This window comes from Hominisplanchenecus sp. (genome assembly GCF_046967715.1).
In the GTDB taxonomy this organism is placed as follows: Bacteria; Bacillota; Clostridia; order Lachnospirales; family Lachnospiraceae; genus Hominisplanchenecus; species Hominisplanchenecus faecis.
Genome location: NZ_JBKVNQ010000016.1, coordinates 1 through 45985 on the forward strand (window position 1 = coordinate 1; position 45985 = coordinate 45985).

Below are 45985 nucleotides of genomic sequence, written 5' to 3' on the forward strand. Positions count from 1 at the left end.
CTTGCAAAGACCGAAGAATGCGAAGGCCCGGGAATACATCGATATCAAACGGCACTTCCGGCAGATAAATAAGATCCGGGCCTTCGCATTCTTCGGTCTTTGCAAGTGCCGTCGCCCCTGTCAGCCATCCGGCATTCCTTCCCATAACTTCTATGATCGTGATCATCTCTTTTTTGTATGTGAGTCCCAGTGCATCGCGGATCACTTCTTTTGTCGATGCTCCGATGTATTTGGCTGCACTTCCAAATCCCGGCGTGTGGTCAGTCAGTGCAAGATCGTTGTCGATTGTCTTTGGCACACCTAAAAATTTCTGTTTATGACCTTTGACAATCGCATAATCCGAAAGTTTTTTGATCGTATCCATGGAGTCATTGCCGCCGATGTAGATAAATGCCTCGATCTCCAGCTTGTCCAGGATACCGAAAATTTTCTCATAAATCTCCATGTCCTCATGGATCTCCGGAAGTTTGTAACGGCAGGAACCAAGAAATGCCGAAGGTGTCCTCTTCAGCAGCTCGATATCCATATCCGAATGAATCTGCGTGGAAAGATCCACGTACTGCTCATCCAGAAATCCCTGGATGCCGTGAAGCATACCGTATACTTTGTCAAAACCACGTTCAATCGCTGTCTTGTAAACCCCCGCAAGGCTGGAATTGATAACCGAAGTCGGCCCACCTGACTGTCCTACAATAATGTTTCGCATTCCCATAACACAAATCCTCCTTAATACTTTATTCCGGTGCAGGCATATCATATTTCCGTCTTCTGACCCCGGCCGATGCCTGCGGATTGCTCCGTTGCAAAAATATAACGATGCATAATGATGCCTTAGAATTGCTCCGTTACAAAGTAACTCCCGCAATTCTATAAACATTATAACATAAAAGCAGAAAGACTCACAAGGTTCTTTCTGCTTTTTGTATAGTTTATTCTATTTTACTTATGCATTTTTGTGTATTTCGTACAGTTTTCAGGCAATTCTTGTCAGAATTGCTGCTCGCTTCTTAGTATGCCAGCTTTTCTTCGAAATAGGCTGCCAGATCTTCGATCTTGATACGCTCCTGCTCCATGGTGTCACGGTCACGTACGGTAACTGCTCCGTCTTCTTCAGAATCAAAGTCGTAGGTTACACAGAACGGTGTACCGATCTCATCCTGTCTGCGGTAACGTTTTCCGATGTTTCCGCGGTCATCGTATTCACAGTTCCATTTCTTTGAGAGCTGTTCGAATACTTTTGTCGCACCTTCGTTCAGTTTCTTGGACAGCGGCAGAACTCCGATCTTAACCGGTGCCAGTGCCGGATGGAAATGCAGAACGGTACGCATATCGCCGCCTTCCAGCTCTTCTTCGTCATAAGCACTGCACAGAAATGCCAGAACCACACGGTCTGCACCAAGAGAAGGCTCGATAACATACGGAATGTATTTTTCTTTCTTCTCATCATCAAAATAGCTCATATCCTGGCCGGATACATTCTGATGCTGTGTCAGGTCATAGTCGGTACGGTCTGCGATACCCCACAGCTCGCCCCATCCAAACGGGAAGAGGAACTCGATGTCGGTTGTACCTTTGCTGTAGAAGCACAGTTCTTCCGGTGAATGGTCACGTGCTCTCATCTCGTCTTCTTTCATGCCCAGATTCTTCAGCCAGTCGATGCAGAATGCTCTCCAATACTGGAACCAGTCAAGGTCGGTACCCGGCTCACAGAAGAACTCCAGCTCCATCTGCTCAAACTCTCTGGTACGGAATGTGAAGTTACCCGGTGTGATCTCGTTACGGAATGATTTACCGATCTGTCCGATACCAAACGGGATTTTCTTTCTGGATGTTCTCTGTACGTTTTTAAAGTTTACAAAGATACCCTGTGCTGTTTCCGGTCTTAAGTATACCGTATTCTTTGCATCTTCTGTTACACCCTGGAATGTCTTGAACATCAGATTGAACTGGCGGATATCGGTAAAATTATGTTTTCCGCAGGTCGGACATGGAATCTGATGCTCTTCGATGAAATCACGCATCTGTTCCTGTGTCCATCCATCGACAGAGCCTTCCAGTGCAATGTCTTTCTCATCGCAGAAATCTTCGATCAGCTTATCTGCACGGAAACGCTCATGACATTCTTTACAGTCCATCAGCGGATCAGAAAAGCCTCCGAGATGTCCGGATGCTACCCAGGTCTGCGGATTCATCAGAATCGCACAGTCAACACCTACGTTGTATGGATTCTCTGTGATGAATTTCTTCCACCATGCCTGTTTTACATTGTTCTTCAGCTCTACACCAAGATTACCGTAATCCCAGGTATTTGCCAGACCTCCGTAAATCTCGGAACCCGGATATACAAAACCTCTGGATTTTGCCAGTGCCACGATCTTGTCCATTGTTTTTTCCATTTGTCTCCTCCTGTCGGCCGTCTCTGCGGCATATGCATATATTGAAAGAAGCCGTTTATGTTTACTTCTTTGCTCGCTGTTTATCGTGTTATATCAAAATGTGCTGCCCCGAAAATACTTCTGTGCAGACATATTGTGATCTCAGACTTTTCCCTGACATCATTCGTATATGACAAATGTCAGTGTATGTTTTACTTCTTCTGCGTCATCTGCGGTATCGGAAGCTTCGTTTCCTGCTGCGGACTTACTTTCGGATTCTACTTCAAACTGGCCTTTCTCCGCATTGCCATCGGATTTTGCTCCGCCGTCTGTGCTCTCACTTTCCGATGCTGTCTCCGTCTCGGATTCTGCTGCCTTTTCCCGCTCTTCTGAAATGCTGGTCGCCGTCTTTTTTCCGGTGACAACTGCATCCGTCGTAACGTAAAGGATCTTGCCCGGAACTTCGATATCCATCTCTTCCGAACAGATTACAACGTTGTAGTTCAGACCGCTCAAAATATCGGATCTTGTCACACTTCCTGTAACTTTTCCGTTTTCCACTTTCTGAAATTCATCCGGGAATTCGTACTTCTGATTGTATGCTCCCTGCAGGTCTCCCGCATAAAAGGTCACATTATTGAAATCCTGATAATCCCTGGAAGCCGCATAGTTCATATACAGCTCTGCTTTTCCGTCTGTGACGTTAAATTTTTTGACAACGATCGGATCACCTTCCTGTGACTGATTGTACGCACTCACAGAATCATCGATCGTCTGCTTCAGCTCATCCTCGCTGTAGTAGGATTTGTCCAGCGTGTCGATCACCGCCGCCTGTACACTGCCGTCCCGTTTCACTTTTACTGCATTGTGCTCTGCCTGAAACTGACTGCAGCCGCCAAGACATCCGGTTATCAGGATGACTGCCAGAATTCCCTTCCATTTCTTCATAATATTTCCCATCCAGACACAGCAAAATCTCCTTCGCTGCCCTGCCTTTCTTGAAACTTACCATATCCCCTTCTGTATATAAAATACAGAATACGCCACCTGTTCGCGTGGCATTTTTCATCATACCATTATTGACCGTCCTTGTAAAGAGCGTTTCTGGTATGCCGCATGATCTCCAGAATCTCCAGAGATTTGAAATCCCGGTCTATGTAACGCCTCCGGAATTTCTCAACCAGACGGATAAACTCTTTCTTTACCTGTGTTGATAGTGCAAAGGCAAAGAGGCGTTCGACCGGCGTACTGATCACATATTGCATCGTATAGATCGTTGATTCCAGAACCGGTGTGCTCCTTTGTACTTTTGAGACACAGCTGCGGCACAGTACGCTGTTCTTATCTGTAAGGAAGGCACAAAGATCATGCTTTGCTCCACATACTGCACACTCGAACACCTGCGGATATTCTCCGCCTGCCGCCATCATACGCAGTTCAAAGGCATAACGGATCAGTTCCCGGTCCAGTTTTTGATTGAGCACTGCACGCAGTGCCCCGTAGAGCAGCTGGATGATCTGTGTGCCGTCATCGTTCTCTCTGGCATAATAATCGGCAAACTCCAGAAAATAGCTTCCATAGCAGGCAGCCTCCACATCTTCTGTGATCTCCCGGAAATAATTTCGAATCTCTGTCTGCACAAGCTGATAGGCAGTCCTTGCTTCTTTTACATAAAAGGTTCCAAAAGCAAAGGTGTTTGCGGCAGCCAGAAAGGGATTGCCCGGTCTTCTGGCTCCTCTTGCAAATACAGTCACCTTTCCCCGCTCTCTTGTCAGCAGCACCAGCCGTTTATCTGATTCTCCGATCGGTGCCGCTATAAGCACAATCCCTGTCAGTGCAATTTTATCATCCATATATTCTCTCATATTCTTACAGTCCCGTCAGCAAATGCTGATGTCTGTACGGAATCGTCGTTTCTGATTTCAGATATCTTTTTTATCGTATCCGAAGTTTTTGATCATGAAGTCACTGTCTCTCCAGTCTTTCTTGACTTTGACCCAGAGCTGGAGATTGACTTTTTCTTCGAGCATATCCTCGATATCACGGCGTGCCTGTGAACCGATCCTGCGGAGCATCTGTCCGCCTTTTCCGATGATGATTCCTTTGTGAGAATCCCGCTCGCAGATGATCGTCGCCTCGATATCACAGATGCTGCCGCCTTTGCTTTTGCGTTCTGTCATTTTTTCAATAGAAACGGCAATACCGTGCGGGATCTCCTCTTCCAGAGAGCGAAGTGCCTTTTCGCGGATCATCTCTGCCACGATCTGTCTCTGCGGCTGGTCTGTCACCGTATCTTCATCATAAAACTGCGGTCCGTACGGCAGATATTTGAAAATACTCTCGATCACAGTATCCATATTGACACTGCGAAGTGCCGACACCGGGATGATCTCCGCAAAATCATAGACTTTGCGGTAAGCATCCATATATTTTATGATCTCTTTTTTATCTACTTTATCAATCTTGTTGATGATCAGGATGACCGGTGTCTTTGTTTTTTTGAGCTGATCCACAATGTGACGCTCGCCGGCTCCGATAAAGGTACTCGGCTCCACCAGCCAGAGGATCACATCGACCTCATTGAGGGTGCGTTCTGCCACATTGACCATGTATTCACCCAGTTTGTTTTTCGCCTTGTGGATACCCGGTGTGTCCAGAAATACAATCTGTCCTTTTTCGTCTGTATAGACGGTCTGGATCCGGTTTCTCGTTGTCTGCGGTTTGTTGGACGTGATCGCGATCTTCTGCCCGATGAGGTGGTTCATGAGTGTGGATTTTCCTACGTTTGGTCTGCCGATCAGGGTCGCAAAACCGGATTTGTAACTTTTCTCTGCCATCTGTATATAATTCCTCCTTAAAGTGGTCCGAGATTTCTAAACATCTCTTTCTCTTTTTCCAGTGCATCTTCGTTTCCGAGCACGCAGATGCAGTCTTCTTCCAGGATTGCACGCATCAGCGGTGCCAGGGCACGGATATCTTCCTGTGTCGCATAGAGTACCTGGTCACGCTCTTTCTGAAGGTCGCTTTCAGTCACATGTCCGAAATAAGCAGCATCAGAACGTGCTCCCTGTGCTCTTGCTGTGAGTGGCGTATCCATCTCACTGATCGTTCCGATCACGTATTTTGTCATATCACGCTCTTCGACGTTGAAATGTTCCACGTATTCCGGCACGCCTTCGTAGATCTCGTTGGTCTGACGCAGGTTCGGATCACGGTAAGAAGCAAAATAGGAATTGCCATTTCTGCCGAATCCACTCATACAGCCATACGCCCCGCCTTTGACACGCACATTCACCCAGAGATATTCATAGCTCATGATCACCTTCAGGATCCGCAGTGCCCCGGTATAATCATAGCCTGCCTCGCGGTAATTTCCGGCACGTGTCACATACTGGATCTTGGCGGAGGTCTGGAAGCCTTCGTTCAGCTTTCCGTATGCAAGGGTTTCTTCTGAAGGTGTTCTCTTATCCAACGAAAGTTTTTCGCATAATCCTGTCACTTTCTCTTCCAGTCCGGCAAGCCCCTTCTCTTCCGCTGTTACGGAAAATACCATGGCATCCTGTCGGAAAATCACGTTCATCAGCTCTTTCAATTTACTCTTCAGATTCTCTTTTTTCGTTTCAAAATTTGCATCGAGGTCATCGAGCATGCGATAGTAGTCAATCCCGCTGCTGCGATCACTGAACGCAGCTGTCTCGGAGAAATAAGCCATGGCACGGGTTGCCGCTGCCGAATGTCCCGCCGTTGTCAGCCGCATCTGTGTCCTTGATTTCTGCTCGGAAATGATCTCTTTTAAGCGTTTCTCATCGTCCAGTTTGGATGTGAATAAAATCTCCTCGATCACATCAAACACAAAGTCGATTTTATCATAAAGTGTGCGGGCTGATACGGTAAACATCGGATACATCTTCTGTGTGTCCTTTTCTGGAAATATGACCATCCCGGTACCGATACCTCCGGTCTGCATATTGATCTCATTGAACAGATCTCCGTAAGCATAATGCTCGGTGTCGATCATGCCCAGCACATTTTTCAGAAGGCCGACATAAGGCAGATCCTCTTTTCTGACAACGGACAGATCAAAATAAAGGGTCAGATAAGCGATGCCGTTCGTGTTCACATCATGCCACAGAACTTTGGTGTTGCCAAAAGAAAGCTCTCTGTTGCAGATCGGTCTGCATTTCTTTGTGATATCCTCCCTGGTAAGCATCGGGATTTTCTCCAGCTCTTCCTGTGTGGACGGTGTCTCCTGGAATTCCTGCAATTTTGCTGTTTTTTCTACCAGCTCCTTTACCTGTTCTTCACTGAGACCTGCCTTAAAATCTGCCAGTTTCTTTGCCGTCTCTGCCTCCAGTTTTGCAGTCAGTCCCTTTTCCGGTGCAACGACAACAACCGCCACATGTGTGTTGTCTAGCAGATATTTCTGCACCAGTTTCTCGTAATAATCACTCTCTACTGCATCACGGAGTTCCTTATAAATATCCAGCTGTTTGACATAGGCAAACGGATCACCCTCGCCGTACAGCCAGCTGTCCATAATGTCGATTCCGTACATCAGGCCCTTCGGATAAGAGCCGTAATCTGCCTCACGAAAACGGAACTCGGAAGAATTGATACCTGCCAGCAGTGCTTTTTTATCGATGCCGTTTTTCACCTGCTCTTCCAGTACCTTGCGGATCACTGCCAGGAACTTTTCTTTGTCACCGACATTTGCATTTTTAGCGACTACCGAAAGGGATGGCTGCTGAATGCCGCTCTCAAAAGAGCCTAGGATATCTTTTCCAATCCCGGCATCCAAAAGAGCCTGTTTAAGCGGTGCCCCAGGTGCTGACAAAAGTGCATATTCCAGGATTGCCATGGCAGTCACAAGACGTACATCGCTGCTTGTTCCAACGGACACATTCCAGGAAAGATAGGTGTTGTCTTCTTCCGATTCGGATGTGGAAATAGAATATTTTTTATAGATCTCATGCGGAGCATCGAACGCTTTCTGCATACTGATCTTTGAATCTACCTCTTTTTTTCCGTATTTAGAGAGATATTCCTGATCCAGCCAGGTAAGGCGTTCCTCAACATCCATATTTCCATAGAGATAGATGTAGGCATTGGACGGATGATAATATTTTCCATGGAAAGCCAGAAAATCTTCGTATTTCAGATCCGGGATACACTGCGGATCTCCTCCGGACTCAAATCCATACGGTGTATCCGGATAAAGTGCATTTAAAATTTCGCGATCGAGCACATCTTCCGGTGAAGAATAAGCTCCTTTCATCTCGTTGTATACCACACCATTGTAGGTGATCTCATCCTCCGGATTTTCCAGATGATAATTCCAGCCTTCCTGACGGAAAATCTCTTCTTTTTTATAAATATTGGTATGAAAAACGGCATCCATATAGACATCCATCAGGTTTGCAAAATCTTTGTCATTGCAGCTTGCAATCGGATACATGGTCTTATCCGGATAGGTCATCGCATTCAGAAAGGTATTGAGCGAACCTTTTACCAGCTCCACAAACGGATCTTTGGACGGAAACTTTTCGCTTCCACACAGCGAACAGTGTTCCAGAATATGTGCTACCCCGGTGCTGTCTACCGGAGGTGTACGAAATGTAATATGAAATACTTTATTATCGTCATCATTTGCAATGACCATGATGCGTGCACCGCTTTTTCTGTGACGCAGCAGATAGCCGACTGACTGAATATCGGAAAGCCCCTCTTCCCTTAAAAGTTCGTACGCCTGTAATTCTTTTATTGCCATGAAAAAACCTCTTTTCTTTTTATTTATTCATAAAAACTGCAGCCCTTTCTGCCATGTTCTTTTACATAATAGAGTGCCTGGTCTGCATCTTTAAAAATACTCTCTCCTTTATTCGGGCGGTCTGAGTTTCTGTCCCGTCAAAATATCTTTTCAAAATATCCAGAGCTTTCTCTCTGCTCTGTTTTGTTTCTGCTTCTCCAAAATAAGCATCCATATATTTACTTTGCCCGGTCATCGCATAAAGCCTGACCTGCTCCGTCAGATAATCGGATCGTTCTGCAGCTGCTTCGCTGCATTTCCACATGCACTATACTGGTTTGTCGTCGTCTGAAGTACATGAAACTCCTTTCGGCCAATAAAGGAAATTATCTTCTGAATTCTCTCATGTACAAACCCCTGTTATATCAACGGAAAAAGTGCGATCCCATACGTGACACCGCACTTTCCCTGTTGAATTACCTGTTATTTATTTACGCACAGTTTTCTGACCATATCTGCCGGGATCATTGTACATGCCAGCAGAACAACTGCAATCCAGCCTTTGATTCCAAACGGAACACAGCTGAACATTTCTCCAATCCACTGGAACGGGGCCAGCGGAACGATCGCCGCATTTACGAGCAATGCCTGCACGATTATAATAATCAGAAATACTTTAATAAAATCTTTATTCTCATTCAGACCGGCAAAAATTGCAAATCCATCGTCACGCACATTAAAGCCGTTGAACAAAGCTGCCACAATAAACAGTACAAAATAACCCGTCAGGTGCTGTTCCTCATTTGCAAACAGATTTACAAAGAACGGCACTTTCAGATAGATAAAGCTTACCACGGTAAGCCAGATTCCCATTGTGAGGATCTGTCCCATCATTTTTTTGCTTACAATACTTTCATCACGTTTTCGCGGTGCTTCTGCCATATATTCTTCTTTTGCCGGTTCATTGCCAAGCATCATCGCTCCCAGTCCGTCCATGACCAGATTTACAAAGAGAAGATGTGTTACTTTCAGTGGTTCATCCACACCGAAAAACGGTGCGATTGCACTGACCACAACGGCTGCCACGTTGATCACCAGCTGGAATTTACAGAATTTCAGGATGTTATGATAGATGGTTCTTCCATAGAGGATGGCATCTTTGATGGATTTAAAATTATCATCCAGAATAACGATCTTACCTGCTTCTTTTGCTGCTTCGGTTCCGCTTCCCATGGCAAAACCAACATCTGCACGTTTCAGTGCCGGTGAGTCGTTGACACCGTCACCTGTCATGCCGACTACCAGATTCATCTCCTGGCACAGGCGTACCATACGGGACTTGTCGGTCGGCAGTGCTCTTGCGATCACACGGATATTCGGTATGATCTTCTTCACTTCTTCATCACTCATCTCATTGAGCTGTGCGGAGGAAAGTGCACGGTCGCTGCCTCCTTTTAACAGTCCTGCATCTTTTGCGATCGCTACCGCTGTCTCAAGGCGGTCACCTGTGATCATAACGACCTGAATACCGGCTCCCTGTACTTCCCGGATCGCTTCTTTTGCTTCCGGACGTACATCGTCACGAATGCCCACCAGACCAATGATCACGATATCATCATTGATTGAATTTTCAACCATGTCTTTTTCTGAATAACCAAAGGCCAGCACACGCATTGCTTTTGCTGCCAGTTCATCGATCTTGCGGTTCAGGATGGCGTTGTCCATGGTACAGATATTGCCGTCTGCATCCAGATATTTCACTGCATTTGCCAGAAGTTTTTCCGGTGCCCCTTTATAGAAAGTTTTACCGGTGCTGTCGATGCGTGCCTGACTGAATTTATTTGCAGAGTTGAAAGACTGCTGTTTTGTTATTTTATATTCGCTGCTGTTCTCCAGCGTCTTGAATGTCTCCTCACCCAAAAACTTCATCAGTGCCTGATCGGTTGCATTTCCGCCGATGACTTTATGGGATGCGTCAAACATGGACTGTGTATTCTTACCGATGGCAAGATCCACAAGACCTTTCACCTTGCTGTGTTTACTCAGCTGTGCAATATCAATGGAATTGCCGTCGCCGGTAAAGAAATCGACCACTTCAAGCATACCTTTTGTGATCGTTCCTGTCTTATCACTGAAGAGAATGTTTAAAGAACCTGCTGTCTCGATACCTTCTGCTTTTCTTACCAGGACATTGTGGTCAAGCATTTTGCTTGTATTTTGCATCAGCACGAGGGAGATCATCAGCGGAAGTCCTTCCGGAACTGCACAGACGATGATGACAATTGCCAGAGAAAGAGCCCTTACAACATCTTTGACAACCGGTTCAATCCCCATTGCAAAGTACTGGGAAACTCCGCCCGCCTGCATAACAAAGTAGACCAGGTAAAGTACGGCGATCAATACCGCACCGATATAACCAAACGTGGAAATCTGTTTTGCAAGTTTGGCAAGTTTTACTTTCAAAGGAGAATCCGGCTCGTCTTCCTGCATCTCTTCTGCCATTTTTCCCATCATGGTCTTCAGTCCGACCTTGCGTACATCAAGAATACCTTCGCCGTCAAATATCACTGCTCCGCGGAACAGGGAGTGTGCATCGACAAAGGTATCGCCTGTGATGTCATCTTCCAGCTGAAAATCTTCTGATGCCGCTGTTTTTTTACATTCTTCTGCCTCGCCGTTCAGTGCGGAGTTGTCCACACGCAGTGCCCCGTCGATCAGTACACCGTCTGCCGGGATTTTATCACCGGACTGCAGCAGGACTTTGTCACCGACTACAACATCATCAACATCGATCACCGTGATCACGCCGTTCCTGTGAACTTTACACTTGTCTTTCTCTGTATTGTCTTTCAGTTCACGGTACTTGGTATCGCTTGCAACACCGGTCTTTGCAGATACGGTTGCCACGATCAGCACTGCAACGATCGTTCCGAGCGGCTCGTAAATCTCCGCATACCCAAAGAAGAACATCACGATCATCAGTGCTGCGATCGCCAGCAGGATCTTGATCATCGGATCACTGAACGTCTCTTTGAATTCTTCCCAGAACGTGGTCGGCTCGGAATCCGGGATCTCGTTGGAACCAAATTTACTTCTGGACTCTTCGACCTGTTTGTCTGTCAAACCATTATACTTCATCTTTTTGTCTCCTGTTTTTATTTTTCTGCTTATAAGCAGGGAGAAACTATATGAATCACTTCATCTCAGATATAGTCTCTCCCATATCGCACCATGTCATACCGGTACGCTCTTATTTTTGAAATCTTGCTGCCATCTCACCGATGCCGCCGTCCCTTGTTCCCTGTCCGATGGCACCGAATTTCCACTCACCGTTGTAGCGATAGATCTCACCAAAGATCATCGCCGTCATTCCGGAGTAGTCCTCTGTCAGGTTGTACTTTAAGATCTCCTGGTCATTTTTTCCGTCTACCAGGCGGATAAACGCATTCTCGATCAGTCCGAAATGCTGCTTTCTCTGCTGTGCCTGATAGATCGTTACAACGATCACGATCTTGTCATACTCAGACGGCACACGGTCCAGGTCGATCACGATCTGCTCGTCATCGCCTTCTCCTTCGCCGGTCAGGTTATCACCCATGTGACGGACGGTTCCGGATTTGTGTGTCAGATTGTTATAGTATACCAGATCATCTCTTCCTGTCATTCTGCCGTTCTGCAGTAAGATTGCAGAAGCATCGCAGTCGATCGGTGCCGGTTTCAGTGCAAAAAATCCTCTGGATCTTTTGACTTCATCCCATCCAAGTCCTACTACGACTCTGGATAACCCCTTTTTCTCTTTGGACAGATTCACTTTCTGTCCTTTCTGTAAACTGATAGACATAATCATGCCCCCTTTTCCAGGTTTTTAAGCATTGCTCAAATTCATTTTATCTGCCTGTGCTACTTATGCGACTTCGATTCCATAATGTCCGCACAGTGCTGCCAGACCGCCCTGGAATCCGCTGCCGATGGCGTTGAATTTCCATTCTCCGTTGTGCTTGTACAGCTCGCCTACCACAACGGCTGTCTCAATGGAGAAATCCTCTCCGAGGTCAAAATGGATCAGTTCTTTTCCGGTTGCATCATCCACGATACGGATAAATGCGTTGGATACCTGTCCGAAATTCTGTCTTCTGACATCTGCATCGTAGATCGTTACGGTAAATGCGATACGTTCGATGTCGGATGGAACCTGTGTCAGATCGACCATGATCTGTTCGTCATCGCCTTCTCCGGAACCGGTCAGATTGTCGCCCATATGTTTGACACATCCGGTCGGATGTTCCAGATTTCCGTAAAAGATAAATTCTTTTTCGGTCGGGCATTTGCCGTTTGAACCGCACATAAATGCTGCTGCATCCAGGTCAAAATCTGCTCCTGTATCAAATGCGTTCACATCCCATCCGAGTCCTACCATAATGCTTTTCAGTCCCGGATTTCCTTTTGTCAGATCTACTTTCTGTCCTTTTGATAAATTAATAGGCATAATGTTTCCTCCTTTATGGATTTATATTAAGGTGAAGATTCACCCTGTTTGCTCTCAGTATCTCTTTGTCGGCATGTGGTACATCTGGTTGAATTCCTGCTTGATGTTCTCAAGTCTTGCCTGATCTTCATGCCGCTGTTTTCTTGCATTTTCCTGGATCTGTCTTGTCTCATCGATACCGTTTACGATCGTTTTCCAGGTCGTCTCCAGCGTCTCAATCTTGATCGAACTGCCGGATGCCAGCTGTGCCGTCATCTTGGACTGCTGCACGGTATTCTGTGCATTTTTAATAAGCATCTCATTTGTTTTCTGGTCCAGTGCAGAAATGGCTTCTGCCTGAATCTTCTGGCGTTTCAGCATGATCGCCTGTGCCAGTGCCTGCTTAAATACCGGAAGTGTGATGATAAATGCGGAATTGATCTTGCGGACCAGGTTCATGTTGCTGAATGCCATCGTCTTGATCATCGGGATCGACTGCATGGCAATGTTTTCTGCGGTACGCAGATCCTGTGTCCTCTGCTCCAGCATCATCAGTGCCTGATTTAAGCTGGTAAGCTCAAACTGGATCGACTGATCCCCGGTAGCCTCCATATCTGCCTGACGCTGTGCGATATAGGCTTCCAGCTCCTGACAGCCTTGTTCTCCGGCAAGAATGTATTTCACCAGCTCGTGGTAATAATTTACATTTGCCTCAAACATCGTCTCTAATTTGCGGTTGGACTGCTTGATCTCTGTCTCATACTGTTTGAGCTGAACATAGATCTGATCTACTTCTTCGCCCATTGTATGATATTTGGCAAGAATCTTGTCCATCTGTTTGCGAAGCCCGCCGAACAGTTTGTCAAACAGACCTTTGTTTTCTTTTAATTCATCCGGATCAAACTTCTCCATGATCTTTGCAAGCGTGTTCAGCATCTGACTGGACTCATCCAGCTGTTTCATATCCATGCTGTTTAACACCACATCCGATGCTTTGGAGATCTCTTCTGCGACCTCTGCCCCAAACGATACGATCGTCTCCAGATTGTTGACCTCGATCGTGCTGACGATATCGTCCACTTCTTTGGAACCAACCAGCTCTGCACTCATCTGCTTTCTGTCCACAACGATATCATAAGACTTCACCTGTTCCAGTTCCGCCTGTGCGGCCGGAGCTGTCTGCGTTGGAGCATCTGGTCTGTTAAAATTAAGTCCCATCTTTTACTCCCTCCTGAATAGTATGTCCCGCCAGGATTTCTGGCGTGCCTTTGGTAATGGAACCCTCGTCAGATCCGGGACATTTAAATCATATAAATACTCCCCGATCTGATGCTCTTCCATCTGTTTTCTGTTGTAAAAGTTCTCTATATTCTGATATCCGGTCGGTATGAAAAACAGAATGTCAAAACCGGCCAGATTCAAAAACGCGGTAAGGATCGCATCCTCCAGTGAGATTACTTTCTCACCGGGATTGATATAGATCAGTTTCGGATTTTTCTTTGTAAAATCAAATTTCTGAAGCATCCGCAGGATTTCTTTCGGCAGGTTCAGTATCGTCGAAAGGATCGTGTACTCCGTGCCATTTTCAAAGGTGCCACGGATCAGCTTCTGCTCGATCAGGATCTGCAGCTTGTCCAGAATGTGCTCCTGGATCTCTTCTCTTAAAAAGCCATAGGCATACGCCGGATGGTTTTTGATCTTTGCCTTCTGCAGTCTGCCGTTTTTGTAAAATTCAGTCACATAAGGCTTGATCGGATTGGCTGCAAGCGGCTGAATATAAGGAAAGCTTTTAATCACCATGGTATCTTCTGTGATCAGCTCCCGGATCGATGACCAGTACTCGGATACTTTTCCGTCTTTTACGCCGGAAACTTTTGCAAAAATGACCGGGATATTGACAGTGCTTTCCGTCGTACTGAAATTCGGCCGGTATTTCACTTCTTCGTTCCATAAAAGCCGGATCTCCTCGTACATCGTCTGGAGATTGATGATATCCGCACTCTGATACTGCTGGTTGCGGTACAGTCCACTATCCTGATACAGAGTATCCAGTTCCCGCTCCGCATGATAGGCAGCCGTCCCCATCCGGACTTCGGTATTTTCCTGCGGAAAACGCTGTAAATGCAGCGTCTCCGTAAAATTCATCTGATAGAGCAGCTGATCTTCCAGTACAAACGCAGCACTGCGATCCGGATCGAGGATCAGTACATCCACCGGAAGTCTGCCCAGCATTTTCAGAAACAACGCTTCAAAACGATTTTTGCATCCGCCCATATAAAAAAAGCATCCAATCTGCGGCATACGCCAGCTTTTGAATAACTCCGGCAGATAACGCATCATCCAGCAGATCAGATAGACTGCCTTGTTGGTCAGTTTGTTGCGGTTCTCATCCAGTGCTTTTTCCTCCTCCAGAAGCACATCAAGAAATGCTTTGATCATCAGGCTCTGAAGCTCCCGGTTCGCCGGATACTGAAGATTGCGTTTCAGATCCAGAAGCATCTCATCGGTTTTGCTGTAATTTTTTCTGGAAACTTTTGCGATCTCCTCCGGAGTCGGCGGCTCGATCTGCCCGTTTACGATCACAATGTTTCGCTTCCGGGCTTTTAATTCCTGGTAAAGCTGGTAAAGCTCGTTAGTATAAGAGATTTTATCTTCTACACCATTTATCTGACAATAACAATTATAATAAAATTCAGGATCACTGCCCCGCACGGTTGGCGGCTTTGCAATATCCAGAAGAGGCTTTCCCTCAATCCATGCATTGGTGCAGTTTCTGACATCCGGAAGTCTGCCGTAAAGGCGGCTTCGCTCGATCTCCTGTTGCTGCTGCATGCGAAGATTCTTCAGACTGAAATCCCCCGGAAATGCCTGCATATCCGGCAAGGTCAGCGGCATAGAATATGCATTCGCCGCATCCAGTCTCTGATAATTCTGATCTCCGTGGTACTGCAAAAGTACAATATCGCAGCCCGCATGGCACAATATAGACAAAAGCATCAGCTCATAATGGCTGATGTTTCCCTCGTACAGAATCTTCGGGACGGAATTTTCACCGAGCAGATTGACGATCCGCTCGAACTTATAATACAGCCAGCACATGAACTTGATGTAGGCATTTTTCAGCATACCCTCTGTCTTGCCTGCCCTTTGCATAGAAGCAAAAAAATCATACATGGACATCGCCATATTTTTCCGCTGGTACGGATTCATCCGCGGAAGCCATTTCTGTAAACGACTTTCGATAAAACCAGGAGCCATCTGAAAATCCATGCCCATCATCTCTTCATAATAAGAAAGATTCTGCCCGGCAGGATTGGGAATCCTGCCTTCGATCACAACGCCGCGAAGCCTCGCCTCCTCATAATATTTCCGGATAAAGGCCGCGACCTGCGGTGTATAACCGCTGATGCGGTAAAAGTATACTTCTTCTCTTGTCGTTCTGACCGAAAGCTCTTTAAAATAATCGTCAAGTATGCTTAATTTCTGTTGTCTGAACATAGGTGAAATGCGAATGCCGCCCTCTCTTTTTCTGTAAAATTACATATAAATCACTATATCATTTTTTGCGTTTCTTTTCAAGCATTTTAAGAAACGACCAGGCAATCGTTTCTCTTTGCATACTGTCGCCGTACAGATACCTGAAAAATCGGATCCAGACGTGACAATTTCTGCTTTTTAGCGTATACTCAAAGCAGATAAAAGAAAAGGAGGTCATTTTATGCTTGTTCTTCCAAAAAAGACTTCGCACCCCCTTCACACAGATTCGATCCTTGAGATCAACCGTGTCACCTCCAGAGCTGAGGACTATACAGGCATACACAACATAAATCGCGTGACGCAAAGTGAATCTCTCTCCTCTGCAGAAGCCGCACCATTCACTGTATCCAGGGCATCGGAAACTCCTATGTCATCCCGTGTTTCGAATCCATCGCCGTCTTATCGGAGATCCGCACAGCAGAATACATTCACGTCATCTGCTCCTTCCGGCATCTCACACCAGATCATGCCTGCTCTGATAAATCAAACGAGGAAAGGACAGAAAACACTACTTGGAGATGCAATTTCTCTTGGAAAGATCAAGGCCTGCCTTGGCTGGAATGTCAAAAATCCAGCCTGTGATGTGGATGTTTCCGCATTTCTTCTTGGCCGTGACGGAAAAGTTTCAGGCGATGACTGGTTTGTATTTTACGGGCAAAAAGAAAGTCCGGATTGCAGTGTGATTTTTTCTGATCGGGAAAACACGGACCGCGAGTCCGTTGCGATCGATCTTTCCAGACTGAATCCATCGATCACCCGTATCGTCTTTGTGCTGACGATCAATGATGCCTTTTCCAAACGCCTGAATTTCGGCATGATCGAGGATGCCTATGTGCGGATTTTAGATGCCGCTTCTGACCGGGAGCTGGTCAGCTTTGTGATGGATGAATATTATTCCAATGTCATCTCCATGATGATCGGAGAAGTCTATTTACATAACGGAAACTGGAAATTCAATGCCATCGGAAACGGGGTCGCCAAAGACCTGGAAGGCTTATGCGGTCTGTATGGTGTGCAGGTTAAACAGACTTGAACACCGTTTCTTTTTAAGGAGGAAATCGTTTTATGTTAAATTTTGAAGTGATCAATGAACTGAGTCTGAAAGTTACCTGCACCGGAAATGATGTACTGTTCACAAAGGCCGGTGCTTTTATCGCCGGCGAAAGCCAGGGCGGAAAAAATTATCGTTTTGAAAAACTGCTGCTCGGTCCACAGAGCAACCTGATGCAGGCAGCCCTCGGTTCCCTGACAAGACGCGTCACCCGTGAAAATCTGCCTCTGATGAAAGTCACTATGAATGGCGATTCTGTCACTTATTATGCAAATCATGGACAGCATGTAGTTGTGTATAAACTTGCCCAGGGTGAAATCCTTTCAGTAGAGTCCGAGAATATTCTCGCTTTTACACAGGACTGTGATTACAGCGTCCGCTTTATCGGCTGCGGTATCTTTTCCCAGAAAGGTCTGGCAACCTCAACGCTGACCGGAGCCGGTCCGAATGCCTATGTCGCTGTGCTCTCGGACGGCAACCCAATCGCCATGGACAACACCGACAGCCATGCTACAATTTCTGTAGACCCGGATGCCGTGATCTGCTGGATGAGCCGCCGCGGATATGGCGATCCGCAGATCCGCAGTGATCTTTCCTGGAAAAACCTGATCGGGCAGGCTTCCGGAGAATCCTATGCCTATGAATGGTCCGGCAACGAACCGGTCTGCGTACTTTTGCAGCCATGTGAACGCTCCGGCGGTATCCGCGTCGGCATCGATTAAATGCAATTTTATTATTCAAGATTCACGTAAAAGACCGCAGGGCATTTCGCTCTGCGGTCTCTTTTATATTATCAGCAAATGCTGATCTTCTCATTATTCTTCTGTTTTATTTGCACCATACAGTGTGATCAGTTTGTTCAGGTATTCATAACGAGCTTTTGCTTCTGCTTCATTCTTAGCGAACAGTTTCTTAGCCTTTTCAGGGTTAGAACGCATCAGGGAGTTGTAACGAACTTCGCCGTTCAGGAATTCCTGATATTCTCCTGTCGGAGCCTTGCTGTCCAGAGTGAATGCATCTTTTCCTTCTGCTTTTGCAGCCGGATTGTAACGGAAGCAATGCCAGTAACCAGCTTTTACTGCCAGTTCTTCTTCTGTCTGAGCTTTTGCCATACCTTTCTTGATACCATGGTTGATACATGGAGCGTATGCGATGATCAGGGATGGTCCCGGATATGCTTCTGCTTCTGCGATTGCTTTTACCGTCTGGTTGAAGTCAGCACCCATGGAGATCTGTGCTACATATACATAGCCATAGCTCATTGCAATGCTTGCCATATCTTTTTTCTTCACTTCTTTACCGCCTGCTGCGAACTGTGCTACTGCACCGGTCGGAGTAGATTTGGAAGCCTGTCCACCTGTATTGGAGTAAACTTCGGTGTCGAATACCATGATGTTGATATCTTTGCCGCTTGCCAGTACATGGTCAACGCCGCCGAATCCGATATCATAAGCCCATCCGTCACCTCCGAAGATCCACTGGGATTTCTTAGCCAGGAAATCTTTGTTCTTGACGATGTCTTTGCATATATCACAGTCGATGCCTTCCAGAGCTGCTACCAGTTTGTCTGTAGCTGTTCCGTTTGTAGCACCTACGCTGTAAGTATCCAGCCATTCCTGGCAGGCTGCTTTCACTTCATCAGAAGCTTTTTCGTTTGCAGCAACAGCTTCTACTTTTGCTTTCAGTCCTTCACGGATTGCTTTCTGAGCTAACAGCATACCATAACCGAACTCTGCGTTATCTTCGAACAGTGAGTTGCTCCATGCAGGACCCTGTCCTTTTTCGTTTACGGTGTACGGTGTGGACGGTGAAGAGTTACCCCAGATAGAGGAGCATCCTGTTGCGTTTGCAATGTACATTCTGTCACCAAACAGCTGTGTAACCAGTTTTGCATACGGTGTCTCACCACAACCTGCACAGGCACCTGAGAACTCAAGCAGCGGCTGTTTGAACTGAGAACCTTTTACCGTATTTTCTTTGAATTTTTCTACCACATCTGCTTTTGCAGGCAGTTTTGTTGCATAGTCGAAGTATTTCTGTTCGCCGGCATTTGCTTCCATGTTTTCCATAGCCAGTGCTTTTGCACCTTTCTTGCCCGGGCAGACATTTGCACAGGAACCACATCCGGTACAGTCGTAAGCGGATACAGTCATTGTGAATTTATATTCTTTCATACCGGTCATCGGCAGAGTCTTCAGTCCTTCCGGAGCTGCAGCAACCTCTTCGTCAGTCAGTGCTACCGGACGGATAACAGCGTGCGGACAAACGTATGCACAGCGGTTACACTGGATACAGTTTTCCGGATTCCATACAGGAACGTTTACTGCGATACCACGTTTTTCGAATGCAGCTGCACCGGATGGTGTCGTACCGTCTACATAATCTTTGAATGCAGATACAGGCAGTGTATTACCTTCCTGAGCATTTACTTTGTTCTGGATGTTGTTTACGAAATCTACTACGTCCTGACGGTCGCCTGTTGCAACTTTGGTATCCAGACCTTCGTCCTGTGCGTCTTTCCAGCTTTCCGGAACGTTTACTTCAACGATCTGTTTTGCACCTTCATCGATAGCTGCCCAGTTCTTCTGAACGACATCATCACCCTTACGTCCGTAAGTTGCTTTTGCTGCTGCTTTCATCAGCTCGATCGCACTTTCTTCCGGAATGATGTTTGCCAGTTTAAAGAATGCAGACTGCAGGATGGTATTGATACGAGTCGGACCCATGCCTGTCTCAATACCGATCTTAACACCATCAATGATGTAGAATTTGATGTTGTGCTTTGCGATGTATGCTTTTACCTGACCCGGCAGATGTTTTTCCAGACCTTCCATATCCCATGGGCAGTTCAGCAGGAATGTACCGCCGTCAACCAGTTCCTGAACCATGTTGTATTTACGAACATAGGAAGGATTGTGGCATGCTACAAAGTTTGCTTTTTTGATCAGGTAGGTAGATTTGATCGGTTTCTTACCGAAACGCAGGTGAGACATGGTAACACCGCCGGATTTCTTTGAGTCATAGTCAAAGTAAGCCTGAGCGTACATATCTGTGTTGTCACCGATGATCTTGATGGAGTTCTTGTTTGCTCCAACGGTACCGTCTGCTCCCAATCCCCAGAACTTGCAGTTGATGGTTCCTTCCGGAGTTGTGATCAGCTGCTCGCCCAGCGGCAGAGACAGATTGGTAACGTCATCTTCGATACCGATCGTGAATACTTTCTTTTCTGTGTTGTTGTATACAGCAACGATCTGAGTAGGTGTTGTATCTTTGGAACCAAGTCCGTAACGTCCTGAATATACAGGAACTGCATCGAATTTGGAACCTTTCAGAGCTGCTACTACATCCAGGTACAGCGGTTCGCCCATAGCACCCGGCTCTTTTGTTCTGTCAAGAACCGTGATCTGTTTTACAGATTCCGGAATTGCATCGATCAGTGCTTCTGCACAGAACGGTCTGTACAGACGAACTTTTACGACACCGACTTTTTCGCCGGCAGCCATCAGGTAATCGATGGTCTCTTCGATGGTATCATTTACAGATCCCATAGCTACGATTACTTTTTCTGCATCAGCAGCACCGTAGTAGTTGAACAGTTTGTAGTTTGTACCGATCTTTGCATTTACTTTGTCCATGTATTCCTGAACGATAGCCGGCATTGCATCGTAGTAAGGGTTGCAAGCCTCTCTTGCCTGGAAAAAGATGTCCGGGTTCTGTGCAGAACCTCTCTGGCAAGGATGGTTCGGGTTCAGTGCATGTTTACGGAATGCATCGATTGCATCCATATCTGCCATATCTTTCAGATCTTCGTAATCCCATGTTTCAATTTTCTGGATCTCGTGAGATGTACGGAAACCATCGAAGAAGTTGATGAACGGGATACGTCCTTTGATTGCTGCCAGATGAGCAACCGGAGTCAGGTCCATAACTTCCTGTACACTGGATTCGCAGAGCATTGCACATCCAGTCTGACGACAGGCATAGATATCGGAATGATCACCGAAGATTGACAGTGCGTGGCTTGCCAGTGCACGTGCAGAAACGTTGAATACGCCCGGCAGCTGCTCGCCTGCGATCTTGTACAGGTTCGGGATCATCAGAAGAAGACCCTGAGAAGCTGTGTAAGTAGTTGTCAGAGCACCTGCTGCCAGAGATCCGTGTACAGTACCTGCTGCACCTGCCTCAGACTGCATCTCTGTTACCTGAACTTCCTGTCCGAAAATATTTTTTCTTCCCTGAGTTGCCCATTCATCTGTTGCCTCCGCCATAACAGATGAAGGTGTGATAGGATAGATAGCTGCAACATCTGTATATGCATAAGAAGCATGAGCTGCTGCATGGTTACCATCCATGGTCTTCATTTTTCTAGCCATTTTATTATACCTCCTTAAAATGATGCTGGATAAAAAGATTCCTTTTGCGGAATTCAATTAGTATCCTTATTGAAAAAAATTACTAATCTGTTGTTACCCATATATTTTTACTATAGCACAACAAAAAGAAAATGTCCATTTCCGAAACGACGGAAACAGACTCTTTTCTTGTATTTTTTGCTGTACATTCCAGCTCTTTTTTCAGTTTTATTATACTCTTTTTACAATTTTCAGTTCAATTTCATCAATACGTTTACTTGACTGTAAGTTTCAGTCTTGCTTTCTTTCCATTGTAAAGTTTCACAGTGATCACTGTACTTCCTTTCCGGATGGCTTTCACGTTTCCCTTTGCATCCACCGTGGCAATTTTTTTCCTGCTGCTGTTGTATCGGATGCCGAATGCGGCACTTCCGGACGGAAGTTTCACCCTGAGCCGGAGGGTTTTTCCTTTTTTCAGTGTCCTGTTTTTTGCACCGATCGTAACCTTCTTTGGTGCCTGTCTGACCGTCACTTTGATGCGGCAGGTCTTCTGGTTTGCAGTTGTGACCGTGATCACGGCATTTCCTTTTTTCTTTGCCCGGATCACACCGCCCTGTGTGACACTTGCCACTTTGTTGTTGCTGCTTTTGTAAGTCACACGTTGATCTGCGGCATCAGCAGGTGTGATCACCGGATTTAAACGAACACTTTCTCTGACTCCGATCACGATTTTGGCACCGTTCTTTTCCTGACCGGAAAAAGCAGAACGGCTGACAAGAGAAATACTCTGCACTTCCTTTTTCTCCGTGCTTTCTGTATGATTTCCGGCCGGATCTTTCTTTTCGGTTTCTTTTCCGGTATTCGGATTCGGTGCTTCCGTAGACGGCTGCTGCGTTTCTGTTTCTCTTTCTGTTTCGGATTCGCTCTCCGTTTCGGTTTCCGAACTTCCGCCCTCTGCAAGTTTTACTTCCTTTTCCAGTGTTTTGCTGCCTGATGCATCTTCTGCCGTTACCACTGCAGTGTAAGTACCTGCTTTCACTTTATTGCCCTTTTCATCACGGCAGTCCCACCAGAAATAAGCACGGCACTGATACTCTCCCGTGCCGTCCGGCTGCACGATCTCTGCCATTTCCTGATCCGCAAGCACACGCACGGTGTTTCCGTCTGCATCCAGGATCCTGCAGCTCATAAGCGGTATCGGAAATTCCGGTACCGCATCGCTGCCTTCTTCGGAAACATAAAATCCAAAATCTGCCAGAAGTTCCCATTCCTCTTCAGAAGAAAGTGCATGTTCTTCCGCTGCCGACAGCGTCATATCATTGATACGAGAAGGATCCTCTGCGGAAGCCGCAAATGGTATGATATAAGAAAAATCTGAGCCTTCTGTGCGGATCATGCAGGCAAAATAGCCGGAATAATATCTGGTCTGCTCATCTCCGACTGTTATTTCAAAACTGCCTTTTCCCTGTTTCAGTGAAATTCCGGATTTTCCATTCACTTTCTCCACACCGGCATCTTTCTCAAAATCAGGAAGTCCTTCCGGATCGTAAACGGTAAACAAAAGCTGCTGCAGGCCCCATGCAGACCCTGCATAATACCAGGCAGCCTCTGCATTCAGCGTTTCTCTTGCCTGATAAGATATCTGAAGTTTCGGCGTTCCATCTTCTGCATAATGCAGAACTGCTTTCTCAAAAGATGCCTTCTCTGCTTTCTGTGCCGCCGGCAGGAACACCTCCTGATTGTCTGACGGATACATCCGCATATGGTTTGCAACACAATGGTTCTGCGTGAAACGTTTGATCTCGTTAAAGGTGATCTCTCCGTCCCCGTCATAATCCGCCGGTGCCGTGCCGATCGTGGCATCCTCAAAATCAACGTCCGTCTCTGCAAGTTCTGCATGGATGCCGTTTCCATAGACCAGCGATCCGGTAAACACACCGTAGGCGGAGGCCTGTTTCGGTTCTGTACGTTCTGCAGATGCTTCCTCATTTTCGCTTCCGCCGTCTCCGATATCGCTGTTATCACCTCGGATCACCTGATTGGAAAGTTCGTCATCTGCCGCTGCCATCAGAAGACGGAAACGGCTGCTGTTTAACACCGTCCGACTCTGAAATCCCTGATTTTCTTTTTCTGCCTGTGCAAAACCTTCCGTAAACTGATCGACAAAAGTTTCTGCTGCCTCATCCCGGCTGACTGTGTTTTTAAGAAGACTCTGCAGCCCAATGCTCCTGGTCTGCGAACCCATCGTGCCGCTGTAACAGCAGTCCATGATCAGCACATTTTTCCCTTCGATACCTGCAAAACAGTCATAGAGATCCTGCGGCGTCACAACATTCTCACGGCTTCTTCCCATTTCCAGACAGAGTCCATCCTGCTGTCCGTGCCCGGAATAATAAAAATAATTGACATCGTCCGCATCCGAATCTGCAAATGCAGTCTGAATCGCCTTCTTTAATTCACTTTTTGTTTTCGTTTTCTCTTCCGTGGTAATGGAAATATTCTGTCCGCCATATGCATTCTGTAACATACGGCTTACATTCACTCCGTCATTCTGCGGTCCCGGTGTCAGATCATACTCCGTTCCTTCGTAGTCACCGCGTGTGACCAGCAACGCTCTTGACTGCACCTGGGATGCGGCATCTGCTGCATGGCTCTGCATTTCAAATGCTCCCAGTGCCAGAAACAGGCATCCTGCTCCCAGTGCCGCTTTTTTTAATCTTTCTTCTATACTTTTCATTTCTGCCTCCCTCATCGCTTTGTCGGATCAACATACATTTTGATTGGTTTAACCCTGGTATTACAAAAAAGGAGAAATTTCCCTATTTCGCTGAAAATTTCTCCTTTTTTTGACTATTTCACCACGAAACCCTTCGTGATTTTATTATATAAAGTTTTTCCCGTTTGGTCAACCAGAATAACGCAGTGCGTCGATCGGATGTTTTCTGGCGGCTTTCCACGCCAGAGTATTCGTCACGCTCTCCATCGTTTCCATAACAGCTGACTGGTTGACGATCGTAAAGGCATCTTCGTCATTTCCGAATCGCTCCGTCTGCGATTGACACCAGTACGATCAGAGACGCCACACCGATGATGATGCCAAGCATCGTCAGAAAGGAACGCATCTTGTTCGATGCGATGGAATTCCATGCCATTTTTATTGACTGAAAGATCATTCCATCACCTCCCGGACATGCCCGTCAAAAATCGCAATACGGCGTTCTGCCTGAAGTGCCACGCGATCCATGGCTTCTTTCACCCGCCTTTTGCACTCTGGTGCCGGAACCCCCAAAAAAACTGCTGCTTGCGACTTTTTCCTGCCACTAAAAAAGAAGCACAACCGTCTCCGGCCATGCCTCTTTCATTATACTTTTTAAAATCACTCTGTCAGTCTCCCTGACGGCAGTAACTCTTACAGATTTTCTTTGAAGAATTTCTCCATAGCTTCTGCTGCTGCATCTTCATCCGCACCTTCACAGGTAACGGTTACTTCTGCACCCTGCTTAACGCCCATGCTCATGATTGCCATGATTCTCTTAACGTCAGCTTTTTTGCCGTTGCTGCTGATCTCGATCGTTGTGTCTTTGAATGCTGCTGCAGCTTTTACAAGCAGACCTGCCGGTCTTGCATGGATACCCATTGAATCCTGAATTGTGTAAGTAAACTGTTTCATCAAAAATCCCACCTTTTCGTTTTGTTGTATAAATCGTTCATCACCTGCCAGATCTGCCTTGGACAGTTCCTCCTGATGTATTGCGACTACTGACGCAATCATATCAAAATTTGCATCAAAAGTCAAGGCAGAGCAGCTTTTTTGGAACAGCCGCACAGCAGCGTCATTCCAGGGCAGAGCAACAGTACTGCCCTCTTTTTCTCAGCCCAGCACCGTCGTCTCCATGATCTGATCGTGTACCTTTCGCTCCTGATTCTCTTCTTCGCTCTGATTTTCTACATTCTGAAACTCTTCATCGATACGGTCCTGAATATCCTGCAGACACTCCAGCAGCAGAGGATTAAACTGTCCGCACTCACCGTTCAGGATCATTTCCACTGCTTTTTTATGCGAATATGCCTTTTTGTAGACACGTTCGCTTACCAGTGCATCATAGACATCTGCGATCGATACAACCTGGACTTCGATCGGGATCTCTTCGCCCTTCAGTCCGTCCGGATAGCCCCTGCCGTCATAACGCTCATGATGCCATCTGCAGATTTGCATGGCCAGCTGCACCAGTTCTTCATTCTGATAAATACCGACGTTTTTCAGGATAGACTCTCCGATGATCGTGTGCTTTTTCATCTCATCAAACTCTTCCGGTGTCAGTCTGCCCGGTTTATTGAGGATCTTGTCATCGATGCCGATCTTGCCGATGTCATGCAGTGCAGAAGCCGTCGTGATCAGAGAACGCCTCTGTGCCGATATCTGATATTTATCCGTCTTCTGTACCAGACGCTCCAGAAGCAGTTCTGATAAAATATTGATATGTAATACATGAAGTCCGCTCTCACCGTTTCGAAATTCTACGATCTGGCTTAGGATACTGATCATCATCTGGTTGTTCTTTTCTTTTTCGTAGATCTGATCGGTAACCAGCGTCACCAGTTTTCTTTGTTTTGCATACAGTTTGATTGTATTATATACCCTCTGATATACTACTTTTGCATCAAACGGACGGTTGATATAATCTGATACGCCAAGCTCATAAGCACGCCGGATATAAGGTTCTGAATCCTCACTGGAGATCATAATGACCGGAATGTCCTCGATCCAGCGGTTATGTACCATCATATCCAGCACTTCAAATCCATCCACAACCGGCATTACGATATCAAGCAGCACCAGGGAAATCCCCATGCCGTACTGCTGCAGGATATCCAGACATTCTTTTCCGTTTTCTGCCTCCAGAATATCAAAATCCTTTTTCAGCATCTCTGAAAGAATGGCACGGTTCATCTCCGAGTCATCCACGATCAGAATCTGCTGCCGTGCCTTTCTGTTTGCCACTCCCGGTGCAACATAGGAGGCATTATCTTCCGTAACAACCATATTTTTATGCTCTTTTGCCTGATACATCAGTTTATCTGCCTGCATAACTGCATGCTCGACCGTCTCTTTTGAGGATATCACTCCGCCGATACTGACCGAAAGCTGAAGCTTTGGAAATCCCGGTACGTTTGCAGCATGGATATCACTCTGGATCTGGACCAGTTTATTGAAAAAATTTTCTTTTTTGATGTTCTCCAGAATCAGAATAAACTCATCTCCACCGTAACGGATCAGGATATCCGTCTTGCGGATACAGTGTTTAACTGTCTTTACCATCGTTCTGAGTGCGGCATCTCCCACACTGTGGCCGAGCGTATCGTTGCACAGTTTGAAGTCATCCATATCAATGACAGCCACCCCGGCATTTTCATTCTTTTTTTTGATCTGCTCTTCAAAATAGCGACGGTTATATACACCGGTCAGTGCATCTTTATACAATCTCTGATCATACTCGATCAGCTGATTGACCAGCTTTTCACAGCCACGGGAATCCACCAGCGTATCCATGTCCATGTATTTGACAAGCTCCATCACGCAGTCTCTTCCGTCTACTTTTATGTATCTGGAAGTGACCTGATAAAGCTCATCCTCGATAAATTCAAGCTTGGTCTTCTGTGTCCGCTGATACAGTGCCTGCAGGGAAGTGCAGTTTTCACACGGATGGTCTTTATTCCATATTTCATAGCACTCACTTTTCTCTTTTTCGTCTTTACAGTCCAGCTTGCATCTCTTATGCATCTGCTCCAGATGTTCTCCATCCAGCAGCCGCACAACGGTAAAGACTTTCTTGAAAAGCTGCATTTCGTCTTCTGCCTGCTGCCTTGTTATACCGTTTGCCGATTCCATAAGTTCATCTCCTCACTGCAATTTTCTCTTTCGCATCCGATCTTCTTCCGATCTTTTTAAAGTTCTGATTCGTACTGCTTTAATACAGCAGTCAGGGCATGGTATTCTTTTTCAACCTGTTCAAAGAGCTCTTCGCTCTCTTCGATCTCTCTGCCTCGCAGTTTCTCTGTCAGCTCTGCACTTACGTTATAAAGCCGGTCAAATCCCAGGTTGATGCATACGCCTTTCAGCGTGTGAGCTGCACGGAAAGCTCTTTCTCCGTCTTTTGCTTCCAGGGCATTTTTCAGATCCGAAAAACTGCCGTCCTTTAAAAACTTCAGTGCAAATCTCTGGATCATCGCTTCGCTGCCAAATCTTTTCAAAATACTTTCGTAATCAGACCCGGTCTTTTCGTAACATTCTCTTATTGTCATGTCTTTCCTCTCTTCTTGCAGAATCGAAGAAAGCGGATATTTCATCCGCTCCTTAGATCTATCTTAAGTAACTGTTATCTTATTCCATACTTTTCATTATATAAGAAACCGTTCCCATTGTCCACTGCTATTTGTGTTCGGTCTGATTTAAAATGCACCCTGCAAACTCCATCCCGGCTTCGGAAAGTTCTCTTATTCCTTCCGTCAGGATCCTTACATCAGCAAAATCCTGTCTTACAACAAAAACACCTCCGTCCACGCAGGAAGCAAGCATTGCCGCATCCGACAAAATCCCGGCCGGCGGTGTGTCCACGATCACCAGATCTGCCTCCTTTTCCAGCTGTTTTATGATCTCTGCGATTTTCCCTGTTCCAAGGATCTGCTGCGTGGATGACAGGCTTTTCGTTCCTGCAATGACATAGAGCTGTGTATCCCGACAGCGGATTTTTACCTCCTCTGCCGTTCTCTGCCCGGTCAGGACTTCATACGCCCCTTCCGTACCAGAATCCAGCTGAATCGTCCGGCAAACAGCCGGTTTTCTTAAGTCCGCATCGAGCAGAAGTACCGAATAGCCTTTCTTTTCCAGCCCCAGTGCCAGATTGCAGGCAACGGTGGTCTTTCCTTCCCCGGCAACGGCACTGGTGACAAGAAGCGTATGCATGTTTTTCTTTTTCAGCTCCTTTTCCAGTCTTGCACAGATGGCATACCGGGCATCTAAAAAGGCAGCCGATCTCTTTTTTGCCCTGGTTTTCGGAAGACTTCCCAGATAATGGATCTGCGTCAGTCTCTGCAGATCTTCCCGGTTTTTGACGGTCTTTTTCGCCATGGCACCAAAAAGCACGATCAGAATAAAAAGCAGGCTTCCACCCGCTGCCCCTTCAAGAGCTGCCCTTCGACCATCCGGAATGTTGTCCGGCTGATGCGGCACACCGGATTCATCCAGAAGCTCCATCTTCAATACACCGGTCACCGGATGCAGGATTTCCGGGTAACATGCCAGCACTGCCTGCAGAAGTTCATACGCCCTGCCGGCACTTGCAGCCCTTGCCCGGATCGTAATCAGATTAGTATCTTGAACCACCGATGCATCGATACTTCCCGGCATGGTCTTTGTCCCCATCTTTTCACATACTTTTTCCCGCAGTACATCGCTCGTTAAAATATAAGGAAACACAACGCCGATCTGTTCTGCTACTTTCTGCTCATAGTTTTTATTTCCCGCATAGACAGAATCACTGCTCACCGCATAAGCAGCAAATGCAGTATAGACCGGCTGATAAGTTTTTTTCACAAGAAAAGAACAGGCAGCTGCCCCGATCCCTGCAAGAAGCAGCAAAAGCCACCAGAAGCGTCTGCCCTGTTTCCACATCGTCTCTGCCAGAGAGGTAAGGTCGATCCTTCCATCCTCCAATCTCATCTCACCGTTCATAATGTCCTCCATATCTGCCGTAATGATATGCATACTGATAGCCATAAGAGGCCATCGGTCTTAAAAATTCCACATGTGCATTGTTGTAGACACAGCCAAGATTTTTCTCTCCCTGTGCATTTAAAAGATCCAGTGCCGCATTCAGATCTTTCGCCTGTGCCCGGTGCTCTGCAACAACCAGAAGTGACGCATCCGCCATCTGTGCCATCTCCTCCGTATCCGCATTCTGCAAAAACGGCGGCGTATCGATGATCACATAATCATTCTCTTTTTTCAGGTTCTCCAACAATTTCTGAAAATTTTCTATTTTCAAATGTCCTTCTTCATCGGCAAGCCAGGACGCATTCTGCTTCCGGAAATCTGCATTTAACAGAAAAACCTTCTCTTTTCGCATCGAAAGTGCCAGTGCCAGATTTTCCGCCACGGTCGATCTGCCCTCTTTTTCCAGCACACTGGTCACAAGCAGTGTCTGTGCCTTTCGCTCCTCCATCTTTTTCTGGACATGCTGTGTCAGTTTTTGCAGGGATTCCATATAGCGGAAGCTGATTAGCGGATCGTCTATGCGGATGTCAGTCCGTTTTTTTCTGTTCCGCTCATGCCAGAGCGTACCAAGACGTCTCGCCTCCAGCTTCTGTTCAATGTCTTCCTCCGTGCGGATCGTATCCTTCAGCCAGGACAGCCCGCCGAAGATCAGTACCCAGCATGCTGCCGCAGCCAGAAATGCTTTGATCATGATATTTCGCCGCTCAAACGGCTGATCCGGCGTAAGCGGAACCTTCGGTGCCTTTAAGATCTCCAGGATTGCATTACCTGTCATATAGTCCGATACCAGGCTGTAATTTTTCAAAATAGACTGCATCAGTTTAAAGCAAAGCTCCGGTGAGGCCGCAGTGACCGCCAGATTGATCAGATTCGTTCCCTCCACCGCCTCTGCCGATGCACTGCCTGCAAAATCCGCAAGATGTATCTCTTCTGCGACTTTTTTCTGTAAAATACTGCTGTTTAAAATCTGTTCAAAATGCTCTGCCATAACCTGTGCCGAACTTTCATTGTCATAGACATTATTCGGAAGTCCCTTTTTTGTCACATAAAGTGTCGCCTGGGAAGTGTAAGATGGCTGATAGTGCCACTGCATCACAGCTGCCGCAAGCAATGCTGCCGAAACGGCAAAACAGAAAATCACCAGCCACTGCCGCAGAACATCCGTCAGAACCGTATACGACAGTGCCCTGTCCACTCCATCCATCCTGTACTCACCCCGCCTTTGTTCCATTTTCTGCTCCTTCCGTCTCTTTCTGCCCTGTTTCTTCTGTCGCTTTTTCTGTCAGATTGGTCCTTTCCATCTGTTTTTCTGCTTCTGCACGCTTTGTCCTCTCCGTCTGCTGTCTGTAATCCACCATCTCAAGCGTGACCGGAACCGTCACCATATCACCGCAGCTGTTTGTCACCTGCAGCCAGATCTCATATTCTCCGGCGATATTCAGGAAAAACACCGAATCCCCCGTGATCTCCACCTTATTTGAGATATCTCCGTCGATGCAGTCTGTCGCATAGACACTATCCAGAATATCCTGTGTCCCAACCGGGAAAGAAAATGGCTTTGCACAGGAGATTTTCGGCGAATGATAGTCCGTGTAGATCAGCTGTCTGGATGCTTTCGCAACGTGGCCGTCCCGGTCAAATGCTGCATAGGAGATCAGTCTGCGTCCTTTTTCCAGAAAAGTCGATACACTCTCGATCACCAGAGAATCCGTGATATCGCCGTCTTTTTCATCATAAGCTGTGATTCCCTTTTTCCATACTTTCTCCGGATCTTTGACACTCACCTGGATCTCATCCTGATCCATGGATATTTTCGGTATGGTTTGGTCTGTTTTTCGTCGGATCTGGTTCTGATTCAGTGCATAGACCGCCACTGAGAGCAGAAAAAGTGTGATCGCAAACCACCTTAATTTTTTCATTCCGTCTTCTCTTTCCGTTTCCGGTCTGCAAAAACGGCTGCCGATGCCGATACACAGGCAAGCAGAAGAGCCACAGACTCTCCCGTACCTTCTCCTGTTTTCGGTGAAACGGCCGTCTTTGTCACCGTACTTCTTCTTACATTCTCACTGCCAGGACTTATCACTGCCGCCTGGACCGGAAGTGCCAGCATACCGGACAGCAAAACTGCCGTGATCCAAAGTTTTTTATTTTTCATGATCCTTCCCCGCCTTTCGATAAAACACCTCTAAAACCATCTCATACATTGCCTGCTCATCCACATGAAATTCCGCATAAGTCTCTCCCATGGATGCTTCTCCTTTGATGCTTAAAATACCGGCATCCTGAAAACCGCCTCGAAAAAGCAGGGTTCCAAGATACGTCACTTCGGCTGCTGAAAGATTCGTGACTGAAAAATCCTTGATTTTCTGATACAGAGTCAACAAAAAAAGCGGATTCTTTCGAAACTGCTCTGCCGCTTTTCCTCCAAAAGCTGCAAGATACTGCTTCTGCCGCTCGATGCGGTCACTGTTGGCATCCGCTGTCGCTTCCTTTTCTTTCACCAGACGACTTCGCACATACCACTGTGCCTGCTCTCCGGTCAGCACCTTTCTCTCTCCTTCTTTCAGGGACGGATCCTGGATCGTCAGATCTTTGGTGACCGTCACCTCCACACCGCCGACTGCATCCGTCAGCACTGCAATGGCATCCAGATCCAGTGCCGCATACGCTGCGACCGGCATCCCGTAAAACAGCCTGGAAACGGCTCTCACCGTATTCTCACAGCTCTTCTCCTTTCCGTCCCCGTACGTGTAGGCAAGACAGAGCTGCAGCTTTTCCGTTCCGATAAAATTTCCAAGGTCTGAATAGACGTTGACATCCGTCATCGTATCTCGTGAGATCGCGATCAGGCGGCTCTTTCCGGTTTTCGTATCCAGCACAAGAAGAAAAAGTGCATCTGCCTGACCTGCCTTTCCATCTCCGACCGTGCCGCCCTCTTCAAACGCTTCCTTATCTACCCCAAGAAAAAGGATCGACACCAGATCTTCGTTGTACACATACTTCTCTCCCTGATATGTGACCTCCTTTCCCTGTTCGCATGCGATCTTTGCCCTGTCGTCTCCGCTTTGCTTTTCTTCCGGCAGATTTTCCGTTTCCACCGACACATTGCGAAACAGTGCCTCTTTCCCCCTCATACGAAATCCCTGAAAAAGTGCCACGATCGCCAGAATGATCACCAAAACGGCCGCCACATTTCGCATCACCCTGCCCGCTCTTTTTTCCGTCTGCATATTCCCACACCTTCTTTCTCTTTTTTACTGCCTGGTTTTTTCTTTTTTTCTCAGAACAGCCTGCACCAGGTAACGTCCGTCTGCCTGATCAGATGTGCAGGTACTCAGGGTCACAAATTTATCTTTTGCTGTCACCTTTACATCCTCTCTTGTATTCTGTCCCATGGAAATCCCGGCAAACACTTCTCTGATATACGCCCTTCGCCCCTTTTTCTTTGAAAAATCAAATGCCCCGAGCAGATGCGTATCATCAAAGCGGTACGCCGCAAAAATTTCATATGTCAGCCGGTAGCCCGGCAAATAAATAAAAAATTCCGGATGTTCCGCAAAAAATGTTTCATCCTCAAAAAAATGAAGATTCTGGAACATCGAGCCGTCTCTCATGTTGTGCCCGTAAAGCACGGTCATCGGATCTTTAAAATCCCTGCTGTTTGCCTCTTCCGTATAAATACTTCCGGCAAACGCATATCTTCCGCTGCTGTTGTGCCTCAAATAATAAGTGTCATCTTCTTCTCTTTGCAGCACCGGATAATCAATCTGCGTATCCGGTATCCGAATCCAGGCATAAATATCCGGATTGATGCTCGAAAGCTCTGCAAAATCGATGCCTTCCGGCCCGTCATCCCCGGCTTCGGACTCACGTTCCATTCCCTTTGCTGCCTTATTTTTTTCTTTTCCCTGCTGCCCGTTTTTTGTCCCCACTGCGAACGCTTCCGCCGCATCCCGCAGTCTTTCATACGACTGTTCTGTCACCAGATTGCTGCAGAACCTCACGCCTGCATAAGAGGCAGACACAATCGTGACCATAAGTGCCAGATAAAACAGCACACCCCAGAATCGATGCGTCCCTTTCTTATCCCTCATTCCAAAACGCCCGCTTTTGCAAGATATGTAAGAAATTGACCGATATCCAGACGTGCCTGTTCTTCTGACACTTCATATTCTTGCAGAACCTCCTGTACCAGCTCTTCCCTCGTCCTGTTTTTTTCCATATGTTTCCACAGAAACGCCCCGCTCTCATTCAAGGTCACCAGACCGTTAAAAGTAAGAGCCGTATTTCCCACCGGCACCAGGATGTTTTCCCCTGCTACTTTCCGCAATACAAATCTCTTCGCCTCCATATTTCACTCACTTTCCCTTGTTGTATTCATCTTCTCTTTTCCCCGAAAATCCCATATTCTCTTAAAATCTCTTTCCTTTTTCTTCCAGTCTTAACGATTTCTTTTACCGATCCTAAAACCGGACCTTCTCTGAGATATCCACAGAGCCTCTGCCCCCAGGCAAACGGCAGAAGATATGGATGCTTTTTCAGGTACGGAAAACGCCACAGAAGATTCTTTACAGGCGGAAATGCCATGTAAAACAGATCGGGGAATATGCCTGACAGTCCTCTTTTTTCCGCCGCATGCAGCGTAAGGGTGCCACTGTGCAGGCGACTCCTTGTCCCTTTTCCATGAATGCCGGAGTGCAGGATATCTTCCATCAGTCTTTCCGTATCCAGTTTCATACTATGCACACCTTCCGGAAAATAGAACTGTTTTTCTTCAAAACCAAGATACTGCACACCAAGGCGAAAAATCGCCTCTGCAAACAGGATACCATCCGTCATCCGGATGCGATCCCAGAAAATCTCCCAATCAATCTCCTTCTCGTAATACTCGGCAAACAGCAGAATATCGCAGATCTGCCGTATCCCGACTCCGGAAGCAAGCAGATGTTTTCTGGCATGGCAGAACTGAAAAAACAGATGATCCGTCGGCTGCGGCATATTGATTTTTACACCTTCTGTCTCTCTTTCGATCGCCTGTTTATGGATCTCATCAAAAAATCCATTCCATCCAATACACCATTTTTCATTTTCCGGAAACAGCATCCGGTGCAGCTCGATCACCAGAAAGCCGCCTGTTTTTTTATAAGCCGTCTCATAGTTCTCGGTGCCAGTCTCAGGATTTAACTGCTGCATTCCATATAAAAACATCGCTTCCTGACAGGCCTCAAACTGCTCTTTTGGTATCAGCAGATCCTCATCAGCAGAAAGCCTCGCATCCGGATTCGGATACAGACTGCGGCAGACGATTCCTTTTACCGCCAGCGGCTTTACACCCATCTGTTGTAAATGAGCGTACAACTCCAGAAATTCTTCGGTCATCGTCCTCTGAAGTGCCATCAGCCGCAGACTCTTTTCCCGCACTTTTGCAAACATCACACGATCCGCCAAAGCCGCTGCCCGGCACTCCGCCACCGCCTCATAAACCAGCGGCAGCACATGATGCATGTCCGCCAGGGCAAAAACCTCTGACCACTCCTGCACGGAACGCTCCTTCCAGTCCACCCGCTGCCCGCGGATCCCCGCACGCAGTGCCTCCAGAAAAAGCTCCTGGTATTCCCTTGTTTTTATGAACATTTCAGTCCTCCCTGTAATTCAGAAAACATTTCTGATATTTTCATTGCAAAATCCTGCCGAGGCATCTTTTGCACCCAACTATGATGCCTACGGATTGTTCCGTGCGTTGCACTCCCACAATCCGCCCCAGTATTCGCATATCGTGGGATTATCATCCCACTTTTATGCTCATATCGGGGCGGGTCCCAAGGTCTTTCATCCACCTATGAGCAAGCTCATGTGGAGTTAGACCTTTTGACCCTAGCATCATATGATGTTGGAGTCAAAAAAAGACCACATACCGTTTTGGTATATGGTCTTTTTATCTTAGTGGGAGAAGACTCCCTCTTCTTCTATTCGTGCTCTTCCTTAACCAGATATGCCTGTACCAGGTAGCGGTAATTCTTACCGGCCGCATGGCAGGTTGAGAGCGTCAAGATCTTGCTGTCCTTGTCCACCTTCGCCTTCGTGTCAATGGATGCATTCATATTTCGCTGCTCTAAAATATCTTTCAGATAAGTCTCCCTGCTTTCCTCATCTTTTCCCTGATTATAATACATCAGCACATGACGGTTGTCCGTCAGATAGGCCGCAAAAATCCGATATTTCAAGATTGAATCCGGCGTGTAGATGGTCAGATCCTTATGATCTTTCAGGAATGTCTTATCCTCGTACTTGTGCAGACCTGCAAACATCGAACCGTCTTTCATGTTATGTCCGTAAAGCACCGTCAGATAATCATCAAAATCTTTGGCGTTTTCCTTTTCCGAATAAATCGCTCCGCTGTCACTTAAACTGGTATCCGCCGCATGGTTCAGATAGTACGTATTATCCGTGCTGTCCTGTACAACCGGATAGTCGATATCCGTTCCCGGTATCGTGATCCACGCATAAATGTCCGGATTTTCCTTCTGTAAGGTCTCAAAATCCACCGGAATGTCCAGCTTCTTCTTTTTTTCCTTTGTCTTGGACTGTTCCTTCGACTCCTGCGTATCGGTCTGCCGTTTCTCGGAATTCTGCTGCTGCATTTCTTCATAAGTCTGCCTGGCATGTTCTCTTTGTGTATAAATCCGCAAAACGACTGCCGTCAGGATCACTGCCGCAGCAAACGATATCACCGCGATCACCTTCCATGTTCTTTTTTTCACTTCGACTCACCTTCTGACTGTTCTTCGGTATAGAAGGTCTGAATGATCAGATCATAAAGTGCATCATCATCTACATAAACCTCATCATAGACACTGCCCTTCTTGGATTTCGCCTTCAAAGAAACAATGCCGTCGGCAGTAAAATGCATATCCATCGCCTCCGTTGCCAGATAAACCGAACGATCCAGGCTGAGATTTGTGACCATATCATCCGTAAGACTCTGATAAAGGCCGACCGGAAGTCCCATATCTGCTTTCATCGCCTTCACCGCCTGTCCCATAAAATTCACAAGGTACTGTTTCTGACGCTCCATACGGGAATTGTTGGAAAAATCCTTTTCCGTATCTCGATAACGTGTAAACTTCAACGCCTGATCTCCTGTCAGCGTCACCGTCGCCCCCTCTGCAAAGGACGGATCAACCTGCGTCATATCTTCCGGTACCGTCACCGTTACGCCGCCAACTGCATCGTTGATCATGGCAACCGCATTCATATTCAATGCCACATAGCCATTGATCGGCATTCCATAGAACAGGTTGGAGACAGCATCCACCATGTACTGACAGCTTGTCACCTTTCCATCCCCGAAGGAATACGCAAGTCCGAGATGATTCTTTGATTTTCCAAGATAATTTCCCTTATAATCAAACGTCTTGATCTGTGTCATGGTATCTCGCGAAATACTGATCATTTTGATCTCATCTTTGCTCTTATCCATAACCATCAGAAAAATGGTATCCGCCTGACCGCTCTCACCGGAAACATCATCCTTTTCTTCGATCGTATCACTCTCCTGATCAATGCCCATGACCAGCATCGTCACCAGATCGTGATTATAGCGGTAAGCCTTGCCATTGTACCAGATCACATCCGGGTCGGAAGAAACCTTTGCATCACTTCCGTCAGTGTTTTTTGAAATCATCTGATTTTCTGCCACACTGATGTTCTCATCCATATGTTCCTGTCCGGTCGTACGCAGTACATGATAAGCTCCGAACGCCGCCGTTTCCAGAAGCATCAACACGATCAGAATACTCAGCATCAGACGCATGGCATAAGAGAACGCACTTTTCCTGGAAAACGCATATTTCCAAACGATCACAAACACAATACCAATACCGGCACCGATCGTATGAAAGAGCAGATTCCCCAGATCAAAAACTCCCGTCTTTAAGACAAGCTGGAGTATTTCCACACAAAGTGCTAATGCAAACGACGCACCCATACTCTTCGCAGCCTGATACTTTCCTTTCATCAGGATCATGATCAAAGCTCCAAGTGGAACAAAAGCGACCGTACCTGCTGCCACTTTTACCAGCGTTTCCATCACCCAGCTTCCTGTGAAGATCCCCATATCCACCGCAGAATCTCCGGTTCTCTTTCCAAGAATGGTCACCGCCAGGATCAGCAGCACATAAATCGCAAACATCAGCCACACACAGATGACCCTGCCACGCTTTCTCTTTTTTTCTCTCCAGGATGGTGTTACAAAAACGTACACAATAAGCAGAAGCAGAAAGCTTGCGGCTGCCGCCGCATATACCATGTCCGGCAGTACGCCAAGCGGAGTCGAAACTGCCTCCAGGCCTCTGCTGATACTCGTTAATACTCCCATAATCCTATCCTTTCACTACCAGTTCCAGCGTAACCGGAGCAGATACATTGCCGTCACTGTCCATCGCCGTGTAAGTCAGCGTATAAGTGCCCGGTTCATCCGTGCTGTAGTCACCGTGGACCTCAATCTGACGGAACAGAGCAGAACGATCATCGGTATCATCGGTGATCTCAGCTACCTGCGAAACCGCATCAAACGCATCGCCGACCTTGATCTCTATCTTTTTCTGCTTTAATTTCAGAACCGGCTTTGACGGATCTGCAGAGACCGAAGTCTGGGTTTCTGTCTCTTTTGTTTCCGTTTCTTTTTCCGTTTCCGATGCCATCTCTGTATCAGAAGTTTCTGTCTTTGCAGTGCTTGCTTCTGTTACTGTACTTTCGCCTGCCTGCGTTTCTTTTTCACTTACTTTCGTGCTTTTTTTCTTATTCTTTTCTGTTTCTTTCGCTGTTTCTGTCTGAAGCTCATACCCGGCAACCAGCATCGTCTGCTGATCCTCACCCTGCATCTCCAGTTTCTTCCCGATTTCTTTATAAGAGGTCGCAGCCATCATCACAGCCACTGCTGCTGTCACAACCATTGCAACGGTCAGCCATCTTTTTCTTCTCATCTGTTATGCCTCCACTATAAGGAATCTTCCGTGTCCATATCGTCTTCTTTCACATCTACATATCTCTGATACTTGCCATATTTGCCGTAGCCATATTTTCCATATCCGTATTTTCCATATCCATATTTTCCGTAAGAAGCGAATCCTTTCTGACTTCTGTTGATCAGATATCCAAGCAGTTTATCCTCCTGAATAAAAGATTCCATTCCTTTCTCAATCTGCGGAATTTCTGCCATGTCATGACGTACAACATAAAGTACACAATCTACATATCCCGCCAGGATCGCAGCATCCGAAAACAGATATGCCGGCGGTGTATCGATGATTACATAGTCAAATTCTGACTTAAGAAAAGTCATAAGTTCTTCCATTCTGCTCTCATCCATCAGGCTGGATATATTGCCATGCACCTTTCCACCCTGAATTACCGTCAGATCTCCTTTTTTCTGCAAAACCTCTTTAACCTTGGCATTTCCCTTCAGATACTCTGCAAGTCCCTTCTGTTCTTCCATTCCAAGCATCTCTGCAACGGATGGCTTTCTGAGGTCTCCATCGATCAGAACTGTCTTTTTCTCATGCTGCATAAATGCCAGTGCCAGATTGACTGCCGTCATACTCTTTCCTTCCTGTGGAAGCGTACTGGAAACGAGCAGAACCTGTTTATGTTCCTGTTCCATCTGTTTCTCGATACGAAGCTGAGCCGCCTGCACAGACTGCTTAAATCCCCAGTCCACACGCTTGTTGCTCAGCAGAAGCTGCTGTTTCTTACTCTTTTCACGTTTCTTGACTGCAATCTCCGGTATCAGACTGATGCATCCTTTGGACGTAATCTTCTTCATATCACTTTCTTTGCGAACCGTCCTGATCAACTGTGCATACAATGCTGCGATTGCCAGACACAAGATCACGCCAGCCAACACACCCTCCACCAGCTGCTTCATCGCTGAATAACCATTTACGGGATTTTCGCCTGCCAAAGCCCGATCCACAACCTGTAATTCCATCGTACCATTGGATCCTGCCACCCATTCCGGATACATATTCTCCAGAAGATCCAGCAGCATATTGGCATTGTTATAATTGTTTGCCGTCACCGTAACAGAAAATAAGTTGGAGTTGTCCGTATATGCAGAGGATATCACATAATTCGGATTGACATTTTCTTCTTCCACATCTGCAAACAGGCGATCCTTAAAATCTCCTGTTTTCGTAACCACGCTGATACTGTTGCTCAGTCTCTGTGCAATGGAAGCATCTGTATCCGAATCTCCGGTCTTATTTACCGCATAAGTCACTTTTGCCTGATATTGTGGAACATACTGTCTGTTTCCATAAATAATAAAAACTGCAGTCACGATCACGATCAGCAATAAAAATTGCAGCCAGTACTTCTGAAAACACCGCAGTGCATCATCCATCATGCTGAAAAGATCAATTCCTTCCTGACCGGCACCATATTGCTGTCCTGTTCTCACTCTTTCTGCACGTACTTTATCACTTTCCTGCATGCTGTCCATCCTTTCCGTAAGCGTATCCGTAGTAATAGCTTCCATACTTATACTTGTGATAGCCGTTTCCCGCAATTTTCTCGCCCTTTGCCATATTCAGGACACCACCGACTACGACAGATCCTGCATCCTCCAGAATATCGATCACATCATTGACCGATGCTGCATGCACCTCATCCTGCTTCATGACCATAAAAACAGAGTCCGCATATCCGGCAATGATCTCCGCATCACGTACAATGCCGATTGGTGCCGTATCCAGGATCACATAGTCAAAACTTCCGGACAGTTCCTTCAGCATATGTTCAAATCGCTCCGAATCAAACAATTTTTCCGGCTCAGAGACTGCTTTTTTCTGCAAAATACAAGAAAACTTACGCTCGTCCTGACCATATTCAATCAAAACATCCTGAAGTGTACTCTCTTCTGTCAGATAATCATAGAGCTGTTTCTGATCTTTCATGTCAATATCAAAAAGCTTACAGACGGCAGATCTTCGCATATCACAGTCCACCAGAACTACTTTCTTACCACGCTGCACCAGATTCAGTACAAGGTTCGCTGCTGCCGTAGATTTTCCGTCATTCTCTTTCAGACTGCTCACCATCAGCACTTTATAATGATTTTCGTGCATCTTTCTGCGAAGCTTTGTAACGATCTTGTCCACAGCTTCCACATACTGCGAAGAAGTCCTTGGATCTGTGATCAGAATCGACTTCTGTTCCTGTTTTTTCTTTACAAACGGTAACGCTCCAAAGACATCCATATCCAGCAACTGCTGTGCCTGTTCGACACTATGTACCTTGTCAGTGAAAACTGCCATTGCTCCAACCAGACCACATCCTGCAATCAGCACCAGAAGTGCCACCTTCAGTGCACTGATTGGTGCATCTGCATGATTGACCGTAATCCCATTCCCTTCAAAACTTCCAATCTTCTTCAGCAGATATCCCGTCTGGAAATATCCGGAAAGTTTCGGATAATTATCAATACCGGCTTTCAACAGGCGGCATGCACTCTCCGCCGAACTGCTCGTCGCACTCATGACAATGATGTTGGTGCTTCCGGCGGCATATGCCGAAAGATTTCCCTTCAGCTTATTCGCATCCTTTTCCTTTTTTATCTGCTCTTTCATCATATCACTGTTCAGGGCACTGACGCATCGGGATACCGCTGAACTGATCCCATTTGAATTGAATTTTGTGCTCGCATTGTCTCTTGGGATCACATAGAGATTGACACTTGCCGTGTAAGTATCCTTCTTATAGTGATCCAGAAAAATATAAGAAAACACGCCTGCCAGACATGCAAACATCAGAATAAAGAGTGCATTTCTCATCAGGCAGCGACTTATGTATTTCACATCATACGGCTGTGTATTTGCATTTTGATAATGTTCCTGATTCATCTGTCCCCTCCTACTCAACGACCACGATCAGATTTGCATTGCAGTCGTATCCTGTCTCCTCCGATGTATAATGATAATTTACCGTATAAACTCCGGCCTTTTCCGTATCAACCTTCGAAGTGATTTCAATATTCTCCATGGAAATCTGCTTACTTGCTGTACTCTGCTGTTCGCTCTCTGAAGTCCCCTCCACAGATGAAGTTATTCCTGAAACTGCAAAGGTTTCTCCTCCCTCTTCGATATAATCCAGATAAGCACTTGCATCCAGCTGTTCGCCCTTTTCCATGTATACAATATACTGATTCAATATGATCTGCGGACGCTGATTTCGCTCATCGTATCCATCCTCATAGATTTCCACACTGATCGGCAGCGTCGTCGTATAACCAACACTGTTCGTCACACTGACCGTGCACTCATAAATCCCCTTCTTCGGCTCTCCTTCCAAGACCTCCTTATCACCATCCAAAGTAATAAATGGTGTGACATCCCCGTCAATACAGTCGTCCGCCGTAAAATAAGACAACAGATCAATCTCCTGATTTTCCGGAAAACGCAATGCCTGTTCAAAGGAAAAATGTGCCTGACGATAGTCAGAATAATGAAGTGTTCTTGTAAGTGATGCCATATTGCTTGATTTATCAAAGGCCACATAAGTAATCAGGAAATCACTGTCCGTGCCTTCCTTCTTTTTGATACTGTCGATCAGTATGCTGTCCGATACGTCCCCGTCCTTCTGATCAAATGCCGTCACGCCGGAGATCAGCTTCTTCTCATCCGCTTTAATGCTTGCTGAAAACTTCTCCGCATCCGCACTGAGAACCGGCGGTTCCATATCCTTTTGCTTCTGTGCATTTGAATAATAAACACAGCCTCCAACCAGGGAAAGAACACAAACTGCCCCTGCCAAGACCTTTCTTTTGTCCATAATCGCTGTACTCCTTTATGTAGTGAGAATCGGCATCCCGTTTAATATGCGGCTCGGATTCTCCGACAGCCACATACGAATCAGCTTTTTCGAATATCGCCTCTCAAGGTATGCCACCAGTCTGTTCATCGATGGGGTACGATACTCAAAGTCATGTGCATCCGAAGCCAGCACACTGACAATCCCATCATCCAGAAACTGTTCTGCAAGATTTCTGCATCTTCTTCCAAACTGCCCAAGAACGCTCCCTTTATTTACCTGAAGTGCACAGCCCTGTTCCGCCAGAAAGTAGGCAAACTCAGGATCTCTCTGCACAAAAAGATAACGTTCCGGGTGTGCTAAAACTATATTATACCTTCTCGTCTGCAAATCGGCAACATATTTATACACTTTTTCGACATTTTCTTCAAAATCAAACTCCACTAGGACATATCTTGTCCCATTTAACGTCAGAAGCTCCCCCAGATCCAGCAGATCTGCGGCCTTCTCATCCATAAAAATCTCCATACCTGAATAAAGCTTCACCGGAATCTCTCTGTCACGCAGTTCCGCCTGAAGCCTCTCAAAATTTTCCCTGTATTCCTCTAACGTATAATCATAATAATTCCCGTGACTGGTCGCAGCCATATGAAACACTCCGCTGCGTGCAGCAAGATCCGCCATCCGCACCGAAGTCTCCAAATCAAAAGCCCCGTCATCCAGGTGCGGGAGAATGTGTGTATGTACATCGACCATGAAACACCTCTGCTTTCTCTTGACTTCAAAATAATTCCACCATTATACTATCTGCAACAGCTTTTCACAAGCAATGCTTTCTTTTTTGAAAAGCTATACCGCCTATCCAGGCTCCCAGCGTATTGCAGATCACATCCGTCACCTGCGCCATGCCCGTCCCGGCCGCATACTGCCAGCTCTCGATCACAATTGCCAGAACCAGAGCCAGCCAGATCCGATGCCAGCCTATCAGCTCCCCGAGCGTAAGTCCCAGTGGAAAGTATAAAAAGACATTCATCAGTAACTCCCGAAAGAACTCATTCGAATAAGGTGCTATCACCACAAACTGATGCAGACCGGAAGGTATTCTCCCCAGCACCGTGAACTTGAGAATCAGAAAAAACGATACCCCTGCTCCAAACAAATTTAAAATCTTCCAGATGTCGATTCTTATATACCTTGCTAAAATCCGCCAGAGGATAAGCAAAAACAACATGATCAGAAAGATTCGGTGATAATTCCATGCATAAACATTTACCATTTATCCAATAACCCCATCAATAATCTTTTCCTTTTATTTTTCTCTTTGAAATTCCGATATCTTGATAATACCCATCACAATTCTCTACCAGATAATCCGCCAGATAAAGTCGTTCCTTAAACTGCCATGGCAAATTATGATCTTCAAAAAGCTCCTGCATCTTTTCCAGTTCTTCACAAGCCCTGTTCTCTTCCTCTTCCGGACCGCCGCCATACATATCAAACTCTTCAATGATCTCAGACGCCACCTGCCAGCAGTTGTTAATCTGCTCCTCCACAATCTTAATTTCTGCTTTATTCATATGGATTGTCCTTCTTTCCCTTTTACCGATATCTGTCCAGCAATATCTTTACCATCTTTTTATTGCTTGCCCATTAATAAACTTTTTTAATTCAGTTTTTCTTCAACCCAAACGTCACTCTACTGTGTTCCCCAGATATACTCTTTCAGATATATATTTCCATGATTCAAATCCACTACTTTTATTTCGTGCAAATTATTAATAACCTCTGCTATTTCTTCCTGTCCGATCGTCTTTCCCCCTCTTCATCCTTCAAAGTACTGCCGGAAAATCTAAATATTTCATAATCATCTTGTGGCAACATAAATTTTCTCAAAAAAGGGTGTGCATTTTTATTCTTATCCATACTTTTTATCTCCACTATTCGCATTTACTTTTTTATCTTTGAAAAATACCGAAAATAAACTAAACGCCAAATTATAAAAACAGGGTGGTTTCCCTCCCTACTATTCCTTCACTTATACAAAAATATCTCTTTATCAAAAGATTAACGCAACAACTATACCACTTATTATTCCAAGTACACCAATAACAACACCTATATAATAAGATTTTTTTGCTAATAATTCTTTTTGGGTTGCTTTATGCTGTAAAAAATCTGCACCTTCTTCAGCATCACTTATTAAATCATACAGCTTCACATAATGTTCATATGCATCCTGATACTTATCGTAAATAACCTCTTCACTAACATTAGATGTTTCGGAAATTTTAGCATCCTGCCATAATTCAACCGATTCATTATACAATTTGACAGCATCTCTGATGAAGTTACCATTATCAATAAACGTTAAATCTACACTTTCGTATCTTTTCATAAAATCAATATATTCATCATGATAAATAATTCCTATGCATTTCAGACAATCAAGTAATACTCTTTTAGAATGAGCTTACATTTTTCCGATACTTCTCGAAACATCCTCATCATCCTCGGCCATCGCAGCACGAACTATATGACCATATATTGCACGAATTTCATTAAGAACTTCTATCGAAAATTCATTTTTCTGGGATTCAAATTTCACAATAAACGGATTGATATCTTCAATATATGTTCTAAAAATCTCATCTAATTCCTCTTTATGATCACAAAAAAGCTTGAATCAACTTTAGTACTTTCTCTCATCCTTTTTCCATCCCGCTATCTGCTTGTCAACTTCTTCCATTGTCATGATTCTTTTTGTTGCAATTGTATGATTACCTCGAGCCACAATGCGATGATCTACTACTTTAGAAAAAAACAGCTTTTTACCTGTCTTGCTTTTTACAAAAGATATCTCTTGATCATAATCCATTTTTGCAAGTTCTTTAGCCGTCACTCCTAACGATTTTTCCAGAACAGATTTCGTACTTGCCCTCAAAAACATACTTACACCTCCTTTTGAAAAATCATTTCATCTAATACCAATTTTCAAACCTTGTTCTATGGCATATACTTTTTACTCTTTCAAGTACCCTAAATATAGATATGCTATCATATTTACTTTCAAAAATCAATATTGCAAATTTCTCCGCCAAATTCAGTTATTGCAAATTTCTCCGCCAAATTCAGTCAGTACTACCAGCTCTGCTGATGGTTTGTGTTTGCCCTTCCAGGGCATATTGCATTTCCGCCTGAAGGCGGTCTAACAAAGCATTCCTTTAGTTACTGGTGTCCGCTTAAAATCGGCTCTTTTTTACTTTTTTGAGTCCCCTTCTAAACGATCTCTTTCATATTGTTCTTGTATATACTGTTTTATTGTTTCCTCATTGACGTTACCTACCGTTTCGCAATAGTATCCTCTTGCCCAAAAGTGACGATTATTTCTGTCTCTATATTCTGGATGTCTGTCGAATATCATTAATGCACTCTTTCCTTTGATTCGACCTATTGTTTTTGATACATTTAATTTCGGCGGAATCGATACATACATATGTACATGTTCTGGAAGAGTTGCGGCTTTTAATATTATTACTCCTTGCAAGAACTGCATAAGAAATGGAAAAAAATCCATCACCGTTTACAGACACTGGAAGCTGCAGATCAGGAACAAGAAGCGGAAATACTCAAAAAAGCTTATGAGTGTCTGTTCTGTGCCTATCAGGAATCCAGAGCTTTAAACGATGAAATGGGGATGCTTGTCAAGGATGCTTTGACGAGTTAATTTGTAAAAGTATAAAACTCTAACAATGGGGAGGTTCCCATCCCCATAAAATTTTTTCTTAAAACTTACACAAAAAACTTGACAAACCCTATTGGTTGCTATGGTCCTATGTCAAGATTTAGTACAAGTTAAAATGAGAAATTTCTCCCCATTT

Annotated in this window: 41 protein-coding genes and 1 pseudogene; 3 read left to right on the forward strand and 39 right to left on the reverse strand. The window is 45.8% G+C overall.

Features of this window, described 5'->3' with window-relative positions:
• The 12 genes from ACLTL4_RS03630 to ACLTL4_RS03685 form a co-directional block, all read right to left on the reverse strand.
• Nucleotides 1-712, reverse strand: a 712-nt coding sequence (locus ACLTL4_RS03630; protein WP_412320243.1) for a diphosphate--fructose-6-phosphate 1-phosphotransferase, incomplete at its 3' end; no start/stop codon positions are given.
• Between the two features lie 295 nt (nt 713-1007).
• Nucleotides 1008-2396 (reverse strand): glycine--tRNA ligase, encoded by a 1389-nt coding sequence (locus tag ACLTL4_RS03635; RefSeq protein ID WP_022120010.1) that lies wholly within the window; start codon nt 2394-2396, stop codon nt 1008-1010.
• Nucleotides 2397-2555: 159 nt separating this feature from the next.
• On the reverse strand, nt 2556-3323 hold the full coding sequence (locus tag ACLTL4_RS03640; RefSeq protein ID WP_412320244.1) for a hypothetical protein: 768 nt from the start codon (nt 3321-3323) through the stop codon (nt 2556-2558).
• A gap of 128 nt (nt 3324-3451) precedes the next feature.
• Nucleotides 3452-4228, reverse strand: coding sequence for a DNA repair protein RecO (gene recO / locus ACLTL4_RS03645; protein WP_412320245.1), 777 nt, complete (start codon nt 4226-4228; stop codon nt 3452-3454).
• Nucleotides 4229-4297: 69 nt separating this feature from the next.
• Entirely contained in the window at nt 4298-5212 is a 915-nt protein-coding gene (era, locus tag ACLTL4_RS03650) for a GTPase Era (protein WP_022120013.1), read from the reverse strand.
• 17 nt (nt 5213-5229) lie between these two features.
• Complete coding sequence (locus tag ACLTL4_RS03655; protein WP_412320246.1) at nt 5230-8142, reverse strand: insulinase family protein; 2913 nt, start codon at nt 8140-8142, stop codon at nt 5230-5232.
• Between the two features lie 61 nt (nt 8143-8203).
• Entirely contained in the window at nt 8204-8446 is a 243-nt protein-coding gene (locus tag ACLTL4_RS03660; protein WP_412290715.1) for a hypothetical protein, read from the reverse strand.
• Nucleotides 8447-8604: 158 nt separating this feature from the next.
• Entirely contained in the window at nt 8605-11259 is a 2655-nt protein-coding gene (locus ACLTL4_RS03665; protein WP_173865666.1) for a calcium-translocating P-type ATPase, PMCA-type, read from the reverse strand.
• A gap of 112 nt (nt 11260-11371) precedes the next feature.
• Nucleotides 11372-11962 (reverse strand): TerD family protein, encoded by a 591-nt coding sequence (locus ACLTL4_RS03670; protein ID WP_412290717.1) that lies wholly within the window; start codon nt 11960-11962, stop codon nt 11372-11374.
• A gap of 63 nt (nt 11963-12025) precedes the next feature.
• On the reverse strand, nt 12026-12607 hold the full coding sequence (locus ACLTL4_RS03675) for a TerD family protein (RefSeq protein ID WP_173865667.1): 582 nt from the start codon (nt 12605-12607) through the stop codon (nt 12026-12028).
• A 54-nt stretch (nt 12608-12661) separates the two neighbouring features.
• Nucleotides 12662-13804: a toxic anion resistance protein gene (locus tag ACLTL4_RS03680; protein WP_022118221.1), complete on the reverse strand. Its 1143-nt coding sequence runs from the start codon at nt 13802-13804 to the stop codon at nt 12662-12664.
• 3 nt (nt 13805-13807) lie between these two features.
• A complete protein-coding gene (locus tag ACLTL4_RS03685; protein WP_412320247.1) occupies nt 13808-16084 on the reverse strand; it encodes a YceG family protein in 2277 nt (758 codons plus the stop codon).
• Between the two features lie 406 nt (nt 16085-16490).
• Between ACLTL4_RS03685 and ACLTL4_RS03690 the strand changes: the two genes are divergently transcribed.
• Both ACLTL4_RS03690 and ACLTL4_RS03695 read left to right on the forward strand, forming a co-directional pair.
• The gene (locus tag ACLTL4_RS03690) at nt 16491-17156 is read left to right on the forward strand and encodes a TerD family protein (protein ID WP_346727712.1); all 666 of its coding nucleotides are present in this window, start codon (nt 16491-16493) and stop codon (nt 17154-17156) included.
• Between the two features lie 32 nt (nt 17157-17188).
• Entirely contained in the window at nt 17189-17896 is a 708-nt protein-coding gene (locus tag ACLTL4_RS03695) for an AIM24 family protein (protein ID WP_022118224.1), read from the forward strand.
• A 93-nt stretch (nt 17897-17989) separates the two neighbouring features.
• Here the strand turns inward: ACLTL4_RS03695 and nifJ are convergent, their stop codons facing one another.
• The 14 genes and pseudogenes from nifJ to ACLTL4_RS03765 form a co-directional block, all read right to left on the reverse strand.
• Entirely contained in the window at nt 17990-21547 is a 3558-nt protein-coding gene (nifJ, locus tag ACLTL4_RS03700) for a pyruvate:ferredoxin (flavodoxin) oxidoreductase (RefSeq protein WP_173865670.1), read from the reverse strand.
• 253 nt (nt 21548-21800) lie between these two features.
• Complete coding sequence (locus tag ACLTL4_RS03705; RefSeq protein ID WP_412291415.1) at nt 21801-24263, reverse strand: Ig-like domain-containing protein; 2463 nt, start codon at nt 24261-24263, stop codon at nt 21801-21803.
• A gap of 307 nt (nt 24264-24570) precedes the next feature.
• Nucleotides 24571-24696: pseudogene (locus ACLTL4_RS03710) on the reverse strand (hypothetical protein); the annotation flags it as partial.
• A gap of 239 nt (nt 24697-24935) precedes the next feature.
• Nucleotides 24936-25196, reverse strand: a complete 261-nt coding sequence (locus tag ACLTL4_RS03715) for an HPr family phosphocarrier protein (protein ID WP_022119410.1) — start codon at nt 25194-25196, stop codon at nt 24936-24938.
• Nucleotides 25197-25397: 201 nt separating this feature from the next.
• On the reverse strand, nt 25398-27416 hold the full coding sequence (locus tag ACLTL4_RS03720; RefSeq protein ID WP_412291414.1) for a diguanylate cyclase: 2019 nt from the start codon (nt 27414-27416) through the stop codon (nt 25398-25400).
• 56 nt (nt 27417-27472) lie between these two features.
• Entirely contained in the window at nt 27473-27829 is a 357-nt protein-coding gene (locus ACLTL4_RS03725; RefSeq protein WP_173866901.1) for an Hpt domain-containing protein, read from the reverse strand.
• A 127-nt stretch (nt 27830-27956) separates the two neighbouring features.
• Nucleotides 27957-29303 carry a polysaccharide biosynthesis tyrosine autokinase gene (locus ACLTL4_RS03730; protein WP_412320248.1) on the reverse strand — a complete coding sequence of 449 codons (1347 nt, stop codon included), beginning with the start codon at nt 29301-29303 and terminating at the stop codon, nt 27957-27959.
• Nucleotides 29248-30531 (reverse strand): Wzz/FepE/Etk N-terminal domain-containing protein, encoded by a 1284-nt coding sequence (locus ACLTL4_RS03735; protein WP_412320249.1) that lies wholly within the window; start codon nt 30529-30531, stop codon nt 29248-29250. The genes ACLTL4_RS03730 and ACLTL4_RS03735 overlap by 56 nt, the downstream gene beginning before the upstream one ends.
• Nucleotides 30512-31219 (reverse strand): hypothetical protein, encoded by a 708-nt coding sequence (locus ACLTL4_RS03740; protein WP_412291411.1) that lies wholly within the window; start codon nt 31217-31219, stop codon nt 30512-30514. Before ACLTL4_RS03740 ends, ACLTL4_RS03735 begins: the two co-directional genes overlap by 20 nt.
• A complete protein-coding gene (locus tag ACLTL4_RS03745; RefSeq protein WP_022118396.1) occupies nt 31216-31455 on the reverse strand; it encodes an LPXTG cell wall anchor domain-containing protein in 240 nt (79 codons plus the stop codon). The genes ACLTL4_RS03740 and ACLTL4_RS03745 overlap by 4 nt, the downstream gene beginning before the upstream one ends.
• On the reverse strand, nt 31445-32530 hold the full coding sequence (locus ACLTL4_RS03750; protein ID WP_412291410.1) for an LCP family protein: 1086 nt from the start codon (nt 32528-32530) through the stop codon (nt 31445-31447). The genes ACLTL4_RS03745 and ACLTL4_RS03750 overlap by 11 nt, the downstream gene beginning before the upstream one ends.
• 24 nt (nt 32531-32554) lie before the next feature.
• Nucleotides 32555-33394 (reverse strand): class B sortase, encoded by an 840-nt coding sequence (gene srtB / locus ACLTL4_RS03755; RefSeq protein WP_412320250.1) that lies wholly within the window; start codon nt 33392-33394, stop codon nt 32555-32557.
• Nucleotides 33391-33651: a PqqD family protein gene (locus tag ACLTL4_RS03760; RefSeq protein ID WP_022118393.1), complete on the reverse strand. Its 261-nt coding sequence runs from the start codon at nt 33649-33651 to the stop codon at nt 33391-33393. Before ACLTL4_RS03760 ends, srtB (ACLTL4_RS03755) begins: the two co-directional genes overlap by 4 nt.
• Before the next feature lie 26 nt (nt 33652-33677).
• Nucleotides 33678-34934: a nucleotidyltransferase family protein gene (locus ACLTL4_RS03765; protein ID WP_412291408.1), complete on the reverse strand. Its 1257-nt coding sequence runs from the start codon at nt 34932-34934 to the stop codon at nt 33678-33680.
• 43 nt (nt 34935-34977) lie between these two features.
• On the opposite strand from ACLTL4_RS03765, the gene ACLTL4_RS03770 reads away from it, so the two are divergent.
• Nucleotides 34978-35163: a hypothetical protein gene (locus tag ACLTL4_RS03770; protein WP_248835754.1), complete on the forward strand. Its 186-nt coding sequence runs from the start codon at nt 34978-34980 to the stop codon at nt 35161-35163.
• A gap of 103 nt (nt 35164-35266) precedes the next feature.
• Here ACLTL4_RS03770 and srtB (ACLTL4_RS03775) read toward each other — a convergent pair whose 3' ends face one another.
• The 13 genes from srtB (ACLTL4_RS03775) to tnpA all read right to left on the reverse strand — a co-directional run bounded on the left by srtB (ACLTL4_RS03775) (nt 35267) and on the right by tnpA (nt 45681).
• Nucleotides 35267-36061, reverse strand: coding sequence for a class B sortase (srtB, locus tag ACLTL4_RS03775; protein ID WP_022119039.1), 795 nt, complete (start codon nt 36059-36061; stop codon nt 35267-35269).
• Nucleotides 36058-37677: an LCP family protein gene (locus tag ACLTL4_RS03780; protein WP_412291407.1), complete on the reverse strand. Its 1620-nt coding sequence runs from the start codon at nt 37675-37677 to the stop codon at nt 36058-36060. The genes srtB (ACLTL4_RS03775) and ACLTL4_RS03780 overlap by 4 nt, the downstream gene beginning before the upstream one ends.
• A gap of 4 nt (nt 37678-37681) precedes the next feature.
• A complete protein-coding gene (locus ACLTL4_RS03785; RefSeq protein ID WP_412291406.1) occupies nt 37682-38284 on the reverse strand; it encodes an immunoglobulin-like domain-containing protein in 603 nt (200 codons plus the stop codon).
• A 14-nt stretch (nt 38285-38298) separates the two neighbouring features.
• Entirely contained in the window at nt 38299-39792 is a 1494-nt protein-coding gene (locus ACLTL4_RS03790) for a polysaccharide biosynthesis tyrosine autokinase (protein WP_412291405.1), read from the reverse strand.
• The gene (locus ACLTL4_RS03795) at nt 39779-41200 is read right to left on the reverse strand and encodes a polysaccharide biosynthesis tyrosine autokinase (protein WP_412291404.1); all 1422 of its coding nucleotides are present in this window, start codon (nt 41198-41200) and stop codon (nt 39779-39781) included. Before ACLTL4_RS03795 ends, ACLTL4_RS03790 begins: the two co-directional genes overlap by 14 nt.
• Nucleotides 41201-41210: 10 nt before the next feature.
• Nucleotides 41211-42128 (reverse strand): bacterial Ig-like domain-containing protein, encoded by a 918-nt coding sequence (locus ACLTL4_RS03800; protein WP_215658943.1) that lies wholly within the window; start codon nt 42126-42128, stop codon nt 41211-41213.
• A gap of 15 nt (nt 42129-42143) precedes the next feature.
• The gene (locus ACLTL4_RS03805) at nt 42144-42863 is read right to left on the reverse strand and encodes a tyrosine-protein phosphatase (RefSeq protein WP_412291403.1); all 720 of its coding nucleotides are present in this window, start codon (nt 42861-42863) and stop codon (nt 42144-42146) included.
• A 64-nt stretch (nt 42864-42927) separates the two neighbouring features.
• Nucleotides 42928-43383 (reverse strand): VanZ family protein, encoded by a 456-nt coding sequence (locus ACLTL4_RS03810; RefSeq protein ID WP_412291402.1) that lies wholly within the window; start codon nt 43381-43383, stop codon nt 42928-42930.
• A 16-nt stretch (nt 43384-43399) separates the two neighbouring features.
• A complete protein-coding gene (locus tag ACLTL4_RS03815) occupies nt 43400-43684 on the reverse strand; it encodes a hypothetical protein (RefSeq protein WP_412291401.1) in 285 nt (94 codons plus the stop codon).
• Nucleotides 43685-43895: 211 nt separating this feature from the next.
• Nucleotides 43896-44030: a hypothetical protein gene (locus ACLTL4_RS03820; protein ID WP_412291400.1), complete on the reverse strand. Its 135-nt coding sequence runs from the start codon at nt 44028-44030 to the stop codon at nt 43896-43898.
• 133 nt (nt 44031-44163) lie between these two features.
• Nucleotides 44164-44502 carry a hypothetical protein gene (locus ACLTL4_RS03825; protein ID WP_412291399.1) on the reverse strand — a complete coding sequence of 113 codons (339 nt, stop codon included), beginning with the start codon at nt 44500-44502 and terminating at the stop codon, nt 44164-44166.
• Between the two features lie 294 nt (nt 44503-44796).
• Nucleotides 44797-45054: a hypothetical protein gene (locus ACLTL4_RS03830; RefSeq protein ID WP_412291398.1), complete on the reverse strand. Its 258-nt coding sequence runs from the start codon at nt 45052-45054 to the stop codon at nt 44797-44799.
• A gap of 309 nt (nt 45055-45363) precedes the next feature.
• Complete coding sequence (tnpA, locus tag ACLTL4_RS03835) at nt 45364-45681, reverse strand: IS200/IS605 family transposase (protein WP_412320251.1); 318 nt, start codon at nt 45679-45681, stop codon at nt 45364-45366.
• Between the last annotated feature and the right edge of the window lie 304 nt (nt 45682-45985).

Excerpts from the sequence above, each read along its gene's own strand:
- srtB (WP_412320250.1), bottom strand. The coding sequence starts at position 33,394 with ATGAGGGATAAGAAAGGGACGCATCGATTCTGGGGTGTGCTGTTTTAT.
- ACLTL4_RS03685 (WP_412320247.1), bottom strand. The coding sequence starts at position 16,084 with ATGTTCAGACAACAGAAATTAAGCATACTTGACGATTATTTTAAAGAG.
- ACLTL4_RS03760 (WP_022118393.1), bottom strand. The coding sequence starts at position 33,651 with ATGGAGGCGAAGAGATTTGTATTGCGGAAAGTAGCAGGGGAAAACATC.
- ACLTL4_RS03820 (WP_412291400.1), bottom strand. The coding sequence starts at position 44,030 with ATGGATAAGAATAAAAATGCACACCCTTTTTTGAGAAAATTTATGTTG.
- ACLTL4_RS03785 (WP_412291406.1), bottom strand. The coding sequence starts at position 38,284 with ATGAGAAGAAAAAGATGGCTGACCGTTGCAATGGTTGTGACAGCAGCA.
- ACLTL4_RS03635 (WP_022120010.1), bottom strand. The coding sequence starts at position 2,396 with ATGGAAAAAACAATGGACAAGATCGTGGCACTGGCAAAATCCAGAGGT.
- ACLTL4_RS03680 (WP_022118221.1), bottom strand. The coding sequence starts at position 13,804 with ATGGGACTTAATTTTAACAGACCAGATGCTCCAACGCAGACAGCTCCG.
- ACLTL4_RS03705 (WP_412291415.1), bottom strand. The coding sequence starts at position 24,263 with ATGAAAAGTATAGAAGAAAGATTAAAAAAAGCGGCACTGGGAGCAGGA.
- ACLTL4_RS03815 (WP_412291401.1), bottom strand. The coding sequence starts at position 43,684 with ATGAATAAAGCAGAAATTAAGATTGTGGAGGAGCAGATTAACAACTGC.
- ACLTL4_RS03790 (WP_412291405.1), bottom strand. The coding sequence starts at position 39,792 with ATGCAGGAAAGTGATAAAGTACGTGCAGAAAGAGTGAGAACAGGACAG.
- ACLTL4_RS03750 (WP_412291410.1), bottom strand. The coding sequence starts at position 32,530 with ATGCAGACGGAAAAAAGAGCGGGCAGGGTGATGCGAAATGTGGCGGCC.
- ACLTL4_RS03690 (WP_346727712.1), top strand. The coding sequence starts at position 16,491 with ATGTCATCCCGTGTTTCGAATCCATCGCCGTCTTATCGGAGATCCGCA.
- ACLTL4_RS03655 (WP_412320246.1), bottom strand. The coding sequence starts at position 8,142 with ATGGCAATAAAAGAATTACAGGCGTACGAACTTTTAAGGGAAGAGGGG.
- ACLTL4_RS03730 (WP_412320248.1), bottom strand. The coding sequence starts at position 29,303 with ATGGCTATCAGTATGCATATCATTACGGCAGATATGGAGGACATTATG.
- ACLTL4_RS03780 (WP_412291407.1), bottom strand. The coding sequence starts at position 37,677 with ATGGGAGTATTAACGAGTATCAGCAGAGGCCTGGAGGCAGTTTCGACT.
- tnpA (WP_412320251.1), bottom strand. The coding sequence starts at position 45,681 with ATGGATTTTTTTCCATTTCTTATGCAGTTCTTGCAAGGAGTAATAATA.
- ACLTL4_RS03725 (WP_173866901.1), bottom strand. The coding sequence starts at position 27,829 with ATGACAATAAGAGAATGTTACGAAAAGACCGGGTCTGATTACGAAAGT.
- nifJ (WP_173865670.1), bottom strand. The coding sequence starts at position 21,547 with ATGGCTAGAAAAATGAAGACCATGGATGGTAACCATGCAGCAGCTCAT.
- ACLTL4_RS03665 (WP_173865666.1), bottom strand. The coding sequence starts at position 11,259 with ATGAAGTATAATGGTTTGACAGACAAACAGGTCGAAGAGTCCAGAAGT.
- ACLTL4_RS03720 (WP_412291414.1), bottom strand. The coding sequence starts at position 27,416 with ATGGAATCGGCAAACGGTATAACAAGGCAGCAGGCAGAAGACGAAATG.
- ACLTL4_RS03640 (WP_412320244.1), bottom strand. The coding sequence starts at position 3,323 with ATGAAGAAATGGAAGGGAATTCTGGCAGTCATCCTGATAACCGGATGT.
- ACLTL4_RS03695 (WP_022118224.1), top strand. The coding sequence starts at position 17,189 with ATGTTAAATTTTGAAGTGATCAATGAACTGAGTCTGAAAGTTACCTGC.
- era (WP_022120013.1), bottom strand. The coding sequence starts at position 5,212 with ATGGCAGAGAAAAGTTACAAATCCGGTTTTGCGACCCTGATCGGCAGA.
- ACLTL4_RS03745 (WP_022118396.1), bottom strand. The coding sequence starts at position 31,455 with ATGAAAAATAAAAAACTTTGGATCACGGCAGTTTTGCTGTCCGGTATG.
- ACLTL4_RS03670 (WP_412290717.1), bottom strand. The coding sequence starts at position 11,962 with ATGTCTATCAGTTTACAGAAAGGACAGAAAGTGAATCTGTCCAAAGAG.
- ACLTL4_RS03765 (WP_412291408.1), bottom strand. The coding sequence starts at position 34,934 with ATGTTCATAAAAACAAGGGAATACCAGGAGCTTTTTCTGGAGGCACTG.
- ACLTL4_RS03805 (WP_412291403.1), bottom strand. The coding sequence starts at position 42,863 with ATGGTCGATGTACATACACACATTCTCCCGCACCTGGATGACGGGGCT.
- ACLTL4_RS03825 (WP_412291399.1), bottom strand. The coding sequence starts at position 44,502 with ATGAAAAGATACGAAAGTGTAGATTTAACGTTTATTGATAATGGTAAC.
- ACLTL4_RS03740 (WP_412291411.1), bottom strand. The coding sequence starts at position 31,219 with ATGAAAAAATTAAGGTGGTTTGCGATCACACTTTTTCTGCTCTCAGTG.
- ACLTL4_RS03810 (WP_412291402.1), bottom strand. The coding sequence starts at position 43,383 with ATGGTAAATGTTTATGCATGGAATTATCACCGAATCTTTCTGATCATG.
- ACLTL4_RS03735 (WP_412320249.1), bottom strand. The coding sequence starts at position 30,531 with ATGGAACAAAGGCGGGGTGAGTACAGGATGGATGGAGTGGACAGGGCA.
- ACLTL4_RS03800 (WP_215658943.1), bottom strand. The coding sequence starts at position 42,128 with ATGGACAAAAGAAAGGTCTTGGCAGGGGCAGTTTGTGTTCTTTCCCTG.
- ACLTL4_RS03660 (WP_412290715.1), bottom strand. The coding sequence starts at position 8,446 with ATGTGGAAATGCAGCGAAGCAGCTGCAGAACGATCCGATTATCTGACG.
- ACLTL4_RS03795 (WP_412291404.1), bottom strand. The coding sequence starts at position 41,200 with ATGAATCAGGAACATTATCAAAATGCAAATACACAGCCGTATGATGTG.
- ACLTL4_RS03715 (WP_022119410.1), bottom strand. The coding sequence starts at position 25,196 with ATGAAACAGTTTACTTACACAATTCAGGATTCAATGGGTATCCATGCA.
- recO (WP_412320245.1), bottom strand. The coding sequence starts at position 4,228 with ATGGATGATAAAATTGCACTGACAGGGATTGTGCTTATAGCGGCACCG.
- ACLTL4_RS03830 (WP_412291398.1), bottom strand. The coding sequence starts at position 45,054 with ATGTTTTTGAGGGCAAGTACGAAATCTGTTCTGGAAAAATCGTTAGGA.
- ACLTL4_RS03675 (WP_173865667.1), bottom strand. The coding sequence starts at position 12,607 with ATGCCTATTAATTTATCAAAAGGACAGAAAGTAGATCTGACAAAAGGA.